Here is a 55,116-nt window from a genome sequence, read left to right on the forward strand (position 1 = left end):
GGGGTCGACGACGCCCTCGAAGTAGAACGACAGAGGGATGAGCGCCGTCCCGACGCCGTAGAGGGCGGCGCCGGCGGCGACGAACAGGTGTCTCGACCCGAGCCTGTCGGTCAGGTCGCCCATGTACCCCTGCGCGAGCGTCTTCGTCAACTTCCCGCCGGCCAGAATCCAGCCGATGGCGAACTCGTTGATGCCGAACTCGACCTTGGCGACGATGGGCAGGAAGATGATGACAGCCATCTTGCCGACGCTGAACGCGAGGCGGAAGAAGACCAGCGACCGAACCATCGGGCGCTTCAGCAGGGCGCGGAGCGTCTCGGTTCCCGTGGCCTCCTCGGGGTCCTTCTGACCGCCGGGGTTGTCGCGGAGGTATCGCCAGACGAGGAGGAACGCCCCGATAGTGACCGCGCTGAGTACCGTGTAGACGACGTGCGTCTGGTAGGCGTACAGGAGGTAGCCGCCGACCACGTCGCCGGCGAGGCTGGAGAAGGCGGCTACCTGATTGTACGTCCCCAGCCACCGACCGCTGGCGTCCTCGGGGCTAATCTCGCCGACCACGGTCGACCCCGTTATCCAGAGGAGGCTCGCGCCCAACCCCTGTAGCATCCGCACGAGAACGACGTGGGTGGAACTCTGGACGAACGTGAACGCGACGAAGACGGTGACGTTGACCGCGAGGCCGGCGAGGAGGTAGCGCTTGGCGTTGCCGGTGTCTATCTTGCGGCCGAGGGGGAGGACGATGAGCAGTTGCACCACGGCGAACGCCGTGCCGAACAGGCCCTCGATGAACCCGGTGGTTCCGAACTGCTCGGCGTAGAGTGCGAGGGCGATGAGGATGGTCGAGTACGCCTGACTGCGCGCGAACGCCGTCCCCGCGAGTGCGGCGAACTCTCGGTCTCTGAGGAGTCCGAGCGACCCCCCGTCCCTCGACACCATCGGTATTCGAATCGAAACGACGTGGCCGGTGTTAAATCACAGCATCTGGGAAGCCTGTGCGGGGTTCTCACAGCGGTGAGATGCCGTCTCACGGGCTGTCGATGGGAATCCGACCACCGAGTCGGATGCGACGCCGATACGGATTCGACGAACGGCGGCGCTACGGGAGCAGAATGCGGTATGAATGGTGGACGACGGGGTTGCCCGGCGTTCCGGTGCGGGGAATCCCGGTTGCCTCCTCCACCCCGCGATCCGTCGAGCGACATACGTCCGGTGATCCGCTGCTCGCTTCCGCGCCTGGCGGAGTGTCACCGACGAACCGCGTTCAACCGACCCTGCGGCCGGCTTCCACGGACCGCTGTCCCCGACGGACGAGGCTTCTACGTTGGCTCCCGGGGCCCGCACCGGTCTGACCGGACGCGCCCGGGTTCGGTCCCCGCTGAAGGCCAAAGTCGCGGGCGAGGGGCAGGGCCTAGCTGCCCGACCTAGTCCACTCGGAAGAACGCCACCGGTGCATAAGGGACTTTCGACTCGCACCGCCCCGAAACCGGGCGACGGCAACGCGGTCACGACTCGAACGGGGGCCTCCGGCACCGACGCCGGTTCGCGGGCGGTTCACGAGAGGGTGTCGCGGGCGTAGCCCGCGGCGGCGACGGGGACGACGGCGGCGAGGACGAGGACGGCCCAGCGGTGGTTCTCGATCCACGCGTACTGCGCCGGGAAACTGAACAGTAGCGTCTCGTCGATGGAGAACGCCCACGTCGCGGCGAACGCGACCATCGCCACCCCGAGGACGAGGGTCAGGCCCGCGACGGTGGCCGGTTCGGTCCGTTCCTGTATCCCCGCGAGGAAGACGACGACGCCGACGAAGCCGAGAAACCCGACGACTGAGACGCCGATGGGTCCCGCGGCGTAGTAGTCGGCGACGCCGACTTGGGTCTCCGCGATGAGGAGGGCCGGCGCGAAGACGACGACTGCGAGGAGGAGTGACGCGACGGTCCCGACGGTCGGCGCGACGGTGTCGTTCGGCATACCGGGCCTCCGTCCCCGCGCGGCGTAAAAGGTTCGAGATACGTCGCCGTGGACCGCCGGTCGAGGCTCCCGGAAGGGAAACCGGTAAGCCGACGGCTCCGAGTCCGTGTGTATGGAAAGCGTAGCAGTCATCGGCGCGTCGATGACCCAGTTCGGGCAACGCGACGCGTGGATACGCGAGTTGCTCGCCGAGGCCGGGCAGGCGTGCCTCGACGACGCCGGCGTGTCGCCGGACGCCATCGACCACCTGTACGTCTCGAACATGGCCAGCGGGGAGTTCGAGGGGCAGACGGGCGTCCCGAACGCGTTGGCGCACGACCTCTCGGCGCTCCCGGCGTACACCGCCAGAATCGACCAGACGTCGTCCTCGGGCGGCGCGGGCATCTACGCCGCGTGGCAGTCCGTCGCCTCCGGCGCCTCCGAGATGACGCTCCTCGTCGGCGGCGAGAAGATGACCCACCGGTCGACGTCCGAGGCGACGGACGTCATCGCGTCGCTGACGCACCCCGTCGAGTACAAACACGGCGTGACGCTCCCCTCCTTCGCCGGGTTGACGGCGCGCCTCTACCTCGACGAGTACGACGCGCCGCGCGAATCGCTCGGGAAGGTCGCCGTCAAGAACCACCGGAACGGCGTCGACAACCCCCACGCGCAGTTCCGCAAGGAGGTGGACCTCGACACGGTCCTCGAATCGCCACTCGTCGCGGACCCCCTCCGCCTGTACGACTTCTGCCCCATCACCGACGGGTCGGCGGCACTCATGTTCTGTCCCGAGTCGGTCGCTCGCGAGTACGCCGACGAGTACGTCGTCGTCTCCGGCATCGGCGGCGCGACGGACACGCACGTCGTCCACGAACGCGCGGACCCGACGACGATGGGCGGCGTCGTCCACTCCTCCGAACAGGCGTACGAGATGGCCGACGTCGACCCGGACGACGTGGACGTGGCCGAACTGCACGACATGTTCACCATCCTCGAGTTCCTCCAGTCCGAAGACCTCGGCTTCTTCGAGAAGGGCGAGGGCTGGAAGGCCGTCGAGGAGGGCGTCACCGACCGCGACGGCGCGTTGCCCATCAACACCTCGGGCGGTCTGAAGTCGAAGGGGCACCCCCTCGGCGCGTCCGGCGTGGCACAGGCGTACGAGATATACGCGCAGTTGATGGGCGAGGCCGGCGCGCGGCAGGTCGAGGCCGAGACCGGACTCGCCTGCAACGTCGGCGGGTTCGGCAACTGCGTCACGACGACAGTCATGGAGGCACGACGATGACCGACGACAGCGACGGACACGAGATGGAGGCGTACCGCTACCCCGACGGCAGCATCACGTACCCCGGTCACCTCCTCGGCCCCGGCGGCGAGGAGGCCGTCGGCACCGTGGACCTCAGCGACTACACCGCCGAGATAGTGACGTGGACCACTTCGACGGCCCCGCCGCCGGGCGTCCGCGAACCGAACCACCTCGCCATCGTGGAGTTCGACGTCGACGGCGAACCCGTCCGCGCCATCGGCCAACTCACGACCGGCGACGTGGACATCGGCGACGAGGTGCGACCGGTGTACGCCGACGAACTCCGCGACCCGGACGCCGGCATCCGCGAACCCGAGAGTCAGGACTGGGACGGCTTCCGATTCGAACCGGCGTGAACGTCTCCGGGGGAGTCCGACCGGCCCCGGGAGGCGAGGACGCCCATCGATAGACCCAAAACAGTTTCCGACGAGGAAACCGTCCCCATAGGGATGGTAGCGTTCGAACCATGACGACGGAGACCGAAGGTGTCCAGCAGGCAATCGCCGCGTCGGCGTCCCCCGCCGCGGAGTTCGCCGACCTCTCGCGCCGCAGACAGGTGGAGGTGTTCTTCTCGCTCCCGGAGACGGTCCAACAGTCGCTCCTGACCGACATGGACGTCCGTCAGGTTCGACGGTTCGTGCGGCGACTCGACCCCGACGAGGGGGCCGACGTCCTCGGACTCGTCGACGAGGAGACGCGGACGGAGGTGCTGCGGCGACTCGACGAGGACCGCCGGGACGCGCTGTCGTACCTCCTGGAGTTCGACCCGGAGACGGCCGCGGGCCTGATGCACCTCGACTACGTCACCGTGGACGTCGAGCGGAGTCTCGCGGACGCCGCGCGCCGCGTCGAACGGTTCGAGGAGCGGAACGACGACGTCCCGACGATATTCGTCGTCGACGACGAGGAGTTCGTGGGCGAACTCCCCGGTCAGGCGTTGGCGCTGGCGGGTGACAAGTCCGAACGCCTCCGCGACCACGTCGAAGAGACGCCCGTGGTGACGTACGATACCCCCGATACCGAGGTGGTCGACGTGTTCCGACGCGCGCCGGAGCGCTCCGTCGCCGTGCTGGACGACGACAGGACCATCCTCGGCGTCATCTACGCGGGCGACCTCCTGCGCGTCATCGAGGAGGAGGCGAGCGAGACGCTGTACGAGTTCACCGGCGTGCAGGAGGAAGAGAGCATCCTCGACGGACCGCTCACCAAGGTCCGGTATCGGTACAAGTGGCTCATCATCAACCTCGGGACGGCGTTCCTCGCCGCCGCCGCCGTCGGCGTGTTCGAGGACACCATCGCCGCCTTCACCCTCCTCGCGGTGTACATGCCCGTCGTCGCCGGGATGGGCGGCAACGCCGGCACGCAGTCGATGGCGGTGACCGTCCGGGGCATCGCACTCGGTCAGATATCGTTGCCGACGGGCCGGCGCGCCGTCGTCAACGAAGCCGTCGCGGGGGCCGCCAACGGCCTCATCACGGGCGTCCTCGTCGCAGTCATCGCGACGGTGTTCAATCAGAGCCCGCTGTTGGGTCTCGTCCTCGGCGTCTCGATGGTGCTGAACCTCGTCATCGCGGGGTTCTTCGGGACCATCATCCCGCTCGTCCTCGACCGAGTCGGCAAGGACCCGGCGACGTCCGCGACCATCTTCATCACCACCGCGACGGACGTCCTCGGCTTCTTCATCTTCCTCGGACTGGCGCAGAACGTCCTCTGACGCCCGTGCGCCGCTTGGGGGACTCTCGACCGACGTTCGGTCTTTCCCGCGGCCACCGTCACCGTCTCGTCCGCGTCGGCGACCGTCACAGTTCGCTGAATCCGGCTTCAGTACGGCTGTCCCGACAGTGCGGGAGTGAGTTCCGGAACGCCCACAGCCCGTGCGAGATGCTTGGCGACGTTCGAGACTCTGACCACGCCGCGTAGTTCCCCTTCGCCGTCGACCACGACGGCCGCTTCGATATCTGCGTCGGTTAGCGCGGCAAGTAATTCCTCGAAGCTCGCCGCGATCTGCACGTTCGGTGCCTCTCGTGCGAACTCGCCGGCACGCCCCTCGCCGCCGTCTGCCACCTGCTGAACGATAGTCTGCAGTGTGATCAGCCGATGGCCGTCGTCCGTCGCGAGGACGAGTACGTCTGTGTCGTGTTCCACCATGCTCGCGGCAACGTCTGAAACCGACGCGTCGGGGTCGTCGATCACTGTCGGCTCCTCGACGAAGAGGCTGATGGATGTTGTCTCGAAGGGGTTCGAGAGCCGGTTGGCTTCCTCGTCCGACCACTGGTGCTGCGGTGGGAACGCCCCCAGTGCAGACGGACCTCTCTCGTCGGTAGAATTCGGTAGGGCGTCTGGTTTCGGCATCGTCGGTATCGTGGTGTCACCAACCGAATCGTCGGCTCCTGGCGGAGTCTGAAGCGGGTTCGGCGATGCTGGATCTCGAGGCATCTGGGGGACGAACGAGAAATCCGCCTCCTGTACGGTCGGCTGATTCTCGGCGCCCGTTCGGACCTCCCGATCGAGTTGGTCGATCTGTTCTCGAAGTTCGTCCAGTCGTGCGAGTACGTTGTCTCGATTCATTGTGTGTTCACTCTCCAATCGACGTCGATAGAGATGGTCCCCGTTGGAGCCCCCGTCCACGACTTGTTACCCGACCACGGGCCGCGGACCTCCATGCCGTCGAATCTGTCGACGGTCTGTCCGTTGTTCAGTAACACGTTTCCGACGTTCTGGTGAGCCAACACGATTTGACTGCCCGTGACGTTCTTCACGCCAGTAATAAGCGCCCGCTCGGGCGCCATCGCGACCGCTGTTGGGACCGACCCATTCGTCGAGTAGTCGTACTGGTTGGGAAAGAGAACGATTCGATGCGTTCCGTTTGCCTGGAACGTCGCGCTGGCTCTGGCGGTCTGGGTGCCTCTGGTGGCCGTGATGGTGTACGTCGTGTCCTGTTGCGGATAGATTCTCCGCTGCCCCTGTGTCGGAACCGCGCCGATGCCGTTGTCGATCTCCACTTTGTCAGCGTTCTTCGAGGTCCAACTCAACGCCGGCACTCGATTCCAGGTCCCGGCGTTATAGAACCCGGCAGAGAGCGTGACTTCGGGTCGAGGCGTGGTCCCACCACCGGGGGTTGACGGGGGTGACGGCGGGAAGTACGTCGAACCCGAAACGTCTTTCCACGTGACGTGGCCGGGTCGGAGCAGTTTCACTCCACATACCTCGCCGCCGCTGTAGGTCGCTCGGTGGAAGTTCGGGAACGCGGCGGGGAAGCCATGTCGGTTCGCATAATCGGCCACTTCCGTGAACGTGCCCGCTATATCGTGGTATTTCACGTTCCCCAAGATGTACGTGGGAACGTCACGGTCGACGACGCTTCCCGGTTTCAACAGCGTGATGTCCCCGCTGAACGTCAACGAAGTCTTGTAGTTGGGGAAGCCGGCGGGATAGCCGTTACGACGCGCGTAGTCGTCGACCGCCCTGAAGACGGCCTGAACGTCGTTTCGGTCGATACCCCATTGATTGTACTCCTGAGGCGGCACCGACCGGAACTCCGCCGACGCGTGCCGCAGGAAGTTCGTTCCGTACACCAGCCCCCTTCCCGGATAACTCGCTCTGTGGAAGTTCAGAAAGGCCCCCACGTATCCGCTCCGTTCGGCGTACCTGTGGGCCGCTTGGAGAAACGCCGGTGCCGACGGAGAGTACTGTCCGCGGACCGTCGGAGCCGTCTCGGGAATGTATTTTCGGAGGTCCGACTGTCGGAGGTCGAACCAGTCGACGATGTGGTTGCGCAGGAGGACGTGTCCACGAACCGGGCCTCGTCCGTCCCGGTAGTCGGCTTGGTGGAACGTCGGAATCGCGCCCTTGAAATCGGGTTCCTGTCCGACGACATAGTCGTTCGCCGCTCGAAACATCGCCCCCGTGTCGTTCAGGTCGACGTCTCCGAGTCTACTTTTCGGAATGTCTCGGAATTCGGCGTGGCGGGGATCGAACAGCAGCACACCATACACCAGCCCCTGTCCGTAGTCGGCGTGGTGGAACGTCGGCAGCGCACCCGGATACCCCCTTGCTTGCGCATAGCCCGTCGCAGCGCGAATCATGTCGGGGACGTTCTCCCGAGAGAGATGCCCTCCGAGAACCGATTTCGGCACGTCTCGATGCGTCGCCGCACCCGACTTCACCAAGAACGAACCATGCACCGTCCCGTTTCCGTAGTCGGCTTGGTGAAAGTTCGGAAAACCGAACGCGTAGCCGGAGTGACGAGCGAACTCGCTCGTCTGCCGAAACCGCTCATCTAACCCCATCGGCCTTCCATTTCGACACGCATAGTGCAACCATGTCTCTGCATAAACAGCAGTAGGTATCCGTAAATGTTTTATTGAAATAAAAGTTGAAATAATTATATGTCGGATAGTTGTTAATATGGGAGCTTACTCTGTCCGTCGCTACCGGCGTTCTATTCCCCTGTCGAGCTGCAAAAAGACCGTATCAAAAATTGGCATCGTAGGGCCGAGTGGGTACACGGGGAGCCGTCCCCTCGTCGTATCTCGCTACTACTCTCGCCGGCGAGAAAATTCCCTGAGAGAATCAGTCGTCTCCTACTGACTACTGTTCGGCAGTAACTGTCCTGGAACGTGTATACGAATCCGAATGGGGTGTCCCGAACGCACGTTATCAGGCGCTCTCGTCTCCCCCGTCGTCGGAGCGGGCCTCGTTTTCGTTCGATTTCTCGTCCGGAGGTGAGTGGCCCGTCTCGTCGTTCTCGTCGTCCTTTCCACGAACCTCCTTCCGTATCGACTCCAACTCCGCGTCCACGTCCACCTGCGGCGTCTCTTCTTCCTCCGCCGCGTCGGCTTCGTCGCCCACGTCGATGGTGACCGGCCCGTCGTCGTCGGTTCGGCGGCCCTGACCGCTTCGTCGGTCGCTCTGTCGGTCGTCGTCCCGTCGCCGGTCCTCGCGGTACCCGTACCGGTTCCGCTCTCGCTGCCGTTCGGCCTCCTCGATGCGGGTCTCTATCTCGCCCATCAGGTCGCGCGCGTCGGTCACGATGTCGCGCGACTCCGCGTCCGGCGGGAGGTCCGAGAGCGCCTCCCGCAGGTCGTCGAGGGCGCGGTCCACGCCCGAGAGCGCTTCGCGCCCGACGCCCGTCATGGTCAACCGCTCCGCCGTCGACCGCCGTCGGTCGCCGGCGTCGAACACCGAGCGGTCGGGGTCGGCGAGGCGGAGGACGTTCCGCAGCAGTTCCAGCGAGCGAATCGTCGTCTCCAGCACCGAGATTATCGTCGGGATGGTGTACTCCTCGGTGAAGCGGAGCATCTCGCTGAACGACGGCGGGCGCGGGAGCGGTCGGTCGCGACCCGACAGGTCCTCCCGGTCGTCGCGACGGCGGTAGCCGTAGCGCTCGGCCTCGCGCGCGGTCGGGCCGCCGCGCCGCCGGTCGCTCCGGCCGCGTCGTCGCTCTCGCCGGCCGTCGCCGTCGTCGCGGCCGCCGCGCTCTCGTTCGCGGAGTTCGTGGCGCAGGTCGCCGAGCGTCCGGTCGAGGTCGGCGAGGAGGTCTGCGAGGTCGTCGTCGGGGTCACGTCGCTCGCTCATACGTCTCCATTCGGGACCGGGAGAGAAAAGCTGTCGCCGTCGCGGGGTCGCTACGGGACGTTCACTCGAACTGCCCGCGGCGGTACTGCACCGGCCACTCCACGTCCGTGTCGAGTTCGTGGGCGGCCTCCAGCGTGAAGTACGGGTTGCGGAGGAACTCGCGGCCGACGACGGCCACGTCCGCCCGTCCGTTCCGAATGAGCTGGTCGGCCTGTTCGGCCTCGGTTATCTTCCCGACCGCACCGACGGCGGCGTCGGTGGCCGCCCCGACGCGTTCGGCGTAGGGGACCTGATACCCCGACCCGGGGTCGGGTACCTGCTGGCCGGGGTGGATACCGCCGGCGCTCACGTCTATCAGGTCCGCGCCCGCGTCGGCGAGGAGGGGCGCGAGGCGGGCCGACTGGTCGAGGTCCCACGACTCGCGGTCCGGGAGCCAGTCGGTCGCGGAGATGCGGACGAACACCGGCCTGTCGTCGGGCCACACCTCGCGCACGGCGGCGGTCACCTCGCGGACGAGTCGCGTCCGGTTCTCGAACGACCCGCCGTAGTCGTCCTCGCGGTGGTTGGTCACGGGCGAGAGGAACTCGTGCAGGAGGTAGCCATGCGCGGCGTGGACCTCCGCTATCTCGAACCCCGCGTCGAGGGCGCGTTCGGCGGCGGCGCGGAAGTCGTCGATGACCGTCTCGATATCCGCGGCGGTCATCTCGCGCGTCGCCGCCTCGCCCTCGGCGTAGGGGTACGGGGCCGCCGACGGCGCGACGGTCTCCCATCCGCCCTCGCTCTCGGGAATCGGCGTCGAGTCCTCCCACGGGACGGTCTTGCTCGCCTTCCGACCCGCGTGGGCGAGTTGGATGCCCGGGACGCTCCCCTGCCCGCGGACGAACGCGGTCACGTCCGCGAGGGCGTCGGCGTGGGCGTCCGACCAGATGCCGAGGTCGGACGGCGTGATTCGACCCTCGGGCGAGACGGCCGTCGCCTCGCTCATGACGACGCCGGCGCGGCCGACGGCGCGACTGCCGAGGTGGACGAGGTGCCAGTCGTTCGCCAGTCCGTCCTCGGCGGAGTACTGGCACATCGGCGAGACCATCACACGGTTCGGGAGTTCCGTCCCTCGGAGCGTGAGGGGACTGAACAGCGACGCAGTCATCACCGCCGCTTGGGCCGGCGGCGGAAAACCCTTGTCGACCCCGGAACGCGACGGGGGTGACTTCGGTTTAGGCGGACCAAAACTGACTTATCCCCCGACCCACCACTGGGGGATATGGAACGTCTCGACGGCGAAGAACTGGACGGCCCCGACAGTCCCGACTCGACGGTCGCGGCCCACCAGTCGTCCCCGGAGCGAACCGTCTTCACCGAACAGGGCAACCGCGACGCCTGGATTTCGCTCGACGCGGAGTCGACGGTCGAACTCGAACGGTAGTCTCGAAAAAGCGCAGTCGACGCCGACCGATTCTCGCGACGTTACTCCTGCTGGCTCTGCACCGGCGGTTCGCCCTCGTGGACGGCCTGCTCGAAGACGAGCGTGTCGTCTTCGAGGTAGTGTTCGATGTGGTGGGCGTCGTCCTCGACGTGTTCCATGTTCTCGCGCAGCATGTGCGCCGTCGTGTGGTCACCGAGGTTCTGCGCCAGTTCGACGTGGTCGCGCAGGTGCTCGATGATGTCGCCGTACATCTCCATGTCGTTCCGCATCGAGGTGCGGATGTCGTAGACGTCTTCGCCCTCGAACGTGACCGGGGCGCGGTCCTCCTGCGCGGTCGGTCCGGAGACGGGGACGCCGCCGAGGGCTTGCACGCGTTCGGCGAGTTCGTCGGCGAACTCCTCGGCGTGTTCGTACGCCTCCTCGAAGAACAGGTGCAGGTCGCGGAACTCCGCGCCCTCGACGACCCAGTGGTGCTTCTTCAGTTGGTGGTACAGCACGTACGTGGCCGCGAGGTCCGTGTTCAACGCGTCCACGATCTGTTCTGCGCGGTCGGCGTCGATACGAAGCGCCTCGCTACCCTCTACGTCGCCCGCCTGCTGACGGACGTTCTTCTGGGAGCTCATTACAGTCGTTCGTTCGCCCGCCAGCAACTTAATCATTTCCACGTCGAGAACATTTTTTGGTCAATCGAAAACTGTAGTGGATATATTGGCAACCCAAACTTCTGAAATCCGTTTCTCGCGTCGCCCCCGTCCCGCACGCTTTTACGCGCTTCCCCCCACGAGACGACCGTGCGCGTCGTCTCGCTCCTCCCCTCGGCCACCGAACTGCTGTACGCCCTCGACGTCGACCCCGTCGGCGTCTCCCACAGTTGCGACTACCCGCCCGCCGCGCGCGAGAAACCGGTCCTCACGAGCACGGCCATCGACTACGGCGACGACCGGTCGGCCGCGGACATCGACCGGCAGACGCGGCGCGTCGAGGGTGGCGTCTACGACGTCGACGAGGGTCTCCTCGCGGAACTCGACCCCGACCTCGTCGTGACGCAGGCGACGTGTGAGGTGTGCGCGGTGGACGCCTCGGACGTGCTGGCGGCGGTGGAACGCCGCGGCGTCGACGCCGAGGTGCTGACGCTCGACCCCCACTCGCTGTCGGACGTGCTCGACGACGTGGAACGCGTCGGCGCGGCGGCCGACGCGTCCGAACGCGCCGCGTCGCTCCGCGCGGCGTTGACGGCGCGCGTCGACCGGGTCACCGACCGGGCCGCGGCGACGACGGACCGGCCGCGAACGGCCGTCTTCGACTGGACCGACCCGGTCATCGCCGGCGGCCACTGGGTGCCGGGCATGGTCGAACGCGCCGGTGGCACGCCCGGACTGGTGACGGACGGCCCGTCGAAACCGCAGCGCTGGACGGACGTGCGCTCGTTCGACCCCGAAGTGCTCGTCGTCGCGCCCTGCGGGTTCGGCGTCGAACGGGCGGCCGACGCCCTCGCCGACCTCCGCTCGAAGGACGGTTGGGACGACCTGACGGCGGTGCGCGACGGGAACGTCTTCGTCGCCGACGGCAACGGCCACGTGAACCGCCCCGGTCCGAGACTCGTGGACTCCGTCGAACTGCTCGCGTCGTGCATCCACCCCGAGCGATTCGACGCGCCCGCACCGGACGTGGTACGGCGCGCCGACGCCGGTCCGCGGGCCTAGTCGGCGTCGACGGCGCCGACGAACGCGCGCTGTTCGTCGAGAACCTCGCGGTCGAGCGCGAACGTCAGGTCGCGTTCGTCGCGGCCGAGTGCCGCCGCGACGGCGCCGTCCGGCCGGACGACCAGCGACCGGCCCGCGTACGTCGCCTGCCGCGCCCCCGGGACGTCGCGTCGGCCGGTCCGCCCCGCGCCGACCAGCCACCTGACGCCGTCGAGGGCGCGGGCGCGACAGAGCAGACGCCAGTTCTCCGAGTGTGCCGCCGGCCACGCGCCGACGACGAACAACGCGTCCACGCCCGCGTCGGTCATCGCCGCGCTCTCGCCGACGAAGTTCAGATTGTAGCAGGTGAGCAGTCCGGCGTCGCCGGCGGGCGTCTCGACGACGACGCGGTCGCTCCCCGCCTCGAGCATCGACGCCTCGTCGCCCCACAGGTGCCGCTTTCGGTAGACGGCGTGCGTCCCGTCGGGCCGGACGTACGCGGCGGCGTTGTAGAGCGTCTCGCCGTCGCGTTCGACGTACCCCGCCAGCACGTCGACGTCGTTGTCGGCCGCGACGGGCGCGAGGTGGTCGAGCGCCGCCGGTCGCGTCAGCGCCGCGTCGGCCACCCGGTCGTCGGCGACGAACCCGGTCAGGGCGTACTCGGGGAACAGGGCGACGCGCACGTCGTCGGGAAGCGCGCCGGTCCGTTCGCGAATCGTCGCGGCGTTCCGCTTCGGTCTGAGGTCGGCGACGGCCAGTTGGGGGACGGCGACTGTTGGCCCGGTCACGTCCTCGGAGGCGACGCCCGCGTGCAAAAACGCTCGCCCTTCGACCTCTCGCTCGGCGAGAGAGTCGCGCGGACTGACGGTACGCGTCTCGGTGTGCGAACACGCGACAAGGTAAAGCCCGCAGAGAGTCATGTACAGGTACTGGTCGTCAGACGCACGTCGTGCGAGGCGACCAGCGCGCGGTCGGTGTTAGGTGTCGCGGTTCGTGTCATGGTCCGCGACGTGGGTAGGGCATCGACCGTGCCACCTTTCGGCGTTCCCCGTTCACGGCTGTGAAGGGAAACGCTCTTTTCGGACACGGTCCGACTCAGAGTATATGAGCGACGGGGACGACGAGACGCCGGAAGACACGTCCGCGGAGACGCAGTCGGACGCGTCCGAAGAACCGACGGATGCCGAGGAGTCGACGGACGCCGAGGCGTCCGAAGAGATCACGGCTGAGAGCCTGAACGAACGCCTCGACGCCGTCGAGGAGGACCTCGAGGCGGCCGAGACGGAGTCGGACCTCGACGCGGTCGAATCCGACCTCGACGACGTCGAGTCGGACCTCGAAGCCGCGGACCTCCCGGAACCGGACGAGGACGACGACGACGCCGAGGACCCGCGTGCGGACCTCGAATCCCGCGTCTCGGACCTCCGCGAGGACCTCGAATCACAGCGCGGCCCGTACGCCGAGGACGTCGTCGACGACATCGAGTCGGCGAAGTCGAAGGTGACGGAGACGCGGTGGACCGAGCGCGGCGAGGGCGAAATCGTGGACGTCGTCGAGTCGTTCGCGGCCGACGTGAACGAGATTCTGGACGCGTCCGTCTCCGTCGACGGCGACTCGGAGGAGGACCTGGCCGCCGCCCTCGACGACGCGGCAGACGCCGTCGAGTCCGCGTCGCTCGACGCCGACGACGACGCCGACACCATCGCCGCCCTCCTCGAAGCGACCGACGACCTGGAGTCGGGGCTGGAGGACTCACAGGAGTGGGACGACCTGGAGACGAACGAGAAGCTTCAGGCGGAGGGCTTCTACGACGTGCTCGGCCACTACAAGGACTTCCCGCCGGAACTGTCCGCGCTGAAGGAGTGGGAGAAGCGCGGCCGCGCCGACATGATCATGCTGGCGAAGGACAGCCTCCAGTCGGAGTTCATGCAGGAGTACTGCATGGACGCGTTCGTCCGGATGGCCGACCCCTCAGTGTTCGACGAGATGCACCAGTTGGCCCAGCGACGCGACAAGACCGCCATCAAGGCGCTCGGGAGGATGGGGTCGGGCGCGGAGGACGCCGTCGAGACGCTGGTCGAGTACGTCGACACCGACTCCGACCCGGCGCTCCAGAAGGTGACGTTCAAGGCGCTGGGCGAGATCGGCTCGTCCGACGCGACGCAGGCCATCGCGGACAAACTGGTGATGGACAACGACAACGTGCGACCGTACGCCGCGCGCGCCCTCGGCCTCATCGGCGACACGCGCGCCGTGAAGCCGCTGTCGGACACGCTCGAATCCGACGAGAACGACACCGTCCGCGCGGCCGCCGCGTGGTCGCTGCGCCAAATCGGCACCGAAGACGCGCTCGAAGCGGCCGCCGACTACACCGACGAGCGCTCCTACCTCGTCCAGCACGAGGCCGAACTCGCCCGCGACAGCCTCGGCGACGCGGACGCCGACGCGCCGACGGCCTGACCGGCCACCCGACGCTCGCGCCCCGTCCTGCACCGTTTTCTCGCCTCTCTCCGTACCGTCGAGCGACGGCCCCGGCGCGCCCACAGGTTCAAGAGGGATGCCGCGGCCAACGACCCCGTGTCGAACGCCCGTCGCCTCCTCGCCTTCGCCCTCGCCGGTGCGTTGCTCGTTCAGGCCTGCGGCGTCGCCGCCGGCGCGGCCGTCGTCGGTTCGGGTGCCCCTGCCGGCGCGGATGCCACCGCTGGCGCGGATGCCGACGCCGCGGACGCCGAACGCACGGCCGGCAGAGCGAACGCGACGACCCCGCGCGTCCTCGCCGTCTACCCGAACCCCGTCGCCGCGGACGACGCGGGCGAGTTCGTCGCCGTCCGCGGCGGCGACGTGCCGAACCTGACTCTCTCGGACGGCGAGGACGTGTTCGCTGTCCCCCGCCGACAGAGCGTCGTCGTCCTCTCGTCGGACCCGAACGCGACGCGGGCGGTGACCCCTCACCCCGTCGTCCGCGCGGACCTCTCGCTGTCGAACGCCGGCGAACGCCTCGTCCTCCGGCGGAACGGCACCGTCGTCCACACAGTCGCCTACGAGGACGCCCCCGAGAGCGACCGCTGGAACGTCTCGGCGGACCGGTGGACGCCGCTCGGACTCGACCTGCGGCCCCCCGTCGCCACCGGGCCGGCGGACGCGACGGCGTTCGTCCTCCCCGACGCGCCCGACGCGGTCGCGGAGACGCTTCGCTCGGCCGAGGACCGACTCCTCCTCGCGGGCTACACGCTCTCCTCGGACCGCGTCACGGACGCTCTCGTGGCGGCCCACCGGCGCGGCGTGCGCGTCCGCGTCCTCGTGGAGGGCGGTCCGGTCGGCGGCGTCTCCCGACGACAGGCGGCGGCGCTCGACAGACTCAATCGCGCGGGCGTCCCCGTCGCCGTCGTCGACGGCCCGGACGCGACGTTCGCCTACCACCACGCGAAGTACGCCGTCGTCGACGACCGGTCGCTCGTCCTCACGGAGAACTGGAAGCCCGCGGGGACCGGCGGCCGCGACAGTCGCGGGTGGGGCGTGCGCGTCGCCTCCGCGCGGACGGCCGACGAGTTGGCCGCCGTCTTCGAGGCGGATTCGACCGGGCGCGGCGTCGTCTCGTGGGCGTCGTACCGACGGCACGGGACGTTCGTCGCCGACCCGCCGCCGAACGCCACGTACCCGACTCGAATCGAACCCGCGCCGGTCCGCGCGACGGCGGTTCGGGTGCTGACGGCGCCCGGCAACGCCGGCGAGGCGACGATTCGCCGACTCGACGGGGCCGACGAGCGAATCTCGGTCGTCAACCCGCGCATCGACCCGGACGGGCGCTTCTTCGCCGCACTCGTCCGCGCGGCGCGACGCGGCGTCTCGGTCCGCCTCCTCCTCTCGAACGCGTGGTACGACGCCGAGGAGAACGAACGGGTAGTCGCCCGCGTCCGGGACCTCCGGGCGTCCGGACTGCCCATCGAGGCGCGCATCGCGGACCCGAGCGGTCGGTTCGGGAAGGTCCACGCGAAAGGCGCCGTCGTCGACGGCGAGACGGTGTTCGTCGGGAGCCTCAACTGGAACGACCACGCCGCGACGGAGAACCGCGAGGTGGTGCTGGAACTGCGCGGCGCGGAACCGGCGGCGTACTACCGGCGGGCGTTCGAACGTGACTGGGCGGCGGCGGGCGGCGGAGGCGGTGGACGGGGCGACGACGGAACGCCGTGGCTCCTCGTCGCCGGCGCTCTCGCGTCGGCGACGCTGGCCGGACTGGTGCTGAAGAAGACGGTTCGGTTCGAGCGGTGAACGCGCGGGTGACGCGCCCGCTTACAGGTCGGCGTCCACGGGCGCCTGCGAGGAGAGTTCGGCGTCGAGTTCCGCGTCGGCCATCTTCTCGACGAGGCTGTCGATGACCTCGCTGCGCATCCCCTTCACGAACTTGATGGAGCCGACGACGAGGTGGCCGCCGCCGGAGACGCCGCCGCCGACGACTTCCTCGTTGAGTTCGGCGACCATCTGCGGGATGTCGAGGCGGACGCCGTCGGAACGCAGGACGGCGAAGTCGGGGCCGTAGCCGATGGTAATGACGGGTTCCTGTCGCTCCTGCACCTTCCGGTCGTGGAGCTTTCCGGTCGTCTTCCCCGGCGCGGGGTAGGTAAAGCGGTGCGCCCACTCGTCCAGGTCGATGGTGTAGAGGTGCGCCCCGGAACTGAGCGTCTCGTGTTCCACGTGTGACTCCGCGGCGTCGAGTTGGCGGTCCACGTCGCGTTCGGCGCGTTCGGCGAGGAACTCGACCAGTTCCTCGTGGCGTTCCTCGTCGTCACAGCCGACGTTCAGCACGTCGTTGACGATGGACTGCCCGTCGCTGTAGCGGAGCCAGTGGGCCGCGTAGTCCAGCGCTTCGCCGATGTCGAGCAGTTTCCCGCGGTCGTAGCCCCGGTCCTCGGCGAGGGCGACGAACTCGTCCATCACCTCGGCCTTCGACCGGTCCGAGAGGCCGGCGACGGCGGGGACGTGTTCGAGGTCCTCCGTGATGGAGGGGTCGATCATGCGCGCGAGTTCGACGCACATCATCCCGGTGGTGATGCGGTAGTCCTCGTCGTACAGGTAGGGGTTGACGTGGGCGTCCAGCAGGGGTTCGACCGCCTCGGGGTCGGGGTGGTGGTGGTCGACGACGGCGATGGGCACGTCGTAGTGCGCGAGGTTCTCGTAGGCGGGCACGTCCTCCTCGGTGGACCCGTTGTCCAGCATGAGGAGGAGGGGGAGACGCTGGCCGTGGCGGGCGCGGCCCTCCAAGGCGAAGTTCAGGTCGCGCGTCACGTCCTCCATCTCGTAGAACGGGGCCTTCGACGGCAGGCGCTTGAACAGGTGTCGCGGCGCGTCGTCGTCGTCGTGGACCTCGGAGATGAAGTTCTCCAGCGCCAGTTGGACCGGCACGGAGGCGCACATCCCGTCGCCGTCGGCGTGGTGGCGGACGCGGATGGGACGCCCTTCGAGGACGGTCCGACGGAGCAGTCGGGCCACGTCGCGCAGGTCGTCGCGGAGTTTCTCGAAGGCGGGCCACTCGACGAGGGGGTCGACCTCGTTCGGTTCGGCGCGTTCGTCGAGGGCGTCGTCGAGACGCTGCCGGGTCGCTTCGGCGGCCTCGTCGTGGAGGCGAGTCAGCGAGTCGACTTCGAGTTGGAGTGCGCCCTCGTGGCTCTCGGCGGTGCCGCTGATGCGGACGGCGTCGTCCAGTTCGACCTCGGGGTGGGCGCGGACGCCCGCCTCCTCGAAGGCGGCGGCGGAGACGATACCGGTGTCGTCCGCGATGCGGAAGACGGTGGGACCGCCGGTCTGCTTTATCTGCGCGACGACGCCCTCGACGAACACGTCCATGCCGGGTTCGACGTCGGCGATGGGCGTGATGTCGGGTTCGTAGTCGACGGTGACCGTGCGGTAGTCCTCGAAGCTGACGGTGTCGAACGCGACGTCGCCGTTCTCGCGGACCTCCTCCAGCGAGACGATGAGTCGGTCGCCGACTTCGTACGTGCGGTCGAGGTTCGACTCGTGGACGAGGCCGGACACCTCGTCGGAGACGTCGACGAAGATGCCGTACTCGACGACGCCGTTGACGACGGCGTGGTAGTTCGCGCCGACTTCGGTGTCGTCGAGGGTGCAGTTCGGTGCCAAGTCGTAGACGACAGGTCGCGAGTCCGCGTCCGAACTCGAACCGGACTCGCCGCCGGAATCCCCGGCGTTTTCGACAGTCATAGTCGGTGAAAGTGGTGGCCGCCGGTTAAGACTTTACATGCGCGTCCGCCGCCGAGGCGGGCGATTCGAGGCCGCTCGCGGCCGACACTCTCAGTATCCCAGTTCGGCCAGCGACTCGCGCAGACGCGGGAGGTAGTCCCGGCCGAAGTAACGGACGTGTTCGAGGAGGGGGAAGACGCCGTACGCCGTCGCGCGCGTCTCGAAGAAGCCGTCCTCGATTCCCCGCCGGTCGGCGTACCGGTCGAAGAAGGCGTCGCCGAACGAGTCGAACAGGGCGACGTAGGCGAGTTCCACCTCGGGGTGGCCGTAGTAGACGGCGGGGTCGAGGAACGCCCGCACCGCGCCGTCGCGCACGACGACGTTCTCCCGCCACACGTCGCCGTGGACGAGAGTGGGCGCGTCGGGTTCGCGGAGGATGGCCTCCAGGTCGGCCGCGAGGGCGTCCACCCGTTCGGCGTCCCCGGGCGGGAGCGTCCCCTCCCTCGCCGCCGCCTCGGCCGCGTCGAGCAGTCGGTGCTCGCGGAAGAACTCGACCCACGAGTCGGTCCACGGGTTCGGCAGGCGGTAGGGGCCGCTGAGCGTGTCGAACGGGAACCCCGACCGCTCCGCGGTCACGTCGTGGAGGGCGGCGAGGTGGTCGGCGATATCGCGTTCGACGGCCGGCGTGAACGCGCCGTCGCCCTCGACGTACGCCATGAACAGCAGGTCGTCCGTCGCGTCGTACACCGTCGGCACCGGCAGGTCGGACTCCGCGGCGAGAGAGCGGAGCATCCGGGCCTCGACGGTCAGGGGCGTGTCGCCGACCTTGGCGACGACGGACGCGCGGTCGGCGAAGTCGAGTCGGTAGACGGTCCCCACCTCGCCGCCGTCGAGTTCGGTGAGTCCGGTCACGGCCGACTCGAACTGCGACGCTGCGCGGGCGCGGACCGTCCGGGGCGACGGCGTCGTCTCGCCGGGCATACCCGCGCTTCGGGCCGTCGCCTCCTGAGAGTGACGCTTCGGTCGTCGCGTCGCAGTCGTGCGGTTTGGTCGCTCCGTGGACCGGAACTCTTAGATGCCGACGCGACCGAGTTGGGGCATGCGCCTCTTCCGGTCGAAAGAGATTCTCGGTATCGCCGAGGAGGCACTCGACTTCGCGTTGGAGGCGTCCAAGGAGACGCACCCCAACGAGTACATGGGCTTTCTCCGCGGCGAGGACGCGCGGCGCGTCGGCCTCGACCGGTCGGGGACGGTCATCACCGACGTGCTCATCATCCCGGGGACGAAGTCGGACTCGATGAGTGCGACGGTGAACTCGAACATGATTCCGAACGACATGCGCGCGGTCGGGTCGATTCACTCGCACCCGAACGGCGTCCTCCGGCCGAGCGACGCCGACCTGGACACGTTCGGCAACGGGCAGGTCCACATCATCCTCGGCCACCCCTACCGCCGGAGCGACTGGCGGGCGTTCGACCAGGAGGGCGCGCCGACGACGCTGGACGTCCTCGACGTCGACCTGCCGGACCCCGAAGCGTTCTTCGACTTCGACGAGTCGGACCTCGGACTCGACCTGGAGGACGCCGACCGATGACGGAGCGAGTCATCGCGCAGGGGACGTTCGACATCCTCCACCCGGGGCACCTCCACTACCTGCGAGACGCCGCCGCTCTCGGCGACGAACTCCACGTCATCGTCGCCCGCCGGGAGAACGTCACCCACAAGGCCAAACCCGTCCTCCCGGACCGCCAACGCCGCGACATGGTGGACGCGCTCTCGGTGGTGACGGAGGCGCACCTCGGGCACACCGACGACATCTTCGTGCCCATCGAGCGCATCCGCCCGGACGTCATCGTCCTCGGCCACGACCAGCATCACGACCCGGAGGGCATCCGCGCGGCCCTCGACGCGCGCGGCATCGACTGCGAGGTGACGCGCGCCTCGGCGCGAGAACCGGAGTACGAGGGCGAACTGCTCTCGACCGGACGCATCATCGACCGCGTCCTCGAACAGCGCGGGCCCCCGCCCGAGGCGCCGGACGACCCGAACACGTAGCGCGTCCGACCGGGCCCCACCACGACCGGTCGCCACCGCCGACCGACGACTTTCTGTCCCCCGCGTCCGACCGTGAGCGGTAGGTATGACCGACGACCCGCCGGTGGAGTGGCACGAGTCGATGGGCGACACGAGCCTCCGCGTCCGCCAGTTGGCCGACGACGGCGCGCCGCACGGCACGATGGTGGCCGCCGACGAACTCACGGCCGCCCGCGGCCGGACGGGGAACGAGTGGGCCGCCCCGCCCGGCGGCGTCTGGACCAGCACGCTCCTCCGACCCGACCTGTCGGCGGACCGCGTCGGTCGCCTCACGTTCGCCGGCGCGATGGCCGTCGTCGACGCGGTGGAGTCGGTCGGCGTCGAGGCGCGCCTGATGTGGCCGAACGACGTGGTCGTCGGCGGCGAGAGCGAGGGCGACGGTGGGTTCGAGGCGGACGCCGACGCCGTCCCGAAGAAACTCGCCGGCGTCCTCACGGAACCCGTCGTGGACGGCGTCCCCGTTCCGGGCAAACCCGTCGACGAGGTGTTCGACGGCGACGGCGCGGCCGTCGAGTACGTCGTCGTCGGCACCGGCATCAACGCCGACTTCGACCCCGCGGAACTGCCCGTCGACCGCCCGGTGACGACGCTCCGCGCCGAAGTCGGGGCGGTGGACCGCGACCGAATCGCTCGGCGCTACCGCGAGGCGTTGCTGGCCCGGTGTGCGACCGTCGCGTCAGACGACGGCTTCGCCGCCCTGTTGGACGAGTGGCGTGAACGCGCCGAGACGCTCGGGTCGCGCGTGACGGTTCGCCGACGGGGTACCGACGACGTGACGGGCGTCGCGCGCGACGTCTCCGCGCGCGGCGGACTCCTCGTCGAGACCGACGACGTGACCGTTGAACTGACCGAAGGAGAGGCGAGTCGGGTGCGAGACGCGTCGGACTGACTACCGCGCCAGCGCGGGCGACTCGACGCTGCTACTGTTCGTGCTGTTTCCGCCGTTCCCGCCGCTCTGCTGTTCGGAGACCCACTGCTGGTACTCCTCCTGCGAGACGACTTCGACGGTGAAGTACATCTGCGAGTGGGCGACGCCGCAGTACTCCGAGCAGTAGCCCTGGTAGGTGCCCTCTTCGTAGGGGACGGTCTTGATGGTGTTCACCTGGCCGGGGAAGGCGTCGGTCTTCAGCGCCATCTCGGGGACGTGGAAGCCGTGTATCACGTCCCTCGACGTCACCTGGAAGACGACCGGTCGGTCCTTCGGCACCACTATCTCGGTACCGGTGGAGAAGTTACCGGCCTCGGGGTAGGACATCTCCCAGCCCCACTGGTAGGCCTCGGCGTGGACGACGACGGGGTCTTCGTTCTCCAGTTCCTCCGACGGCTGGTACGTCACGTTCTCGTTCGCGAGGACGCCGTAGGAGGCGACGCCGACGAACAGGAGGATGATGGCCGTCGCGACGGTCCACGTGATTTCGAGCCGGCGGTTCTCCTTCGTCGGGAGGGGGTTGTCGTTGTTGCGGAACTTCACCACCGCGTAGAGGAGGATGACCTCGACGAGCACGGTGATGGGAATCGCCACGTACAGCAGCTTACTGTTCAACTCGTTGATGAGCTCGGCGGTCGCGGACGCCTGCGCGGCCGCAGGATTCGCGAATAGTGCGAGAATCAGCACCGAGAACACCGAAACGAGTGCTAAACGCGTCTTTCGCATCTTGTCGCAGGGTTAGGAACAAGTACCTAAATAGTTGCTGTCTTTTCGTCGGACGGTCGCGACTGCGGCGCCTCGGTTTCACCGAGGAAGCGCGGGTCCTAAATACACCGCGTACGAACCGTCGGTAGGTGACTATCCGTGGCATCGAACAGCACACACGACCGATTTCACGCGCTCCTCGCCGCCACGGCGATGGGCGTCTATCTCCTGCTCCTCGTCGGCGCGACGACGGCGCTGACCGACGCCGCGGCGGCGTGCACCGCGTGGCCGGTGTGCGGTGACGGCTTCACCGCGCCGACCACCGCCGCCGGGTGGCTAGCCGTCGGCCACCGACTCGCCGCCGTCGCCGTCGGCGTCCTCGGCGTCGTGACGCTCGTCACGGGCCTCCGCGCGGGCGTCGACCGACGCGTCCTCGCCGCGACGCTCCTCGCGAGTCTGCTCTATCCGGTACAGGCGGCTCTCGGCGCGTTCGTCGCCGTCGGGGCGGCCAGCGCGACGCTCTCGACGCTCCACCTCGCCCTCGGGATGGGCATCTTCGGCGGCCTCGTCCTCGCCCTCGCGTGGGCGCTGGAGAGCGACACGGGCGACCCGACGGACGAACCGAACGCGATGCCCGAACCGGACCTCCCGCCGGAGAGCGACCACGACCCGACGATTCCGACCGACCCGCTGCCCCGCGCGAAAGCGACCGCGCGGGCGTACTTCAGTCTCATGAAGCCGCGGCTGATGTGGCTGCTCTGCCTCGTCGCCTCCGCGGGCATGGCGCTGGCGGCGACGACGGACGGCGGCCTCACGCCCGGCGTCGTCCTCGCCACCCTCGGCGGCGGCGTCCTCTCCATCGGCGCGTCGGGGACGTTCAACCACGTCCTCGAACGCGACATCGACCGGCGGATGGAGCGCACCAGCGACCGACCGCTGGCCGTCGACCTCGTGCCCGTCCGGCGCGCCGTCGCGTTCGGACTCGTGTTGGCCGCCGCGTCGGTGGCGCTGTTCGCGTGGGTGAACGTCCTCGCGGCCGTCCTCGGCGTCGCCGCCATCGTGTTCTACAGCGTCGTCTACACGCTCATCCTGAAGCCGAACACGGTCCAGAACACCGTCATCGGCGGCGCGGCGGGCGCGCTCCCGGCGCTCATCGGCTGGGTGGCCGTCACCGGCGACATCGGCTTCGGCGGCCTCCTCCTCGCCGCGGTCATCTTCCTGTGGACGCCCGCGCACTTCTACAACCTCGCGCTGGCGTACAAGGACGACTACGCCCGCGGCGGGTTCCCGATGATGCCCGTCGTCCGGGGCGAGACGACGACGCGGAAACACACCCTGTGGTACCTCGGCGCGACGCTCATCGCCGCGGGAGCCCTCGCGGCGATGGAGGCGCTCGGACTCGTCTACGCCCTCACGAGCGTCGTCTTCGGGGCGGTGTTCCTCTACTTCGTCGTCCGCCTGCACTACGAACAGACCGAGTCGGCGGCGCTCCGCGCGTTCCACGCCTCGAACGCCTACCTCGGGACGCTCCTGCTCGCCGTCGTCGTGGACACGCTGGCGCTCTGACCGCACATGAGCGTCGCAGACTCCCTCCGCGTCGCGTTCGACCGCGACGTCCTCTACGCCGGCCTCCTGGCGAACACGCTGGGCTTCCTCGCCCTCGTGTACGTCTTCGTGGCCGACCTCACGGTCACGCAACCCCGCTACGCCTTCTACGGCCTGCTGTGGATAGCCGTCGCCGTCGCCGCACTCTGGAAGACGAAGCCCGCGCCGACGGACGCGTCGACGCGCCGTCGCGCACTCGCCGTCGCCGTCGGCTACGCCGTCGCCCTCGCTCTCGCGGGCGGTATCGTCGTCTCGACGATGCCCACGAGTCCCGACTGGAGCGCGCGCGTCGCAACCCTCGCGCCCGGATGGGGTCCCGCGCCCGTCTTCACGACGCCGCTGTTCGCGGTGGTGCTGATGCCGGCGCGCGTCGTCGGCTACCTCGCCCTCGCGTACCTCGTCTACGCGACGGTCATCGACGCCGCCGGCTCGGCCGTCTCCGGCGTCCTCGGCCTGCTCTCCTGCGTCTCCTGTTCGTGGCCCATCCTCGCGTCGCTGCTCACGGGCCTGTTCGGGAGCAGTTCCGCGCTCGTCGCCGCGACGTTCGACTTCTCCTACGACGTCTCGACGCTCGTCTTCGTCGTCACCGTCGCCCTCCTCTACTGGCGGCCGTTCGGCTTCGGCGGCGACTGACCCGCTCTGCGTCCGCCGACGCCCGACCCGCCTCCGCTACCGACCTGCCCCGCCTCCGCTACCGGCAGACGTTCACGCTTAACTTCTCGGCGAGCGGACTGTCGGGTATGACAGACGTCGAGATAGAGTACTGCGTCCCGTGCGGCTTCCTCGACAGGGCCGAATCGATTCAGCACGCCGTCCTCCAGCAGTTCGGCGAACGCGTCGACCGGGTGTCGCTGGTGACGGGCGACCACGGCGTCCTCACCGTCGCGGTGGACGGCGAACTCGTCTGGGACAAGGAGGAAGACGACTACGACGTGGACGAGATAACCCGGCGCGTCCGCGCGGCGCTCTGAACGGTGCAGTCGGGTGAACACGCCGCCGTCGGCGCGGCCGTCTCAGTCGCGGCGGCGTTCGTCCTCTTCCCCGGCGCGCCGGTGACGACGCTCGCCGCCCTCGTCGCCGCCGGCGTCGCGGTGAGCGTCTTCGTCGACTTGGACCACTTCGTCATCGCCCGCGGGATGGCGGGCGACTGGCACCACCTCGAACGGGCGGTGACGAACCCGCGAGTGGGACTCCTCGAACAGGAGCGGGTGTTCGCCGATATAGACGAGGCGGCCCTCGTCCACCGCAGACTGCTCAGCCACCACCTCATCGCCGGCGCTCTCACGCTCGCACTCGCCCTCGCGGGCCGCGGGTCGCTGGCCGTCTTCGCCGCCGTCGTCCTCTACGCCCACGTCCTCTGCGACTACCTCAGAGACCTCGAGTACGCCTGAGTCGGCCGCTGCGCGGTCCCGGTCGGGAGTCGGGCGAGTCGCTCAGTGCCAGAGCTTCCCGTCCTCGTCGTAGCGGGCGTCCATGATGCGCTCCCACTGGTCGTCCGAGAGGTCCACGTCCGCCGCGCCGACGTTCTCGTCCAGTTGGTCCTCGGTCCGCGCGCCGACGATGGGAATCACCGTCGCGTCGGGGTAGTCCATCAGCCACCGGAGGGCCACCTGCGCGGGCGAGGCGTCCACCTCGTCGGCGACGCTCCGGACGGCGTCGAGCACCTTCCACCCGCGTTCGGAGAGGTAGAACCGGTCGAACCGCTCGTCGAACGACCCGCGGGAACCGTCCGGCGCGACGACCTGTTCGGGGTCGTCGGGGTCGGCGCGTTCGTACTTCCCGGTGAGGAACCCGCCCGCCAGCGGCGAGTACGGGCAGACCGCGAGTTCCTGGTCGCCGCAGACGTCGAGGTAGTCCTTCACGTCCTCGTAGTAGCCCGCGTGGAACAGCGGTTGCGTCACCTCGAAGCGCTCCCAGTCGTGCAGGTCGGACTTCCACAGCGCCTTCGTCAGTTGCCACGACGCCATCGTCGAGGCGCCGAGGTAGTTCACCGTCCCCTCCTCGACCAGTCGGTTCAGCGTCGAGAGCGTCTCCTCGATCGGCGTCTCCTCGTCCCAGCGGTGGATGTAGTAGAGGTCGAGGTAGTCCGTCCCCAGTCGGTCCAGCGTCCCCGTTATCTGGTCGCGGATGTGCGTCCGCGAGAGGCCCGACCCGTTCGGGTTGTCCGGGTCGAAGCCGAAGTACACCTTCGAGGCGAGTACGTACTCCTTCCGGTCGCGTTGTGCCAACCAGTCGCCGATCCACGACTCCGAGCGACCGTTGGGGTTGCCGTAGACGTTCGCGGTGTCGATGAAGTTGCCGCCGCGGTCCGCGAACGCGTCGAGGAGGGCGTGGGCGTCCTTCTTCGACGTCTCCAACACGCCGCCCGTCTCGCGGCCGAACCGCCACGTCCCGAAACAGAGTTCGGACACTTTCGTCCCTGTGCTGCCGAGTCGGCGGTAGTCGAGACTCATGCGGGAACCGACGACCGCGGGGTGCAAAAGTGTGCGACTTGCCGGCATGCGCGTTCGGTTTCGGCCGCTGTCGGTGCGCTTATGCCCGCCAAACCGCTCCGTCGGCAGTATGTCGAAACTCTCGGTCGCCGCCGTCGGACTCGGCGACCTGGGCCGGTTGGAGTGTCACGTCGTCGATTCGATAGACGGCGTCGAACTCGTCGGGGGCGCGGACCCCTCGCCGGACGCGCGCGACGCCTTCGAACACGAACTCGGTCGCCCCGCGTTCGACTCGCACGAGGAACTGCTCGACGCGGTGGACGCCGACGCCGCCGTCGTCTCCTCGCCGCACGCGTTCCACTACGACCACGCCGTCGCGTGTCTGGACCGCGGTATCCACGTCCACCTCGAGAAGCCGATGGTGACGGACCTCGCCGACGCGCGGGCGCTGATTCGGCAGGCGCGGCGCGAGGGACTCGTCCTCGCGGTCGGATACCAGCGACACTTCGACCGCCGATTTCGGGAGATGCGCCGCCTGATAGACGACGGGCGCATCGGCGACCCGCACATGGTGACGTGCCACCTCGAACAGAACTGGGTCGACTGGAATCGGGACCGCTGGCGCGGCGACCCCGCGCTCTCCGGCGGCGGGCAACTGTACGACTCCGGGTCGCACCTCCTCGACGTGCTCTGCTGGACGACGCGGGCCGCGCCCGTGGACGTGGCCGCGACGATGGACTACCGCGACGCCGACGTGGACGTGAACGCCGCCCTCGCGGTCACCCTCGACCGGAACGGCGACCGACTCCTCGCCAGCGTCGGCGTCTCCGGCGACGGCCCCAGCGGTCCGGCCCCCGGCGAGGCACTGCAGATTCTCGGCACCGAGGGGTCGCTCTCCTTCGACGGCGAGACGGTCCGCGTCGTCGAGGCGGGGACGACGTACGAGGCGACGCCGCCGGAACCGGGGTTCGAGGAACTGACCGAGCGGAAACTGGAGAACTTCGTCGCCGCCGTCCGCGGGGAGGAAGACCTGGAGATTCCGGCGACGGACGCGCTGAACGTGACCGCGCTGACGGAGGCGGCCTACGAGTCCGCCGAGTCGGGCCGCCGCGTCGCCGTCGACACTGACGTCTAGGGGGCGACCAGTCGGAACAGTTCGCCCGTCCGGCCGCCGACTCGCTGCGAGTCGCTCGTGAGGAGGTACAGGCCCTCCGTGTCGCGGCCGAACGCCGTCACGAACGACCCCGGCGCGGTGTCGCCCGCGACGGGTATCTCGGCGACGGGCCACGGCGTCGTCTCCGAGGCGGGGTCGGCGGCGAACAGGCGGCCCTCGGCCCGCCAGTCGGCGAAGAGGTACGCGCCCTCCAGTCCGCGGAGCGACCCGTCGCGGACGACGTAGCCGCCGATGACGGCGATGCCGGAGACGCCGTCGCCCGAGTGCGGGTACTCGACGACCGGGTCCACGAGCGGGTCGCCGTCGGGCGTCGTCGTCGGGCAGTCGCCCGCGCCGAAGCAGTGCGTCGCCTCGCGGACGTTCCAGCCGTAGTTGCCCCCTCGCTCGACGAGATTCACCTCCTCGTACTCGTTCTGTCCCACGTCGGCGACGTAGAGGTCCCAGTCGGCCGCGTCGCTCTCGTCGCTCCCGTCGCTCCCGTCGGTGCCCACGTCGAAGGAGAACCGCCACGGGTTGCGGAGGCCCCACGCGTACTGTTCGTCCAGTCCGTCGGACCCGACCAGCGGGTTGTCGTCGGGTATCCCGTACGGCCGGTCCTCGCCCTCGGCGTCGACGTCGATGCGGAGGATGCTCCCCAGCAGGTTCTCCGTCACGTCCTGCCCGTTGCCGCCCGCGACGGGGTCGTACCAGTCCGCGACGTGGCCCGTGCCCCTGTCGCCGCCGCCCCCGCCGTCGCCGGTGGCGACGTAGAGGTAGCCGTCCGGGCCGAAGCCGAGGGCGCCGGCGTTGTGGTTCGACTGCGGTTGGGGCAGTTCCAAGAGCGTCCGCTCTCCGTCGGGAGTCGCCGTCTCGGCCCCGGGGTCCACCGTGAACTCCGAGAGGACGAACGTGTGGCTGTAGTTGCTCGGCGTCCCCGCTCGACGGGGTGCGCTGTACCGGACGAACAGCCGACCGTTCTCGGCGAACTCGGGGTGCGGGGCGACGCCCAGCAGACCCTGCTCGGAGTAGCCGCCGACGTCGACGATGCGACCCCGGAGGTCGAGGTACGGCGCTTCGCGCCGGCCGTCGGCCGTCACCTCGTAGACGACGCCGGGTTGGTCGACGACGAACCGCCGGCCGGTGTCCGCGGGGGCGAAGTAGTCCACCGGCGAGACGAACCCCGAGGCGAGGGGTTCGACGGCGACGCTGGCGTCCGCGAGGGCGGTTCCATCGCCGTCGTCGTCGCTCCCGGAACTAGTTCGCTCTCCGCCGCCGGCCGAATCTGACGCGGACGTTCCGCCCGCGCCGTCGCCCGTGGGCGCGGAACTGCACCCGGCGACGCCGGCGAGGGCGGTTGCGAACCCGGCCGCGAGGACGCGACGGCGGGACAGCGAGACACGGCGCCGCGAAGACTGACCGCGGCGGGGCGGTGGGGACATACCTGTCCCACGGGAGGCGGCGGGAATAAGCGTTGTCTCGGTGTATGTAGTCTGACAGTTCCGGCAGGGTGTCGCGTCGAATCCCGCGGCGGAATCCGAATCCTTACCACCGGACGGCGACCAATCCCGCGTATGGACGAGGTACTCGTCGCCGCCGACGTGCGGAAGTCGTACGGCGACAGAGACGCCCTCGCCGGCGTCTCGCTCTCGGTCGCCGAGGGGGAGGTGTTCGGCCTCATCGGTCCCAACGGCGCGGGGAAGACCACGCTGGTCCGCGCGCTCACCGGGACGACGGCCGTCGAGGGCGACGTGAGCGTCCTCGGAACGCCGCCGACGAGCGTCGAACGCTCCCGCATCGGACTCCTGCCGCAGTCGTTCTCGCCCGCCTCGCGCCTCACCGCCCGCGAACTCGTCGCCTACTACGCGGGCCTGTACGACGAGGCGCGCGACACCGACTCGGTGCTCGCGGACGTGGGACTGACGGGCGACGACGCCGACACCTGGTACGAGGACCTCTCGGGCGGCCAGCAGCGACGCGCCTGCGTCGCCGCCGCCCTCGTGAACGACCCCGACGTGCTCTTCTTGGACGAACCGACCACCGGCATCGACCCCGCGGGCCGCCGGTCGCTGTGGACTCTCCTCGACGGCCTCGCCGCGGGCGGGACGACGGTGTTCCTGACGAGTCACTCGATGGCCGAAGTCGAACGCCTCGCGGACCGCGTCGGTCTGCTGAACGCCGGGGAACTCGTCGCCGTCGGGTCGCCCGGCGAACTCGTCGCCGAGTACGGCGGCGCGAGCAGACTCGAGGTGGAGACGGACGCCACGCCCGACTCGCTCCCGGACATCGTCCGCCGCCAGTATCGCCTCGCCGCGCGCGACGGGCGACTCGTCTTCGAGGGCCTCGCCCCGCGCGACATCGGCGACGCGGTGCGGGAACTGGAGTCCGCCGGCGTCGAGTACGACGCGCTGACGTGGACGCAACCCGACCTCGAAGACGTCTACCTCTCGCTGACGGGCGAGTCGTTCGAGGACGGCCCGGCCGTCGCGGACGCGCCGATGGCCGACGGCGGGTCCGCCGACAGCGACGGACGCGGTGAGAACGGTCGTGACCGCGGACGCGGCCGAGGGGGCGACAGATGAGTTCGCTCGGCCGCGTCCGCGCGGAGTTCGTCGCCTCGTGGCACTCGTTCCTCCGCCGCCGGACGGCGGTGTTCTTCACGTTCTTCTTCCCGGTCATCATCGTCCTCATCTTCGGGGCACTCGTGCAGACGCAACCGACCGGTGGCGGTCTGTTCGCCGAACCGCCGGCGTACTACGTGCCGGGCTACCTCGCCGTCGTCGTCCTCTTCACGCCCCTCTCCCGCGTCGGGTCGACCATCGCTCGCCACCGCGAGGGCAACCGGTTCGAGAAACTGGCGACGACGCCGCTCTCGCGTCCCGAGTGGCTGCTCGCGCAGACGCTCGTGAACGTCGTCGTCATCGGACTCGCCGCCCTGCTCCTGTTCGCCCTCACGGTCCTCGTGACGGGGGTGTCGCTCCCGACGAACGCGGCGGCGGCGCTCGTCGTCCCGCTGTTCGTCGCCCTCGGCGTCACGCTGTTCTGCGGCCTCGGGGCGATTCTCGGCCGCGTCGCGGACTCGCAGGACGGCGTCATCGCGGCGTCGAACGCCGTCGCCCTGCCCCTCCTGTTCCTCTCGGAGACGTTCGTCACGCCGGACCTCCTGCCGGCGTGGTTCCGCCCCGCGATAGACTTCTCGCCGCTGACGTACTTCGCGCGCGGCGTCCGCGCGGTGACGACGGGGACGGGCGACCCGTGGACGAATCTCGCCGTGCTGGCGGTGCTCGCGGCCGCGTTCTTCGCCGTCGGCGCCGCGTCCATCCCGCGGACGGACTGACTCTCGGCGTCACGCGTCGCGTCTTTCGGCGTCACGCGTCGCGTCGCTCCCTCGTGAACACGAACGACGGGAGCGGTACGACTAGGTCGTCGGCCGCCGTCAGAGCGTCGGGCGAACCGTTCGTGCTGTGACCGCGCGGCTTACCGAATCGGCACGTCCGTCCCGCCGCCGCGGCGACGACGGGTGCGGCCGCGACGCGGCCGTTCGACCGCGGGGCGTTCGTCGAGGACGATGGTCACCGTCGCGGGTTCCCCGTCGCGAATCACGTCCACGGCGACGGGTTCGCCGGGGCGCGTCTCGGTGATGAGGTACCGCATCAGTTCCTCGTGCGACCGGAGTTCGCCGCCCGCGATGCCGACGATGACGTCGCCGCCGACGGGGACGCGTTGGCCCCGGACCGTCTTCGTCCCGTCTGCGCCGCGGAGGCCGTCGCCCGGACGCGGTCCCTCGGGCGCCTCGACGACGAGGACGCCGCGCGGGTCGTCCAGTCCGTTCGCCTCGGCGACGGTGGGCGTCACGTCCAGCGTCCGCGTCCGGAGGTACGAGTGGGGGTAGCGGCCGAGTGCGACCAGCGTCGGCACGACTCGTTCGACGATGGTCGGCGAGACGGCGAAGCCGATGTTGTCGCCCTGCCGGGCGCGGTTGACCCCGACCACCTCGTAGCGGTGCGCCGCGTCGCCGGCGTCGTCGTCGACGCGGAGGCCGACGAGCGGACCGCCGGAGTTGCCGGGGTTTATCGGCGCGTCCGTCTGCACCACGTCCGGGATGGCGAACCCGCCGGAGGTGGGCATCGACCGGTTCGCGCCCGAGACGATGCCGGCGGTGATGGACCCGTCGAGGCCGAGGGGATTGCCGAGGGCGGCGACGGGACGGCCGGGACGGGGGTTCTCGGGGGCGACGGTCAGCGGAACCGCCGAGTCGGGCATCTCCTCGACGGCGACGACGGCGAGGTCCGTATAGGCGTCCGTCCCGACCACGCGGCCGACGGCCCACGACCCGTCCGCGAAGCGGAGTTCGACGCGTTCGACGCCGTTCACCACGTGCTCGTTCGTCACGACGTGGCCCTCGTCGTAGACGAATCCGGACCCCGCGCCGACGCCCGGCGTCTCGCGGCCGACGTACAGGGAGACGACGGAGGGAATCACGTCGCGGTACAACCGTTCGAAGTCTACGTCTGCGTGCATGGTGTGCGACCCGTCCGGGTCACTTACCCGAAGTTAGGGACGGAGCTATTTCACCTCGTCGCGTGGTGTCACGCCACAGACGAGTCGCGGGACGGAGGGCGGGTGGGCCTCGCGTCGGCCGCGCGTCGAAGGCCGTGCCCGCCTCGCGTCGGAGGCATCTGCACGCCGCGCGTCGGTGCCCGTGTCGCGGGAGTTTATTAGCCGCCGCGGCGGAGTCGGAGACGAGATGGTCACGCTCGACGCGAACGAGGACATGCAGCGACTGGTAGACAGCGGCGTCGTGGCGGTGATGCGCGGCGCGGACGCCGACACCATCATCGAGGTGGCGCAGGCGCTGAACGAGGGCGGCGTCACGGCGTACGAGATTACCGCGGACAACCCCGACGCGATGGAACTCATCAGCGAGGTGTCCGCGTCGTTCACCGACGAGGAGGCAATCGTCGGCGCGGGTACCGTCCTCGACAGCGAGACGGCCCGCGCGTCCATCATGAACGGCGCGGAGTTCGTCGTCGGGCCGAACTTCGACGAGGGCGTCGTGGAGACGTGCAACCGCTACGGAACGCTCGTCGCGCCGGGCATCCTCACGCCCACCGAAGCCGTGGACGCCTACGAGGCGGGCGCGGACATGGTGAAGGTGTTCCCGGCGTCGGTGATGGGGCCGAAGCACCTCGCCAGCATCAAGGGCCCCCTGCCGCAGATTCCGCTGATGCCCACCGGCGGCATCGACATCGACAACGTCGCGGACTACGTCGAGGCCGGTGCCGTCGTCGTCGGCGCGGGGAGCGCCATCATGGACGGCGACGCCATCGCGGCGGGCGACTTCGAGTCCATCACCGAGACGGCCCGCGAGTTCACGCGGGTCATCGAGGACGCCCGCGAGTAGCGCTCAGACCCCCGACGGGACGTGCCCGGCGTGGTCGTCCCCGACGCGTTCTCGGAGCGCTTCGGCGTCCGTTTCGCCGTCCAGCGAGACGAGGTACGCCGCGCCGTCCTCGTCGCCGTAGACTCGCTGGAAGTCGTAGACGAAGCCGGCGACGGTCACGTCGTCCGGAACGGCGTCGTCGTCGACGAGAAACCGAACCTGCGCTCCGACCGCCCGTTCGACCAGCCGATTCACCGCGACGCTCGCGGGCGTGTCGCCGTCGAACACGCCGTCGTCGCGCGCCGACTCGACGACTGGCGCGAGTCGCTCGACGGCCGCCTCGACGGCCGGCGGCATCGATTTCTGGCCGTCGGCCCTGCCCGTCACCGACTCGTAGGCGGCGGTGACGGCTCCGCACCCGGTGTGGCCGAGGACGGCGATCAGTTCCACGCCCAGCACGGACACCGCGTAGCCGACGGCGTCGTTGACCACGCGTTCGCCGCCGACGTCGGTCCACGCCTGGTTGCCGACGTTGACGCTGGTGAACAGGTCGCCGTCCGCGTGCGCGCTCCAGACGCCTTCGGCGGGGACGCGCGAGTCCGAACACGACACGGAGACGGCATCGGGCGCCTGTCCGTCTCTGACCCCGTCGAAGTGGTCCGCGGCGATGCGCGCCACGTGTTCGTCGTTGCCCTGCAGTAACCGTTCGAGTACGTCCACACGAGTCGAGTGACGCGTAGCGGGTATCAATCGGTCGGAATCCGGCACTTCTTTCGGTCCCGTGGACGACTGCCGAGGCATGACCACCGGCGGCATCGTGTTCTTCCGGACGACGAACCGCGAGGCGACGACGGCGTTCTACACCGACACCGTGGGCGCGGAGGTGTGGCTCGAACAGTCGGGGTGTACCATCCTCCGGCACGGCAACATGCTGTTCGGCCTCTGCGACGGCGAGGAGACGGAGGCGGAGGGCATCGTCACGTTCGTCTACGACACGGACGACGAGGTGGACCGGATGCACGAACGCGTCGGCGACGCGGCGCGCGAGGACCCCCACGAGAACGACCAGTACGACATCTACCAGTTCTTCGCCACGGACCCGGACGGCCGGACGGTGGAGTTCCAGACGTTCCGTCACGACGTGTCGGACCCGCTCTGACGGGCGGTCCCCCGCCGGACCGTCGGGGGCGGGCCACCCGAACGGACGCCCCGCGTCCGAGGTGGCGGACCCCGACCCCGAAGGCGGACTCGACGACCGGACCCGCCGATTACGTGTTGGAGAGGTACGTGTCGTACTCCGCGATGAACGACCGTAGTTCTGCGGGTTCGGGTGCGCGATTGTGTCGCATGAAGATGCTGGCGACGGAGTTCGCGAGGACGAGCGACGCCCCGGGCGACAGGTCCTCCGTGAGCGCGAGCGTCATCCCGCTGAGGAAGTGTTCCTCCGCGTTACGGAGTTGGTGTGGGTCCACCACCTGCGGCGCTCTCGCCGAGAGCACCTCGTCCGGCGTCGCAACGGCATCGCGAGCGCCGTCTTCAGCGGCGTCCCCGTCGTGTTCGGTGCCGTGGCGGTGACCTACGGACTCACCGCCCTCCGGCAGGGGTCGTTGGCCGGCGAAGTCGTCGCGCTGGTCGCCGGCTACGCCGCGCTGTACGTCGCGCTCGCGCTGATACCGACGTTCGTGGCGCTCTCCGAGGGGACTGAACCGGTCGCCGCGCTCCGGTACGGCGTCGGGTGGCTCGCGAAGCACCCGACGGCTGCGCTGTCGATGGGGCTCCTGACCGTCGCCGTCCTGGCGGTGTGCCTGCTGTTGACCGTCGGATTCGCCCTGCTGTTCGCCGGCCTCGCGTTCTCGCTGCACGTCGCCGTCGTCGAAGCGGTCGACGACGCGGCCGCGGCCACCGAGTCGGCCCCCGACGCGGTCCCGCAGTAACCGGTCCTCGCGCTCCGAGGGACGCTTCGGACGACCCGCTCCGACGCCCGCCGCGTTCTCGGCCGTCGGGACGGACGGTTCGGGTTCACTGTCTCTCCTCGCCGTCGCCGTCGTCGCTCGTCTCGCCCCAGACGAACGGGTCCGCGTCGTCCTCTTCTTCGGCGGTGGCTGTCGTTTCGGCGTCGCCCCCGTCGGCGTCGTCGTCGGTGTTACTCCCGGCGACGCCGGCGTCGCCGGTCACGGGTGACTCGCCGGAGTCTCGCTCGCCTCCCGACTCCCTGCCGTCGTCGCCTTCCGGCGTCGTGCGGTCGTCTAGCGACCTCTCGCCGTCTTCGTCCGCCGACTCCGTCACGGACACCTCGTCGGCCATCCCGATGCCGACGCGCCCCCGTCGGTACTCCGCCACGGCGACGTGGAGTCGCGACTCCAGTTCCGCGCGGAGTTCGTCGGCGTCCGCGGCGTCGATGTCGACGGCGGCGGCGTCCTGTCCACCCAGCGAGAGCGACCCCGCGGTGTCGACGGTGACGGTGGCCAGACGGAGGCGACGCTGGAATATCGTCCGGGTGTCGATGACCGTCTGGATGCGGTAGTACGGCACCACCTTCGTCTCGCGCCGGAGGAACCCGTTGCGGGTGACGACGTGGTTCTCGCCCAGCCATAGGCCGCGGTGCTTCCACTTGTAGTGTGCTCCGACGGCCGCGACGGGGAGGAGCGCCAGCGGTGCGTACCACGGGGTGCCGAGGCCGAGAACCGCGTTCGCGGCGTACAGGGCGGCCGTCGCCGCGCCGACGACGATGCTGTACCGGCCGAAATAGCGCCGACGGGTGCGCTTCGGCGGCCGGCGGAACTCGGGCGTGCCGACGGGTTCGATGTCGTTCACGAGGCGTTCGACGCGTTCGCGGCGGGCGATGGGGACGGCCGCCTCGGACCCGCGCGAGGAGGAGTCGCCCTGCCCCGGCGCGTACCCCGCCGTCTCGACGAGGAGCGTGGCGTAGCCCGTCCACCGCTTCAGCGGGTTGTCCTCTATCGTCAGCGTCTGCACCTTGTCGAACGGAATCGAGCCGTCGTACCGCTGGAGCAGGCCGCGTTCGTACTGGAGTTCGTCGGCCGACCGGACCAGTCGGAAGTCGTAGTAGTTCACGACGGCGACGGCCGCACCGGCCACCCACGAGACGAGGACGGCGAGGAAGACTAGGACGAACACGCCGAGGACGACGACGAGCGGACCCATGCTCGCGGGGAAGAACGAGGTGACGACGGTGAGCGAGCCCGAGAAGAGGACGAACAGGATGCCGGGCACGCGGAAGTCGAACGAGAGCGCGCCGAGGATGCCGAGTTCGCGCCCCTCCAGTTCGAACAGCAGTTCGGAGGCCGGTTCGGCCGCCTCCTCGCCGGCCGCCTCGCCGCGTTTCAGCCGGCCGAGTTCTCGCTGGAGTCGCTTGGCCTCCTCGAACGAGACGAACCGGAGTCGCGCCTCCGTCTGCCCCCCACCGGCCGTCTCGAAGGAGACGGCGGCGATACCCATGGCTCGCTGGACGACGTTGCGCGAGATGTCCACGTTCTGGATGCGTCGGAGGGGAATCTCGCGGTTCCGGCGGGCGAAGACGCCCGACTCGATGTCGAACGTGTCCGCCGTGAGTTCGTAGGTGAACCGGCGGTAGTGGGCGAACTCGTAGGCGACGAAGACGATGGCGACGAGGCTCGCCAGTCCGAGGAGGACCAGCGGACCGGCGATGCCGACGACGGGGAGGCTGAACCCGCCGGTGGCGAGGGCGAACGCGAGGGCGGCGATGATGCTCCCCCCTCGCTGGAGGACGCGGTAGGGAACCGAGAGCGGGGAGAGGTGCTGGGCGACCATCAGACGGCGTCTTCGCCCTCCGACCGGATGGCGAGGCGCTTCAGTCGTTCGCGGAGGTCGTCCGCGCCGTCGGCGGTGAGTCCCGGCACAGACACGTCCGCGCCGCGCGACCCGGCGGTGTAGACGACGGTGCTCGCCAGTCCGACCAGACGCTCTACCGGACCGCGCGAGGAGTCGACGTGCTGGATGCGGACGAACGGCACGACGGTCCGAACGCGCGTGAAGACGCCGCGTTCGAGGTACAGAGAGTCGTCGCGCACCTCGTAGCGCCACGAGCGGTAGCGGGCGACGGCGACGGTGGCGCCGAAGACGAACACGGCGGCGGCGGCGGCGTACGGGCTCCACGACGGGAGGAACGGCGGGGAGACGAACGTGACGACGGCGAACAGCACCGCGCCGACGACGAGTGCACTCAGGGCCGCACTCCCGACCCAGAGCAGTTGGACGCGCGGGTCGAGCCGGTTCATCGGTGGCGGCGGGCGGAGTCGGTCGACGGACGTGACGCCGGAGTGGAGCGGAGTCGCTTCATGGTAGGGTCGTTCTCCGCCGGTGATAAATAGGTGTGGCCACGCGACCGCGGTTCGGTGTGGGGGGTCGACGGAGCGGACCGGCGGCCGCCGCCGGCGAGTTCACAGCGACGCGATCAGGTGGGAGTCGACACGTCGGAGTGCCGTCTCGACCACGTCGCGGAGGCGGGCGAGGGCGTCCAGCGCGGGGTACTCGACGGGGAGCGGCGCGTACAGGTAGGCGGTCACGTCGGGGACGTACCCCGTGAGTCGTTTGCGGTGGGTCTGCAGCGTCGCCTGCCGGTCGGCGGCCACCTCGTCCAGTCGGTCACGGACCGCGACTACCGACTCGCGGAGGCGGGCGAGTTCCGCGAACGACCGGTCCGACAGGGGCGTGTCGTCCAGCGACCGGAGCGTCTCCTCGGCCGACTCGACGGCCGTTCGCACCGCCGCAATCGACTCGGACTCCCCGTCGAGCAGCGAGCAGAACTCGTTTCGCTCGTCCATCGCCGCCGTCGCCCCGGCGACGAGCGCCTGTCGGAGGTTCGGCGTGAGCGCCCCCGTTCCCGCTCCGGTCAGCGCCGCGGCGATGTCGTCGCCGAACTCGGCGGCCACGCTCTCCTCGTACTCGTCGCCGTACTCCTCCTCGTAGTGGGGAACCGCCATCACGGTCCGCTCGTACTCGCGTCGAATCGCGGTGAGCGACGGTGACGCGCCGGACTGCCCGAGCGTCTTCGTCGCCAGCGGACCGCCGGTCCGACCGCCGGCGGCGGTGGGGTGAACGTCCGTGACGGCCGAGCGGAACGCGCGGAACGCTTGGAGTTCGTCCACGGAGCGTCGACGCTCCCGCCGTATCAGTTGCGCCGCGTCCGCGAGGTGCGTCTCGACTACCGCCATCGAACCGCCCCCGGCACGTCGGCGCCGACGTCGGCGCGCGCGTCCGTCGCCCACTCGCACTCGTCCACGAGGGGGAAGTCCGCGAGGACGCCCCGGTCGGCGTGCGCGGCGATGCTCTGTCCGTGCGCGTTGCCGTTTCGCGCCAACAAGTGCGCCTCGGCCATCCCGTTCGGACCGGCGAGCGGGACCATCCGTATCTCCGTGCCGAGGGGGCCGACGTCCATCAGCAGCGCGGCCTGCGGGAACGAGCACGTCGCGGGGGCGATGACCTCGCGGACGCCGTCCCGGCGTGCGGTCGCGGGCCAGTGGATGTGTCCCGAGAGGACGAGCGACGCGCCGCCCCGGGAGAGCGTCTCGACCATCCGGTCGGCGTCTCTGAGTTGGTAGAAGTCGCCGTCGGCGAACTGGCCGGTGTGTTCGCGCGGGTGGAACACGTTGTGGTGCATCGCGACGATTGGCGTCTCCGCCGCGGCCAGTTTCTCGTCCAACCAGGCGCGGTGCGCCTCGGGGACGAGTCCCTCGTGGGAGTCGTACAGTTCGCCGTCGCCGCTGGCGCTGTCCAGACCGAGAACGTCCACGCCGCCGACGCTCACGTGGAACGGGAATTCGCCGCGGGCGTAGCGCTCGCCGAACGCCGTCGAGGACGGCGTCTCGTAGTCGTCCCACTTCTTCGGAACGTCGTGGTTGCCGGGCACGGAGCAGAACGGCGCGTCCAGGCCGGCGAGGAGTTCGTCCGCGCAGTCGAACTCCTCGGGCCGGCCGTCCCTCGTCAGGTCGCCCAGACCGAGCGTCGCGTCCACGTTCAGGTCGTTGATGGCGTCGACGGCCGCCCGGAGGCGCGTCTCGGTCCGGTGGTACGCTTTCCACGTCCCCGTCGCCGTCGGCGTGAGATGGGGGTCGGAGACGACGGCGATTCGCGTCCGGGTGTGGGAGGCGGGCCGTCGAAGGCGCGCGAGGAGCGGACCTGCGTCCCGGCCGGCCGGCGTCCGGCCGGTCGCGTCGTCGAACCGGCCGGTCATCGTTCGACGGTGCGGGTGACTGTTCCCAGCGCCGTGTCTCGATGGACGACGATGCGTCCGTCTCGCGCGCAGAACTCGATGGTCAGCGGGGCGTCTTCGTCGGCGGTGTGGTCGTCCCCTGGCATCTCGTCCGACGGTGCGACCGCTCTCGGAATAAAAATACCGGACAGATTATATATTCTGTGCTATACTTCTATATCTTCTTGGTATCTCTCGGTAGTCTCAATAGAGAGCGACGTCGGAGGCGAGGAGGCCGGCGTCCACGAGGAGGAGGACGCCGACGACGGCCGCCGCGCGGAAGACGCCCATCGCGTTCCGTGCGGGCGACCGGACGCGCTTCTCCTGCAGGCCCTCGACGAGGCGGCTCCGTCCGATTTCGACGAGTGCGGAGAGCACCAGCCACAGGAGGAGCATCGCGAGGACGAGGTGGCCGCGACTGGAGTTCAGGAGCAAGTCGAACGTGTAGCCGGTGCCGGCCATGTGGCCGCCGGTGAGGAACATCACGACGGACGCGGCGCGGGACCCGTAGACGAGTCTGTCGGCGAACGTCTCTAACGGCGCGGCGTCGAGTGACCCGTCGAGTGCGGCGGGCAACACGACGCCGGCGACGAACACGACGCTTCCGACCCAGAGCGCTCCGGTGAGAACGTGCAACGTGGTCATCACGGTGTCGAGTACCATATCCTCCCCTGCGTCCGTCGTCGCTTGAAACCCGGCGGTTTCGCTCCGTCGTCGTCGGGTTCGAACGGGTACGGTGAGACGGTCGAAGCTACGTTCGAGGAGATGGCCGCGGAGACGGGTCGGGACTGAGTCCGCGACGCAGTCACCGTCGCGCGCCGTCAGTCTCCGACCCGGTGGATGCGGCCGGCGGTCACGTCCGTCCCGGGGGAGTAGTGCAGGACCGGGTCGCCGGCCGGTCGGTCGAACCCGTTGGCCGCGAACAGCGTGTTCGACCGGAGGTCGGCCGTCGCCTCCTGCAACGGCCACGGCGGGTGCGCGATGTCGCCGTAGTAGAGGCGGCGGCCGGCCGTGTAGAAGCGGTAGTTCTCCGTCAGGAAGTGTTCGAGCGTGCCGGGGTCCGGGACGAACGTCTCGCCGACGGGTTCGTACGTCGCGTCGAAGTGCGCCGGCGACGCGCCGCGGTGCGTGCGGTGACTGACGAACTCGACGGCGTCGCCGTCGGTCCGGACGCGCATCTCCGCCCGGTAGTACGGCAGGGCGAACAGCCACCGCGCGACGGGGACGCCGACTCTGTCGTCGGCGTCGAGGTTGAAGAAGAACACCGCGTGGTCGTCCGCGCCCGGTCGTTCCACGTACGTCCGGAGGTTCAACTCCGGGAAGGAGAGCCCGAACGGCGCGCCGCGCGGGCGGATGTCCTCCATCACGAAGGCGACGACGCCCAACCACGCCCGGCCGTCGTACGTCGCGACGTCCAGTCCGGCGGGGAGGCGGTCGGCCACCGTCTCCGGAGGGACGTCCCAGTGGGCGAACAGGGCGTCGCGCCACCGCATCTGCAACAAGTCGCCGCCGAGGAGGGCGTCTCCAGAGCGCATGTTCGACGGTCAGGACCGCGCGCACTTGCCCCTTTCTCCGTCGTCGTCTCGTCGTCCTCTCGCATCTCGCCGCTCTCGTCGCTCTCACCGCTCCCGTCTGCTAGGGTCCTCGACACCCCCCTCAGTCGAGGACGGCCGCGGCGACGTCGTGGAGGGCCGTCGCCGTCTCCTCGTCCGTCGCGCCGACGTAGAGTCCGTCCGACCCGTTCCCGTGCGAGACGACGCCGCTCTCGGCGGCGAGGAGTTCGCCCGCGTGCTGTTCGTACACGTCCGGGTGGAAGCAGACGATGCCCTCCAGTCCGCCGCGGGCGAGCAGTCCCCAGTCCACCGTCGGCGCCCACGTCGAGACGACGCGCTTGACCCGGTCGTCGACCGCCGACTCGATTCGCTCGGCCGTCGCCGTGAGGTCCGGGTCGCGGACGGCGGGGAGGCCGAGGACGAACGAGACGGTGCCGTGTTCGAGGGGTACGTCGCTGTCGGCCGAGAGGGGGGCGCCGTTCACCGTCGCGCCCGCGCCGCGGCGGGCGACGTAGGTGGAGTCCGGAAGGGGTTCGTGGATAGCCGCGACGACGGGGTCGCCGTCGCGGAGGACGGCCGCGGCGGTGGCGAACGCCGGGAGTCCGGAGGCGAAGTTGTTCGTGCCGTCGAGGGGGTCGACGACCCACTCGTACCGGTGGTCGCCGTTCCGCCCGGACTCCTCGCCGTGGACGGCGTGGTCCGGGAACGCCCCGCGGACCACGTCGAGGACGCGGGCCTCGGCCGCGCGGTCCGCGTCGGTCTTCACGTCGTCGTTGCCGTACTCGCCCGCGACGTGGCCGTCGCGGAAGGCGTCTTCGAGGTAGTCGCCGCCGGCGCGGACGGCGCGCGTGGCGACGTCCGCCAACGCGTCGAGGGTCGGGTCGTCCGCGTCGGAGGGGGTGGAGGAGTCGCTCATACGCTCACTCCGCGGTGGGGGGGAAAGAGCCGTTCGGTTGCGCGGTGGCCGCGCCCTCTCGCCCGCCTCCCGTGACCGCCGCGGCACTCTCCCCGCCCCGGCGCGCACCTTCCGGTTGGCGAACGTACTTTGTCCGGGCGACGGCAGTTGACACGACATGGACCCGCTGCCAATCGAGACGTTCTACGACCTGACCGTCCTCTCGGACGTGGCGCTCTCGCCGTCGGGCGACCGGGCGGCGTTCGTCGCCGCCGAGTTCGACCCCGACGCGGACGAACGGCTCTCGTCGCTGTTCGTCGTCCCGACCGACGGGAGTCGCGACCCCCACCGACTCACCCGGGTCGCCTCGGCGTCGAGTCCGGCGTGGGGGCCGGACGGCGACCGACTCGCCTTCCTCGCCGCCCGCGAGGAGGACGCCGCCCGGCGCGTCGGCCGCGACGAGGAGAGCGAAGACGAGTCGACGGCCGACGCGGACGACGCCGCCGCCGACGAAGACGCCGACGACGCCGAACCGCCCGCGGACGAGGAGGAGGAACCGAAGACGCGGGTGTGGCTGTTCGACCTCGCCCGCGGCGGCGACGCCCGGCAGGTGACCGACTTCGAGGAGGGGGCGTCGGAGTTCGACTGGTCGCCCGACGGCGACCGGATGGTTGTCGCCGCGCGCGACCCGACCGACGAGGAACGCGACTACCTCGACGACCGGCGGGACGGCGGCCCCGTCGAGACGGAGCGATTGCAGCACAAACTCGACGGGTCGGGATTCCTCGACACCGTGACGACGTACCTGTTCGTCGTGGACGTCGAGACCGGTGCGGCGGACCGACTGGACGAGGCCCGCGGCGGCGGCGCGTTCCACGAACTGTCGGGCACGACGCCCGCGTGGGGGCCGAACGACCGCATCGCGTACGCGGCCTACGAGGGCGACGACGGGGACGACACGTTCGTCCGCGACGTCTACTCCGTCCGACCGGACGGGTCGGCGAAGCGACGCCACACCGACGGCGAACTCACGGCGACGCTTCCGGCGTGGTCGCCCGACGGGGACCGACTCGCGTTCGTCGGCGGCGACCCGGAGAACTGGTGTATCCCACAGCAACTGTACGTCGCCGACGCCGACGCCGGGGTTGCTCTCGACGCCGACGCCGACGACACCGACGCGGGAGACGACCACGGGGGCGCGAGCGACGGTACGGACGACGCCGACGCCGCGTACCGGAGCGTCTCGGCGTCGCTCGACCGGACGCTCGCTCGCGGCGCGGACCCCCACTGGGCCGACGACGACACGCTCTACGCCCTCGTCGGCGACGAGGGGAAGACGCGCCCGGTGCGGTTCGACGCCGACGCGGACGCGCCCGAACGGACGTTCCCGGCCCAGGGTGACGACCGGGCCTGCCTCGCGTTCGAGACGGCCGAGGGGACCGTTCTCGCCCACCTCTCGCACCCGGGCGAGGGGTCGGACCTGTACGCGTTCGCCACCGACGCGGCGGACGCGGACCCGGCCCTCACCCGACTCACGGACCTGAACGCCGAGATCCGAGACGCGTACGAGATGCCGCAGGTACGGCGCGTCTCCTACGACAGCGACGGCGCCGAAATCGACGGCATCGTCTACGCGCCGCCGTCGTTCGACTTCGACGACCCCGACCCGCGTCCGCTGGTGGTCGCCATCCACGGCGGGCCCATCTCCTACGACGAACCCGTGTTCGACTTCACGCACGCGGTGTTCACCTCCCGCGACTACCTCGTGTTCCGCCCGAACTACCGCGGCGGGTCCTCCTACGGCCGCGAGTTCGCGGAAGTGCTCCGCGGCGAGTGGGGCACCGTCGAGGTGGACGACGTCGCCGCCGGCGCGCGCGCACTCGTCTCGCGCGGGTGGGCCGACGAGGACCGCGTCTTCGGCCACGGCTTCTCCTACGGCGGCATCGCGCAGGGCTACCTCGTCACGCAGTATCCGGACCTGCTGACCGCCGCCGCGCCCGAACACGGCATCTACGACCTGCGGTCGGCGTTCGGCACCGACGACAGTCACGTCTGGACGACGAACGACTACGGCGTCCCGTGGGAGAACGCCGACGCCTACGACGCCTCGTCGGCCATCACCGACGTGGGGAACCTCCGGACGCCCCTGCTGGTCGTCGCCGGCGGCGAGGACTGGCGCTGTCCGCCGTCCCAGTCCGAGCAACTGTACGTCAGCGCCAAGAAGCAGGGCGTCGAGGCGCGCTTCGTCCTCTACCCCGACGAACACCACAACGTCGGCGACCCGGACAGAGCGATTCACCGGCTGGCGGAGATAACCTCGTGGTACGAACGGCACGACCCGGCGGTCGAGTCTGCCGACGGGGACGAGGATACGGACGTGGACGGAAACGAGGACGTGGACGGCGAAGACGGAGCAGGCGGCCCGGACGGCGACGAGTAGGCACCGCGACGCGCCCCGACTTTTTCGTTCTCGGCTCCGAGTTCGAAGTATGGAGTTTCGCGTCGTCCACGGAGACATCGCACAGCAGACGGCGGACGCACTCGTGAACGCCGCGGGGACGAGCCTCCGGATGGGGTCGGGCGTCGCGGGCGCCCTCAGACGCGGCGGCGGACAGGAGTTGAACGAGGCGGCGATGGCCGAAGGCCCCGTCGACCTGGGCGCGGTGGCCGTCACCGACGCGTTCGGACTCGACGCCGACTACGTGATTCACGCCGCCGCGATGCCGCACTACGGCGACGGGCGGGCGACGGCAGACAGCATCCGCGACGCCGCGCACAACGCGTTGGAACGCGCGGACGAACTCGGCTGCGAGTCGCTGGTGATGCCGGCGCTCGGGTGCGGCGTCGCCGGGTTCGCCCTCGAAGACGGCGCGCGCATCATCTGCGAGGTCATCGACGAGTACGAACCCGACTCGCTGTCGGACGTTCGGTTCGTCGCCTACGACGAGAGCGAGTACGAGACGATTCGCCGCGTCGCCGACGAGGTTCGCGGAGGGGCCGATTGACTGACGTGGCGCGTCCGTTCCGCCGGCAGTCGGAGAAAAGTTGCGTAATTACTCTTAATCGGGTTATTTCTGAAATATCTGTTGTATTACCCGTCTAAGATAAATGTTATGATGTCGTACTCTACTCATGGTCGGATTACTGCAAGACAAGGTGGCGGTGGTGACCGGTGGTTCGAGCGGCAACGGACGCGCCATGGCGATGGCCTTCGCCCACGAGGGGGCGGACGTCGTCGTCGCGGACCTGCAGGCCGAACCCCGCGAGGGCGGCACGCCGACGCACGAACTCGTGATGGCGGAAACGGACCGTCGGGCCAAGTTCGTCCGGTGCGACGTGACGAACGTGGCGGACCTCGAAGCGGCCGTCGAGGAGGCCGATGAGTTCGGCGGCGTCGACGTCATGGTCAACAACGCCGGTATCTTCCGTGCGGAGGAGTTCCTCGACGTGACCGAAGAGGAGTACGACGCGCTGATGGACATCAACGTGAAGGGCGTCTTCTTCGGGTCGCAGGCGGCCGCGAAGAAGATGGTCGAGAAGGGCGGCGGGAACATCGTCAACATCTCCAGCGTCGCCGGACTTCAGGGGTCGGGCGAGTACGTCACCTACAACACCTCGAAGGGGGCCGTCCGCCTCATGACGTACGCGCTGGCGTCGAAGTTCGGACCGCAGGGCATCCGGGTCAACGCTATCCACCCGGGTCTCATCGAGACGACGATGACGACGGAGGACGTGCCCATCTTCGGCACCGAACAGGAGGACGCGTTCGTCGAGACGATTCCGTCCCGCCGCGCCGGCACGCCCGAAGACGTCGCGAACGCCGCGGTGTTCCTCGCCTCGGACCTCGGCGGCTACGTCAACGGCGAATCGCTCGTCGTCGACGGCGGGATGTCGAGCACGCTCTGAGCGTCCCTCGACCGTACTGTTTTGCCGAATCGGCCCTTCCCTCCGAGCGATGCGCGTCCCCGAAGACGCCGCCGGCGTCTGCCCCGTCTGCGGCGTCGCGTACGACTCCGTCTCCGAACACGACGCCGGCCTCATGGTGAACCTCCTCGACAACGCCGTCTACCGCCGCGTCTGCTTCGACCCGGTCACGGAGGACGGGCGGGCGCAGGTCCGGTTCTACCACCACACGCACGAACAGGTGCGAGCGGGGAGCGAGTCCACCGACGGCTGACGCGCCCGCTCGATTCGGGGCGACGAGACGGCTCTCAGGACCACGGTCTCACACCCGACGACAGCGCTCGGGTCGGGCCGATGGAACGGCCCTCAGGACCACGGTCGTTCGGTAAACTCCCCGGCGTCTATCTGCCGCTCAATCTCGGCCAGCGTCTCGTCGCGCACGCTCACGAGGTGACACAGCGGGTGTCCCGGCGCGGCGACGGGGTTCTGGAGGACGCCGATGACGAGACCCGTGAACGGCGCGGCGACCCGCTTCTCGCGCTTCTTGAAGTGGTCCGTGATGGTGCAGATGGTGTCGTCCGCGTACACGAGAGGCACGTCGCCGTACTGCATCTCCACCAGCCCGCCCGTGTCGGCGCGAAGCCACGCCTTGTCCGAGGCGTTCGCGACGACGCGCGTCCACCCGGGCCACGCCACCGGCCGGTCCGGGAGGAGACCGTACTCCGCGAGGACGCTCTCGACGCCCTCCAGCGCGCGTTCGACGAGGGGCGGTTGGAAGCGGTGCGCCCGCCCCATCTCCACCGTGATGGTGGGCATTCCCTCCCGCGTGGCGACGGTGCGGAGCGACCCCGCGTCCGCCTCGCCCGAGAGGACGAGATTCGAGCCGAACGACCGGGCGAGGCGTTCCACCTCGGGGTTCGACATGTCCGCGCGGACGTGATACATCGTCGTCCGGTTCCGCGTCGAGGTGTGGAAGTCGATGCCGACATCGCACGGGCGGACGAACCGCTCGTATATCTGGTTCGCCATCCGCTCGGCCGTGTTCGCGGAGTCGCGCCCGGGGAACGAGCGGTTCAGGTCGAGGTCGTAGATGGGGATGTAGCGCTGCTGGGCGAGGTAGCCGGGGACGTTGGCGACGTGGACGCAGACGATGGTGCCGTGTATCTCCGCGGGGTCGTAGCGCGCCGACACCTCCTGCAGGACCTTCACGCCGTTGAGTTCGTCGCCGTGGAGGGCGGCGGTCATGAACACCCGTGGACCGCCGTGTTCACCGTTTATCACCGTGACCGGAATCTCGACGGGGTCGCCGAGGTACGTCTCGCTTATCTGGTACCGCAGGTGTCGCTTCTCGCCCGGCGGCACCTCGGTGTCGTACCGGAACGGTTTCGGGTCGCTCACGCGGCGAGGTTGGTCGAGTCGGGTCAAAGCTCTTTGCGACCACCTGAACGGTCGTCGGGAGCGCCGCGCACCGACCCAGCACCTATACTCGCCCCCGCCCTCCCGTCGCGTATGTCCCGTCTCGAATCACCGCTCCGAATCGGCGACGTGCGGGTACCGAACCGGCTCTATCGGTCGCCCCTGCTGGAGTGCGCGGGGAACGGACCCGAGGCGGTGGACCGCCTCGTCGCCGAGTTGGAACCGGCCGCGGCGTCTGGCGCGGGACTCGTCTGTCAGGGCGCGACTATCGTCCGCGGCGAGGGTGGCTGTGCCGCGCCGGGGATGACGCGCGTCCACGACCCCGACTTCGTCTCTCGGCTCTCCCGTCTCACCGACGCGATTCACCGCCACGGCGGGCGCATCGCCGTCCAACTCGAACACGGCGGCCTCAGGAGCATGGAGACGTGGCACGCTGGCTACCGCGAGGACCACCCTGACCTCCGGCAACTCGCCGTCTCCGAACCGCCGCGACTCCTGCGTGCGATGGCCGCGACGGGGTTTCTCGACTACGACGCGCACGTCCTCTCCACCGAGGAGGTGTACGAACTCGCCGCCGACTTCGGCCGGTCGGCGAAGTGGTGCGCCGACGCGGGCTACGACGTGATTCACCTCGCGGGCGCGAACATGGGCCTCGTCCACCAGTTCCTCTCGCCGTTCTACAACCGCCGCGACGACGAGTTCCGCGACGGCGTTCGCTTTCTGGAAGTCGTACACGACGAGATTCGCTCGCGCGCGGGCGACGTGCCCGTGATGACGAAGGTGCCCGCCGAGATGGCCGCCCCGCCCGTCGTCCGCCGCCGCCTCTCCGCCGACGACGTCGCGGGTATCTGCGCCCGCCTCGCCGACTACGGCTACGACGCTCTCGTCCCGGTCAACGGCTCGGTGTTCTGGGACGCCAGCATCGTGAAGGGGAACTACCCGGACCGCGCGTGGCGCGACGACCGGTTCGAAGCGGGGTACGCCGAAGCGTTCGGCGGGCGACTCCGCGCCCGACTCGTCGCTCTCGGCAACTGGCTGGAGTCGAAGGCGTACGACTTCGAACCGGCGTGGAACGCCGACCTGTGCCGGCGCGTCCGGCGCACGGTGGACGTGCCCGTCCTCTGCGAGGGCGGGATTCGCGGCCGCGCGGAGATGGACAGACTGCTCGGAGACGCCTGCGACGCCGTCGGCCTCGGCCGCCCGTTCTACGCCGAACCGAGACTGCCCGCCCGACTGCTCGACGGCGACCCGAAGACGCGCGTCGTCTGCCGGAACTGCAACAACTGCGCCGTCCCGCAGGCCACCGGCGCCGACGGCGTCTGTCGGACGCCCGACGTTCTTCGCCGGGCGGGAGAACTGCGCCGGGCGGGGGCGTACGACCGCGAGGACGCCGAAGCCGACGGGTCGTAGCGTGGGCTAGTCCTTTCTTGTCAGGTGACGTACCGGCACGCATGCACCGACGCGACGTGCTCGCCCTCTCCGGCGCTTCGCTGACCGGGTGCGTCGGGCGACCGGACGACGACTCGGCGGGCGCGGACGCCGCCGAGACGGCACAGACCGCCGATCGGGCGGCGAACCGTACACTCGCGACAGATGGGGGGACGGACCGCACGGCGGAGTCGCTGACGCTCTCCTCGTCGGCGTTCGACGCCGGCGCGACGTTGCCGACACGGTTCTCCTGCGACGGCGAGGGCGTCTCACCGCCGCTCTCCGTCGCGGGCGTCCCCGACGATACCGCGGCGCTCGCAGTCGTCGCGGACGACCCGGACGCCCCCGGAAGCGAGCCGTTCGTCCACTGGTTGCTGTGGAACCTCCCGGCCGACACGGCGGAGATTCCGGCGGACGTGCCCGGCGAGGGGACGGTCCTCGGGGGCGCGCGGCAGGGGACGAACGGCGGAGGCGACGTGGGATACTACCCGGCGTGTCCGCCCGCCGGCGACGGCCCGCACACCTACCGGTTCACGCTGTTCGCCCTCGGCGACAGACTCGACGTGACGGCGGGGGCGCGACGCGACGCCGTCCAGCGAGCAACCGACGACGCGACGCTCGAACGGGCGCGACTGACGGCGACGTACGAGCGTTCCTGACGCGCGAGTGGCCCGGACCGGACCACGGGTCGGACGACGCTCCGATGTTCGCCTACTCCCGGGGGTCGAGTGCGTCCTGTAGCGCGTCGCCGAACAGGCCGAACGCGAGGATGGTGGCGACGAGGACGAGGATGGGCCACGTCGAAATCCACCAGAACAGCGGGAAGTAGTCGCTCATCCCCCAGCGAATCGTCTCGCCCCACGACGGCAGTTCGATGGCGTTCAGTTTCAGGAACGACAGCGACGCCTCCACGAGAATCAGGTAGGGAATCTGCTGGGCCGTCGAGACGACGACGGTGTCGGTGACGTTCGGCACGACGTGCTTGCGGAGGACGTCGAGGTTCGAGGCGCCCGCGCTCTTGGCCGCCGTGACGTAGTGTTCGTTTCGGAGCGACAGCACCTCGCCGCGGACGATGCGGGCGACGCCGCCCCACCCGAGGAGGCCGAACACGAGGACGATGAGAAAGAGGCTCCGGCCGAAGACGAAGATGGCGATGAAGTAGATGACGATGGCGGGGACGGACTGCTGGACGTCGACGTACCGCATCAGGAGGGCGTCGACGGGGCCGCCGAAGTAGCCCGCCGTGACGCCGACGACGGTGGCGACAGGAACGATGATGACCGAGGATACGAGGGCGACTTGGAGCGCGATGCGCGCGCCCTGCACCGTCACCCACACCATGTCGCGGCCGAACGGGTCGGTGCCGAACGGGAACCGGGCCGTCCCGGCGCAGGCGCCGTCGGTCACCGGCCCCACGCAGTTGCCGACGATGAGGTCGTTGATGGTCGTGAACACGGGCGGTTGCGCGGCGTGGAGGACGTCCGGCGTCGCCGGGCCGACGAGCAGGGGGCCGAACAGGCCGACGAGGAAGAAGCCGACGAGGTACGCGAGGCTTCCCGCCGCAACCGGGCGGCCGCGGAACTCCGCCAGCACCTCGGCGGCGCGTTCGGGCCGCGCGGTGACGGCGTGCGCGAGCGAGACGCCGAACGCGCCCAGCGAGAGTCCGAACAGCCAGTCCATCGCCGTCGGGTCGACGCCCGCGACGAACGGATTACCCGACGCGACGACGGCGTAGTCGTAGGCGAACGAGGCGGCGACGACGACGAGGAACGCGGCGAGGACCGCCGCCCGCACCGACCGCTCCGACTCGTCGGTCACGGCGTCCCAGTCGACCCGACCGGCCGCCGGTGCGCCCGGCGATTCGTCCGCGGGTGGCACGAGGTGGGCGACTGCGGCGACGGACAAGAAACTACCGTACGCTGGAATCGCGATTTGAGCAACGTTCATGTGTCATCGCCGGGACGCATCCCACCGTGCATCGCGCCGAACGGCACCGCCGCGGCCGAACGTCGCCCCCGCCCGGGAGGGTCGCGTGAGTCGCCTCGGCTTCCTCCTCCGGCGGAGCGTCTTCGCCGTCGTCGCCGCCGTCGGCGTCCTGACCGTGGTGTTCCTCCTCGTCACCGTCCCGGAGAATCCGAACGTCGCCAAGGTCGAGTTCGCCGCCGCGATGGCCGGTAACGACCCGCAGGCGGCGGCGGAGGCCTACCGCGCCACCCACAACCTCGACCGGTCGCTGTGGTGGCGGTGGACGCACTGGATGGGGAACGTCCTCCGGTTCCGGTGGGGCGTCTCCCAGAGCATGGGCGCGCCCGTCGTGGCGGTGCTGGCGCGCGCCACGCCGTACACGCTCGGCTACCTCGTCCCCGGCGTTCTGGTGAGCGTCGTCGTGGGCGTCACCGCGGGCGTGGCGACGGCGCTTCGGCGGCGGAGTCCCGCGGACCGACTGGGCGCGGCCGTCGCCTATCTCGGCTACGGCGTCCCCAACTTCTACCTCGCCACCTTCCTGCTCATCCTCGTCGGCACGCAGTTCGGCTGGGACGCGACGGGCTTTCGGAACGAACTGCTGACCCCGAAGAACGCGAAGCGGTACGTCCTCCCAACCGTCGTCCTCGCGACGACGCTCACCGCCAGCCAACTGCGCTACACCCGGTCGCTCTCGACGGACCTCCTCGGGCGCGACTTCGTCCGACTCGCCCGCGCGAAGGGCGCTCCCGTCTCCCGCGTCGCCCGCCACGTCGTCCGGAACGCCGCCGTCCCCCTGTTGACGCTCACGTTCGCGGACCTCCTCGGCGTGCTGATGTTGAACGTCTTCGTGCTGGAGTTCGTCTTCGGCATCCCCGGCATCGGAACGGTGAGTCTGGCCGCGATTCGGGACCGCGACGTGCCACTCGTACTCGGGGCGACGGCGCTGTTCGTCCTCGTGGGCGTCGTCGGCAACTTCCTGCAGGACCTCGCCTACGCCGCTCTCGACCCGCGCGTCGAGGAGTGACCGGCCGTGAGAACGGACGCGTTCGAGAGACTGGCCATAATCGAGCGACCGAGAGGCCGTCGGGGAACGAACACGGCGCGACGTTTCCGCGGGGATTATTGTCTCTCGCGGAGGAGTGAGTCCAATGGCACGTGACCGGTCCGCCGAGGAGTCGCCCGAACTCCTCTCCGTCCTCGACGCCCTGGACGACGCGGACGCCCGAGCCATCATCAGAGCACTGGTAGAACCCATGACCGCAAGTGAACTCTCCGACGAGTGCGACATCCCACTCTCGACGACGTACCGCAAGTTGGACCTCCTGACCGACGCGGACTTGCTCGTCGAGGGCACGGAGATTCGCTCGGACGGACATCACACGACGACGTACGAGGTGACGTTCGACGAGGTGCGCATCGAACTCACCGACGACCGAACCCTCGACGTGGACGTGGTCCGCCCCGAAGCGACGCCCGAACAGCAACTCGCGGACATCTGGTCCGCGGTTCGGAGGGAGACGCAGTGAGTCACTTCGCCTCCGCCCCGGCCCTCGCCACCGCCCTCATCGTCGTGCAGACGGGCATCCTCGTCATCGGGGGTCTCATCACCTACTTCAGCTTCAAGGCGTACCGCCGGACCGGCGAGTCGTCGCTCCGGGCGCTGACGCTCGGGTTCGGCATCATCACCTTCGGCGCGACGATCGCCGGCGCTCTCGACGTAATCCTCGAACTGAACCTCGTCGTCGGCGTCCTCGTGGACTCCGTGCTCACGCTCATCGGGTTCGCCATCATCATGTACTCCCTCTACGTCGAGTAGGGGTTCCGAGCGGTGCGATATTATTGCTCGAAGCACACACAACTGTTATATCCGTCCGGTACGAACATCCGCCGATGAGCGAGAAGACATCCGACGCCGACGAACTCGACGAGATTCGTCGTCAGAAGCGCGAATCGCTCGAATCGAACATCGAAAACGGCTCGGAAGCCGAGTCTTCGGACGGGTCGCCGAGCGAACCGGTCCACGTGAACGGCGGCGACGAACTGAACTCCCTCGTCGCCGACGCGGGCGTCGTCCTCGTCGACTTCTACGCGGACTGGTGCGGTCCGTGCAAGATGCTCGAACCGACCGTGCAGACGCTCGCCGAGACGACGGACGCCACCGTCGCGAAGGTGGACATCGACCAGAACCAACCGCTCGCGTCGCAGTACCAGGTCCGCGGCGTCCCGACGCTGCTCCTGTTCAGCGACGGCGAACCCGTCGAACAGGTCGTCGGCGTCCGCGACGAGCAGACTCTCCGCGGCCTCGTCGAACAGTACACGTAAGCGTCGGACTCTGCCCCGACGCGACGGTTCTTTTCGCCTGACCGAACGGAGTTCCCCTAACCGAGCAGGTACGTCACCCGCGGGTACCGCTCCACGAGCGGTCGTCCGCCTATCTCGGCCCGTTCGACGAGGGCGTCGAGGCCGACGATGCGGCCCGCACCGAACGCCGCGACGGCGAGGAACACGAGCAGGTAGGCGAGGTCAGCGTTGACGAAGCCGTGGGCGACGTCCCAGTTCCCGAGGTAGAACAGGAGCATCGTGACCGCCCCCCAGAACGCCGCCAGTCGGGTCAGCACGCCGAACACGAGTGCGAGGCCGATGGCGAGTTCGCCCCACGGGACGGCGACGTTCACGAACGCCACGAACGGGCCGTTCGCGGCCATCGCGACGAAGGCGTCGGCCGCGGGCGACCCGTTCGACACCGTCTCGAACCGGAGGTAGCCCGTGGCGTCGAACCCCGTCAGAAGCTTCTCGACGCCCGAGTGCGTGAAGGCGAGGCCCATCATGAGACGGAGTGCGAGGACGAACCACGCGCTCAGCGAGTGCGCCCGTCCGCGGACGGTGACGCCGGCGATGCTGCTCTCGAACGTGTTCGTCGCGTCGGTGGAAGTCGTCGTAGTCACGGTGAAACACCCGATACCTGAACAGTCGGCCACGGGTTCGATATAGCGGGTCGCTGGTTCTCGAACGCGGAGAACCGGAACGAACCCGGAGCGTCCGGTCCAATCCGGCGACTGCGGCGGCCCTCGGTCCCGGAGATACCACCGTTCGCGGACACCACTATTACTCCCTTGACCGTAGTCGGCCTATGGAACTGACGACTGTCGACATCGACATCGGGACTCGGTCGCCGACGGTCCTGATGCACGGGAGCGACGCCGCCACGCTCGGCCTCCATCCCCTCGACCGGGTGCACATCGGGACGGACAGCGGAACCGTCGTCGGTATCGTCGAACTGAGCGACGAACTCGTCGACCCCGGCGAGTTGGCCGTCACGCGCCGACTGGGCCACGTCGACGGCGTCGTCGAGGTGACGCCCGCGCCCCGTCCGGCGTCCGTCGAGTTCATCCGCAAGAAACTCGACGACGACGAACTCGAACGCGACGAACTCGACCGCATCGTCCACGACATCCGCGAGGACCGCCTCTCGGACGTCGAACTCGGCGCGTACGTCTGCGCCATGTACATCAACGACACGTCGCTCGCCGAGACGATGCATCTCTCGGAGTCGATGGCCAACGCGGGCGAGACGCTGTCGTGGCAGGAGGAAGTCGTCGCCGACAAACACTGCATCGGCGGCGTCAGCGGCAACCGAACCACGCCGATTCTCGTCGCCATCGTCGCCGCCGCGGGCGTCACCGTCCCGAAGACGTCCTCTCGCGCGGTTACCTCCGCGGCGGGCACGGCGGACACGATGGAGGTGTTCTGCCCCGTCGACCTCGACGCGAAGGCGATTCGCCGCGTCGTCACCGAGACGAACGGCTGCCTCGCGTGGGGCGGTGCGGTCAACCTCTCGCCCGTGGACGACAAGATAATCCGCGCGGAGACGCCGCTGTCGCTGGACCCGCACGGCCAACTCGTCGCCTCCGTCCTGTCGAAGAAGCAGAGCGCCGGGTCGACGCACGTCCTCGTGGACATCCCCTACGGCGAGGGCTCGAAGGTGTCGAGCCTAGCGGACGCGCGCGAACTCGCTCACGACTTCCGCCGCGTCGGCGACCACCTCGGGATGACCATCGACTGCGCCATCACCGACGGGGGCGCCCCCATCGGCCGCGGCGTCGGTCCCGTCCTCGAGGCCAGAGACGTGCTGTCGGTGCTGTCGGGGAGCGGTCCCGGTGACCTCCGACGCAAGAGCGTCCGCCTCGCGCAGATACTCCTCGAGTGCGCCGGCGCGGACGCCGACGCCGGCGAGATACTCGAATCCGGCCGCGCACTCGACCGGTTCCGCGACATCGTGGCCGCGCAGGGCGGCGACCCCGACGTGACGCTGTCGGAACTCGTCCCGGGGCGGCACGAACGGACCGTGACCGCCGGACGCGACGGCGTCGTCACCCACGTCGACAACCGTCTGATAAACGAGGTGGCGCGGCGGGCGGGGGCCCCCCGCGCGCCCGGCGCGGGACTGGAACTCCACCACCGCGTCGGCGACGCCGTCGCGCGGGGCGACCCCCTCTGCACGATTCACGCCGAGGACGAGAGCCGACTCGCGGAGGCGACGGACCACGCCGAACGCGCCGAACCCGTCCGCATCCGACCGCCGGACGAGACGCTGGTCGAACGCGTCTGAGTCCCGTCACGCCGCCGGCGGCGGTGGGCCGGCCGTCGCCTGCGGACGGATAGCCTTCGACGACGTTCCGCTACGGCGGAGTCTTTTTTCGCCCGAACGCGAAGGTGACGGCATGGACGACCCCGAATCCCGCGTCACCGAGGAGGTTCGACAGACCGCGGACGCAATCGGGAGGATGGAGATTCGCGGCGCGGCGACAATCGCCGACGCCGCGGCGAGAGCGCTCCGCGACCAGGCGGAAGCGAGCGCCGCCGAGACGCCCGACGCCCTCCGCGCGGAACTGCGCGCCGCCGCGCGCGTCCTCCACGACACCCGCCCCACGGCGGTGAGCCTGCCGAACGCCCTTCGGTACGTCCTGTTGAACGCCGACGGCACCACCGCCGAGGACGTCCGCGCCGCCGTCGCCACCAGCGTCGCGGAGTTCCGCGACCGACTGGAGAACGCGCAGTCGGACCTCGGCCGCGTCGGCGCGAACCGCCTCCGCGACGGCGACACCGTCATGACGCACTGCCACTCGACGGACGTCCTCGCCTGCGTCGAGGCGGCCGTCGAACAGGGCAAGGAACTCTCGGCCATCGTCAAGGAGACGCGCCCCCGCATGCAGGGCCACATCACCGCGCGCGAACTGGACGAGATGGGCGTGGACGTGACGCTAATCGTCGACTCGGCGGCGCGCCGCTATCTG

The 55,116-nt window shown here is 69.5% G+C and carries 59 protein-coding genes and 1 other RNA gene (2 of these 60 cut by a window edge); 32 read left to right on the top strand and 28 right to left on the bottom strand.

From position 1 onward, the window contains the following. The 3 genes from BM310_RS06655 to BM310_RS06665 all read right to left on the bottom strand — a co-directional run. Window positions 1-936 carry the 5' portion of an MFS transporter gene (locus tag BM310_RS06655; RefSeq protein ID WP_089805795.1) on the bottom strand. It extends 360 nt beyond the left edge of the window, so the window shows 936 of its 1,296 coding nt (coding positions 1-936); the start codon lies at window positions 934-936; its stop codon lies off the left edge, out of view. A gap of 185 nt (window positions 937-1,121) precedes the next feature. Next, window positions 1,122-1,432: signal recognition particle sRNA (gene ffs, locus BM310_RS06660), an RNA gene on the bottom strand. A gap of 119 nt (window positions 1,433-1,551) precedes the next feature. Further along, on the bottom strand, window positions 1,552-1,968 hold the full coding sequence (locus BM310_RS06665; protein WP_089805796.1) for a DUF7548 family protein: 417 nt from the start codon (window positions 1,966-1,968) through the stop codon (window positions 1,552-1,554). Window positions 1,969-2,080: 112 nt separating this feature from the next. Between BM310_RS06665 and BM310_RS06670 the strand changes: the two genes are divergently transcribed. The 3 genes from BM310_RS06670 to BM310_RS06680 all read left to right on the top strand — a co-directional run bounded on the left by BM310_RS06670 (window position 2,081) and on the right by BM310_RS06680 (window position 4,970). Continuing rightward, window positions 2,081-3,235: a thiolase family protein gene (locus BM310_RS06670; RefSeq protein ID WP_089805798.1), complete on the top strand. Its 1,155-nt coding sequence runs from the start codon at window positions 2,081-2,083 to the stop codon at window positions 3,233-3,235. Then, window positions 3,232-3,612 carry an OB-fold domain-containing protein gene (locus BM310_RS06675; protein ID WP_089805801.1) on the top strand — a complete coding sequence of 127 codons (381 nt, stop codon included), beginning with the start codon at window positions 3,232-3,234 and terminating at the stop codon, window positions 3,610-3,612. Before BM310_RS06670 ends, BM310_RS06675 begins: the two co-directional genes overlap by 4 nt. Before the next feature lie 110 nt (window positions 3,613-3,722). After that, entirely contained in the window at window positions 3,723-4,970 is a 1,248-nt protein-coding gene (locus BM310_RS06680) for a magnesium transporter (protein ID WP_089805803.1), read from the top strand. A gap of 107 nt (window positions 4,971-5,077) precedes the next feature. Here BM310_RS06680 and BM310_RS06685 read toward each other — a convergent pair whose 3' ends face one another. The 4 genes from BM310_RS06685 to BM310_RS06700 all read right to left on the bottom strand — a co-directional run bounded on the left by BM310_RS06685 (window position 5,078) and on the right by BM310_RS06700 (window position 9,980). Next, window positions 5,078-5,824 (bottom strand): CBS domain-containing protein, encoded by a 747-nt coding sequence (locus tag BM310_RS06685; RefSeq protein ID WP_143105118.1) that lies wholly within the window; start codon window positions 5,822-5,824, stop codon window positions 5,078-5,080. Next, entirely contained in the window at window positions 5,821-7,545 is a 1,725-nt protein-coding gene (locus BM310_RS06690; protein ID WP_143105119.1) for a hypothetical protein, read from the bottom strand. Before BM310_RS06690 ends, BM310_RS06685 begins: the two co-directional genes overlap by 4 nt. Before the next feature lie 370 nt (window positions 7,546-7,915). Continuing rightward, complete coding sequence (locus BM310_RS06695; protein WP_245778436.1) at window positions 7,916-8,833, bottom strand: DUF7547 family protein; 918 nt, start codon at window positions 8,831-8,833, stop codon at window positions 7,916-7,918. A 61-nt stretch (window positions 8,834-8,894) separates the two neighbouring features. After that, the gene (locus BM310_RS06700) at window positions 8,895-9,980 is read right to left on the bottom strand and encodes an NADH:flavin oxidoreductase/NADH oxidase (RefSeq protein ID WP_089805809.1); all 1,086 of its coding nucleotides are present in this window, start codon (window positions 9,978-9,980) and stop codon (window positions 8,895-8,897) included. Between the two features lie 114 nt (window positions 9,981-10,094). Here BM310_RS06700 and BM310_RS21285 point away from each other — a divergent pair, with 114 nt between their 5' ends. Then, window positions 10,095-10,256: a hypothetical protein gene (locus BM310_RS21285; RefSeq protein ID WP_177232546.1), complete on the top strand. Its 162-nt coding sequence runs from the start codon at window positions 10,095-10,097 to the stop codon at window positions 10,254-10,256. A 41-nt stretch (window positions 10,257-10,297) separates the two neighbouring features. On the opposite strand, the gene dpsA is transcribed toward BM310_RS21285, so the two are convergent. Beyond that, entirely contained in the window at window positions 10,298-10,879 is a 582-nt protein-coding gene (dpsA, locus tag BM310_RS06705; RefSeq protein ID WP_089805811.1) for a DNA starvation/stationary phase protection protein DpsA, read from the bottom strand. A gap of 168 nt (window positions 10,880-11,047) precedes the next feature. Between dpsA and BM310_RS06710 the strand changes: the two genes are divergently transcribed. Then, window positions 11,048-11,959, top strand: a complete 912-nt coding sequence (locus BM310_RS06710) for an ABC transporter substrate-binding protein (RefSeq protein ID WP_089805813.1) — start codon at window positions 11,048-11,050, stop codon at window positions 11,957-11,959. On the opposite strand, the gene BM310_RS06715 is transcribed toward BM310_RS06710, so the two are convergent. Next, window positions 11,956-12,726, bottom strand: a complete 771-nt coding sequence (locus BM310_RS06715; protein WP_089805815.1) for a carbon-nitrogen hydrolase family protein — start codon at window positions 12,724-12,726, stop codon at window positions 11,956-11,958. The genes BM310_RS06710 and BM310_RS06715 overlap by 4 nt on opposite strands. A gap of 316 nt (window positions 12,727-13,042) precedes the next feature. Between BM310_RS06715 and BM310_RS06720 the strand changes: the two genes are divergently transcribed. Then, window positions 13,043-14,398 carry a HEAT repeat domain-containing protein gene (locus tag BM310_RS06720; RefSeq protein WP_089805817.1) on the top strand — a complete coding sequence of 452 codons (1,356 nt, stop codon included), beginning with the start codon at window positions 13,043-13,045 and terminating at the stop codon, window positions 14,396-14,398. 117 nt (window positions 14,399-14,515) lie between these two features. Continuing rightward, complete coding sequence (locus tag BM310_RS06725) at window positions 14,516-16,207, top strand: phospholipase D-like domain-containing protein (protein WP_089805819.1); 1,692 nt, start codon at window positions 14,516-14,518, stop codon at window positions 16,205-16,207. 21 nt (window positions 16,208-16,228) lie between these two features. On the opposite strand, the gene BM310_RS06730 is transcribed toward BM310_RS06725, so the two are convergent. Together BM310_RS06730 and BM310_RS06735 are read right to left on the bottom strand one after the other, a co-directional pair. Beyond that, complete coding sequence (locus BM310_RS06730; RefSeq protein ID WP_089805821.1) at window positions 16,229-18,154, bottom strand: DHH family phosphoesterase; 1,926 nt, start codon at window positions 18,152-18,154, stop codon at window positions 16,229-16,231. Window positions 18,155-18,244: 90 nt separating this feature from the next. Continuing rightward, window positions 18,245-19,114 carry a fructosamine kinase family protein gene (locus BM310_RS06735; protein ID WP_089805823.1) on the bottom strand — a complete coding sequence of 290 codons (870 nt, stop codon included), beginning with the start codon at window positions 19,112-19,114 and terminating at the stop codon, window positions 18,245-18,247. A gap of 118 nt (window positions 19,115-19,232) precedes the next feature. Between BM310_RS06735 and BM310_RS06740 the strand changes: the two genes are divergently transcribed. The 3 genes from BM310_RS06740 (at window position 19,233) to BM310_RS06750 (ending at window position 21,116) form a co-directional block, all read left to right on the top strand. Next, window positions 19,233-19,727 carry a Mov34/MPN/PAD-1 family protein gene (locus BM310_RS06740; protein WP_089805825.1) on the top strand — a complete coding sequence of 165 codons (495 nt, stop codon included), beginning with the start codon at window positions 19,233-19,235 and terminating at the stop codon, window positions 19,725-19,727. Further along, window positions 19,724-20,188 (top strand): adenylyltransferase/cytidyltransferase family protein, encoded by a 465-nt coding sequence (locus BM310_RS06745; protein ID WP_089805827.1) that lies wholly within the window; start codon window positions 19,724-19,726, stop codon window positions 20,186-20,188. The genes BM310_RS06740 and BM310_RS06745 overlap by 4 nt, the downstream gene beginning before the upstream one ends. A gap of 85 nt (window positions 20,189-20,273) precedes the next feature. After that, a complete protein-coding gene (locus BM310_RS06750; protein ID WP_089805830.1) occupies window positions 20,274-21,116 on the top strand; it encodes a biotin--[acetyl-CoA-carboxylase] ligase in 843 nt (280 codons plus the stop codon). Here BM310_RS06750 and coxB read toward each other — a convergent pair whose 3' ends face one another. Next, a complete protein-coding gene (coxB, locus tag BM310_RS06755; protein ID WP_089805832.1) occupies window positions 21,117-21,881 on the bottom strand; it encodes a cytochrome c oxidase subunit II in 765 nt (254 codons plus the stop codon). Window positions 21,882-22,073: 192 nt separating this feature from the next. Here coxB and BM310_RS06760 point away from each other — a divergent pair, with 192 nt between their 5' ends. From BM310_RS06760 to BM310_RS06775, 4 genes are all read left to right on the top strand, one after another. Next, window positions 22,074-23,426, top strand: coding sequence for a heme o synthase (locus BM310_RS06760; RefSeq protein WP_089805833.1), 1,353 nt, complete (start codon window positions 22,074-22,076; stop codon window positions 23,424-23,426). A 6-nt stretch (window positions 23,427-23,432) separates the two neighbouring features. Beyond that, complete coding sequence (locus BM310_RS06765; protein WP_089805835.1) at window positions 23,433-24,098, top strand: DUF7546 family protein; 666 nt, start codon at window positions 23,433-23,435, stop codon at window positions 24,096-24,098. Window positions 24,099-24,205: 107 nt separating this feature from the next. Continuing rightward, the gene (locus BM310_RS06770) at window positions 24,206-24,436 is read left to right on the top strand and encodes a SelT/SelW/SelH family protein (protein WP_089805838.1); all 231 of its coding nucleotides are present in this window, start codon (window positions 24,206-24,208) and stop codon (window positions 24,434-24,436) included. A 3-nt stretch (window positions 24,437-24,439) separates the two neighbouring features. After that, entirely contained in the window at window positions 24,440-24,856 is a 417-nt protein-coding gene (locus BM310_RS06775; RefSeq protein WP_089805840.1) for a hypothetical protein, read from the top strand. A gap of 42 nt (window positions 24,857-24,898) precedes the next feature. Here the strand turns inward: BM310_RS06775 and BM310_RS06780 are convergent, their stop codons facing one another. Beyond that, a complete protein-coding gene (locus BM310_RS06780; RefSeq protein ID WP_089805841.1) occupies window positions 24,899-25,918 on the bottom strand; it encodes an aldo/keto reductase in 1,020 nt (339 codons plus the stop codon). 109 nt (window positions 25,919-26,027) lie between these two features. On the opposite strand from BM310_RS06780, the gene BM310_RS06785 reads away from it, so the two are divergent. Next, window positions 26,028-27,032 (top strand): Gfo/Idh/MocA family protein, encoded by a 1,005-nt coding sequence (locus BM310_RS06785; RefSeq protein ID WP_089805843.1) that lies wholly within the window; start codon window positions 26,028-26,030, stop codon window positions 27,030-27,032. Here BM310_RS06785 and BM310_RS06790 read toward each other — a convergent pair. Next, complete coding sequence (locus BM310_RS06790; protein WP_089805846.1) at window positions 27,029-28,489, bottom strand: PQQ-dependent sugar dehydrogenase; 1,461 nt, start codon at window positions 28,487-28,489, stop codon at window positions 27,029-27,031. The genes BM310_RS06785 and BM310_RS06790 overlap by 4 nt on opposite strands. A 132-nt stretch (window positions 28,490-28,621) precedes the next feature. Between BM310_RS06790 and BM310_RS06795 the strand changes: the two genes are divergently transcribed. Both BM310_RS06795 and BM310_RS06800 read left to right on the top strand, forming a co-directional pair. After that, complete coding sequence (locus BM310_RS06795) at window positions 28,622-29,629, top strand: ABC transporter ATP-binding protein (RefSeq protein ID WP_089805848.1); 1,008 nt, start codon at window positions 28,622-28,624, stop codon at window positions 29,627-29,629. Continuing rightward, a complete protein-coding gene (locus tag BM310_RS06800; protein WP_089805850.1) occupies window positions 29,626-30,384 on the top strand; it encodes an ABC transporter permease in 759 nt (252 codons plus the stop codon). Before BM310_RS06795 ends, BM310_RS06800 begins: the two co-directional genes overlap by 4 nt. 140 nt (window positions 30,385-30,524) lie before the next feature. Here the strand turns inward: BM310_RS06800 and BM310_RS06805 are convergent, their stop codons facing one another. Further along, window positions 30,525-31,568 (bottom strand): S1C family serine protease, encoded by a 1,044-nt coding sequence (locus tag BM310_RS06805; RefSeq protein WP_089805852.1) that lies wholly within the window; start codon window positions 31,566-31,568, stop codon window positions 30,525-30,527. Between the two features lie 226 nt (window positions 31,569-31,794). Between BM310_RS06805 and BM310_RS06810 the strand changes: the two genes are divergently transcribed. Continuing rightward, the gene (locus BM310_RS06810) at window positions 31,795-32,451 is read left to right on the top strand and encodes a bifunctional 4-hydroxy-2-oxoglutarate aldolase/2-dehydro-3-deoxy-phosphogluconate aldolase (protein WP_089805854.1); all 657 of its coding nucleotides are present in this window, start codon (window positions 31,795-31,797) and stop codon (window positions 32,449-32,451) included. Between the two features lie 3 nt (window positions 32,452-32,454). Here BM310_RS06810 and BM310_RS06815 read toward each other — a convergent pair whose 3' ends face one another. Then, a complete protein-coding gene (locus BM310_RS06815; protein ID WP_089805856.1) occupies window positions 32,455-33,150 on the bottom strand; it encodes a carbonic anhydrase in 696 nt (231 codons plus the stop codon). Window positions 33,151-33,229: 79 nt separating this feature from the next. On the opposite strand from BM310_RS06815, the gene BM310_RS06820 reads away from it, so the two are divergent. Next, on the top strand, window positions 33,230-33,589 hold the full coding sequence (locus tag BM310_RS06820) for a VOC family protein (protein ID WP_089805858.1): 360 nt from the start codon (window positions 33,230-33,232) through the stop codon (window positions 33,587-33,589). 109 nt (window positions 33,590-33,698) lie between these two features. Here the strand turns inward: BM310_RS06820 and BM310_RS20885 are convergent, their stop codons facing one another. After that, complete coding sequence (locus tag BM310_RS20885; protein ID WP_143105120.1) at window positions 33,699-33,905, bottom strand: hypothetical protein; 207 nt, start codon at window positions 33,903-33,905, stop codon at window positions 33,699-33,701. Between BM310_RS20885 and BM310_RS06825 the strand changes: the two genes are divergently transcribed. Then, window positions 33,891-34,364: a hypothetical protein gene (locus BM310_RS06825; protein WP_143105121.1), complete on the top strand. Its 474-nt coding sequence runs from the start codon at window positions 33,891-33,893 to the stop codon at window positions 34,362-34,364. The two genes, BM310_RS20885 and BM310_RS06825, sit on opposite strands and share 15 nt — an antisense overlap. A gap of 85 nt (window positions 34,365-34,449) precedes the next feature. On the opposite strand, the gene BM310_RS06830 is transcribed toward BM310_RS06825, so the two are convergent. From BM310_RS06830 to BM310_RS06860, 8 genes are all read right to left on the bottom strand, one after another. Next, the gene (locus BM310_RS06830; protein WP_089805861.1) at window positions 34,450-36,222 is read right to left on the bottom strand and encodes a PH domain-containing protein; all 1,773 of its coding nucleotides are present in this window, start codon (window positions 36,220-36,222) and stop codon (window positions 34,450-34,452) included. Further along, window positions 36,222-36,689 (bottom strand): PH domain-containing protein, encoded by a 468-nt coding sequence (locus BM310_RS06835; protein ID WP_089805863.1) that lies wholly within the window; start codon window positions 36,687-36,689, stop codon window positions 36,222-36,224. Before BM310_RS06835 ends, BM310_RS06830 begins: the two co-directional genes overlap by 1 nt. 162 nt (window positions 36,690-36,851) lie before the next feature. Continuing rightward, window positions 36,852-37,625, bottom strand: coding sequence for a DUF7260 family protein (locus BM310_RS06840; RefSeq protein ID WP_089805865.1), 774 nt, complete (start codon window positions 37,623-37,625; stop codon window positions 36,852-36,854). Then, on the bottom strand, window positions 37,616-38,644 hold the full coding sequence (locus BM310_RS06845) for a metallophosphoesterase family protein (RefSeq protein WP_089805867.1): 1,029 nt from the start codon (window positions 38,642-38,644) through the stop codon (window positions 37,616-37,618). Before BM310_RS06845 ends, BM310_RS06840 begins: the two co-directional genes overlap by 10 nt. Beyond that, window positions 38,641-38,769: a hypothetical protein gene (locus BM310_RS21835; RefSeq protein ID WP_281246518.1), complete on the bottom strand. Its 129-nt coding sequence runs from the start codon at window positions 38,767-38,769 to the stop codon at window positions 38,641-38,643. Before BM310_RS21835 ends, BM310_RS06845 begins: the two co-directional genes overlap by 4 nt. A 97-nt stretch (window positions 38,770-38,866) precedes the next feature. Beyond that, entirely contained in the window at window positions 38,867-39,325 is a 459-nt protein-coding gene (locus BM310_RS06850) for a CopD family protein (RefSeq protein ID WP_089805869.1), read from the bottom strand. A gap of 158 nt (window positions 39,326-39,483) precedes the next feature. Then, window positions 39,484-40,197 (bottom strand): YqjF family protein, encoded by a 714-nt coding sequence (locus BM310_RS06855; RefSeq protein WP_089805871.1) that lies wholly within the window; start codon window positions 40,195-40,197, stop codon window positions 39,484-39,486. A gap of 121 nt (window positions 40,198-40,318) precedes the next feature. After that, a complete protein-coding gene (locus tag BM310_RS06860; protein ID WP_089805873.1) occupies window positions 40,319-41,131 on the bottom strand; it encodes an inositol monophosphatase family protein in 813 nt (270 codons plus the stop codon). Window positions 41,132-41,288: 157 nt separating this feature from the next. On the opposite strand from BM310_RS06860, the gene BM310_RS06865 reads away from it, so the two are divergent. The 4 genes from BM310_RS06865 (at window position 41,289) to BM310_RS06880 (ending at window position 45,287) form a co-directional block, all read left to right on the top strand. Beyond that, window positions 41,289-43,550, top strand: coding sequence for a S9 family peptidase (locus BM310_RS06865; RefSeq protein ID WP_089805875.1), 2,262 nt, complete (start codon window positions 41,289-41,291; stop codon window positions 43,548-43,550). A gap of 49 nt (window positions 43,551-43,599) precedes the next feature. Then, a complete protein-coding gene (locus BM310_RS06870) occupies window positions 43,600-44,115 on the top strand; it encodes a macro domain-containing protein (protein WP_089805878.1) in 516 nt (171 codons plus the stop codon). A gap of 127 nt (window positions 44,116-44,242) precedes the next feature. Beyond that, window positions 44,243-45,016, top strand: a complete 774-nt coding sequence (locus BM310_RS06875; protein ID WP_089805880.1) for an SDR family oxidoreductase — start codon at window positions 44,243-44,245, stop codon at window positions 45,014-45,016. A 49-nt stretch (window positions 45,017-45,065) separates the two neighbouring features. Next, window positions 45,066-45,287, top strand: coding sequence for a hypothetical protein (locus BM310_RS06880; RefSeq protein WP_089805882.1), 222 nt, complete (start codon window positions 45,066-45,068; stop codon window positions 45,285-45,287). A gap of 92 nt (window positions 45,288-45,379) precedes the next feature. Here BM310_RS06880 and BM310_RS06885 read toward each other — a convergent pair whose 3' ends face one another. Beyond that, the gene (locus BM310_RS06885) at window positions 45,380-46,411 is read right to left on the bottom strand and encodes a succinylglutamate desuccinylase/aspartoacylase family protein (RefSeq protein WP_089805884.1); all 1,032 of its coding nucleotides are present in this window, start codon (window positions 46,409-46,411) and stop codon (window positions 45,380-45,382) included. Between the two features lie 111 nt (window positions 46,412-46,522). Between BM310_RS06885 and BM310_RS06890 the strand changes: the two genes are divergently transcribed. Continuing rightward, on the top strand, window positions 46,523-47,839 hold the full coding sequence (locus BM310_RS06890) for an oxidoreductase (protein ID WP_089805886.1): 1,317 nt from the start codon (window positions 46,523-46,525) through the stop codon (window positions 47,837-47,839). A gap of 41 nt (window positions 47,840-47,880) precedes the next feature. Further along, a complete protein-coding gene (locus BM310_RS06895) occupies window positions 47,881-48,516 on the top strand; it encodes a YbhB/YbcL family Raf kinase inhibitor-like protein (protein ID WP_089805889.1) in 636 nt (211 codons plus the stop codon). 52 nt (window positions 48,517-48,568) lie between these two features. Here BM310_RS06895 and BM310_RS06900 read toward each other — a convergent pair whose 3' ends face one another. After that, on the bottom strand, window positions 48,569-49,735 hold the full coding sequence (locus tag BM310_RS06900; RefSeq protein ID WP_177232549.1) for an ABC transporter permease: 1,167 nt from the start codon (window positions 49,733-49,735) through the stop codon (window positions 48,569-48,571). Between the two features lie 154 nt (window positions 49,736-49,889). On the opposite strand from BM310_RS06900, the gene BM310_RS06905 reads away from it, so the two are divergent. From BM310_RS06905 to trxA, 4 genes are all read left to right on the top strand, one after another. Continuing rightward, entirely contained in the window at window positions 49,890-50,846 is a 957-nt protein-coding gene (locus BM310_RS06905; RefSeq protein ID WP_143105122.1) for an ABC transporter permease, read from the top strand. Window positions 50,847-50,970: 124 nt separating this feature from the next. Then, window positions 50,971-51,348 carry a helix-turn-helix domain-containing protein gene (locus tag BM310_RS06910; RefSeq protein ID WP_089805896.1) on the top strand — a complete coding sequence of 126 codons (378 nt, stop codon included), beginning with the start codon at window positions 50,971-50,973 and terminating at the stop codon, window positions 51,346-51,348. After that, window positions 51,345-51,638: a DUF7521 family protein gene (locus BM310_RS06915; protein WP_089805898.1), complete on the top strand. Its 294-nt coding sequence runs from the start codon at window positions 51,345-51,347 to the stop codon at window positions 51,636-51,638. Before BM310_RS06910 ends, BM310_RS06915 begins: the two co-directional genes overlap by 4 nt. A gap of 74 nt (window positions 51,639-51,712) precedes the next feature. Next, the gene (trxA, locus tag BM310_RS06920; protein ID WP_089805900.1) at window positions 51,713-52,144 is read left to right on the top strand and encodes a thioredoxin; all 432 of its coding nucleotides are present in this window, start codon (window positions 51,713-51,715) and stop codon (window positions 52,142-52,144) included. 56 nt (window positions 52,145-52,200) lie between these two features. Here trxA and BM310_RS06925 read toward each other — a convergent pair whose 3' ends face one another. Then, window positions 52,201-52,767 carry a DoxX family protein gene (locus BM310_RS06925; RefSeq protein WP_089805902.1) on the bottom strand — a complete coding sequence of 189 codons (567 nt, stop codon included), beginning with the start codon at window positions 52,765-52,767 and terminating at the stop codon, window positions 52,201-52,203. Window positions 52,768-52,952: 185 nt separating this feature from the next. On the opposite strand from BM310_RS06925, the gene BM310_RS06930 reads away from it, so the two are divergent. Next, a complete protein-coding gene (locus BM310_RS06930) occupies window positions 52,953-54,431 on the top strand; it encodes an AMP phosphorylase (RefSeq protein ID WP_089805904.1) in 1,479 nt (492 codons plus the stop codon). A 112-nt stretch (window positions 54,432-54,543) separates the two neighbouring features. Continuing rightward, on the top strand, window positions 54,544-55,116 hold the 5' portion of the coding sequence (locus tag BM310_RS06935) for a ribose 1,5-bisphosphate isomerase (protein ID WP_089805906.1). The gene runs 387 nt beyond the window's last position; 573 of the gene's 960 nt are visible here — the first part of the coding sequence; the start codon lies at window positions 54,544-54,546; its stop codon lies beyond the right edge, outside the window.

The sequence above is a fragment of the Halogeometricum rufum genome (assembly GCF_900112175.1).
Taxonomy (GTDB): Archaea; Halobacteriota; Halobacteria; order Halobacteriales; family Haloferacaceae; genus Halogeometricum; species Halogeometricum rufum.

Bases quoted from the DNA above. Each gene is read 5' to 3' on its own strand.
- BM310_RS06910 (WP_089805896.1), top strand. From the start codon at position 50,971: ATGGCACGTGACCGGTCCGCCGAGGAGTCGCCCGAACTCCTCTCCGTC.
- BM310_RS06835 (WP_089805863.1), bottom strand. From the start codon at position 36,689: ATGAACCGGCTCGACCCGCGCGTCCAACTGCTCTGGGTCGGGAGTGCG.
- BM310_RS06780 (WP_089805841.1), bottom strand. From the start codon at position 25,918: ATGAGTCTCGACTACCGCCGACTCGGCAGCACAGGGACGAAAGTGTCC.
- BM310_RS06680 (WP_089805803.1), top strand. From the start codon at position 3,723: ATGACGACGGAGACCGAAGGTGTCCAGCAGGCAATCGCCGCGTCGGCG.
- BM310_RS06840 (WP_089805865.1), bottom strand. From the start codon at position 37,625: ATGGCGGTAGTCGAGACGCACCTCGCGGACGCGGCGCAACTGATACGG.
- BM310_RS06810 (WP_089805854.1), top strand. From the start codon at position 31,795: ATGGTCACGCTCGACGCGAACGAGGACATGCAGCGACTGGTAGACAGC.
- BM310_RS06880 (WP_089805882.1), top strand. From the start codon at position 45,066: ATGCGCGTCCCCGAAGACGCCGCCGGCGTCTGCCCCGTCTGCGGCGTC.
- BM310_RS06800 (WP_089805850.1), top strand. From the start codon at position 29,626: ATGAGTTCGCTCGGCCGCGTCCGCGCGGAGTTCGTCGCCTCGTGGCAC.
- BM310_RS06695 (WP_245778436.1), bottom strand. From the start codon at position 8,833: ATGAGCGAGCGACGTGACCCCGACGACGACCTCGCAGACCTCCTCGCC.
- BM310_RS06855 (WP_089805871.1), bottom strand. From the start codon at position 40,197: ATGCGCTCTGGAGACGCCCTCCTCGGCGGCGACTTGTTGCAGATGCGG.
- BM310_RS06830 (WP_089805861.1), bottom strand. From the start codon at position 36,222: ATGGTCGCCCAGCACCTCTCCCCGCTCTCGGTTCCCTACCGCGTCCTC.
- BM310_RS06730 (WP_089805821.1), bottom strand. From the start codon at position 18,154: ATGACTGTCGAAAACGCCGGGGATTCCGGCGGCGAGTCCGGTTCGAGT.
- BM310_RS06820 (WP_089805858.1), top strand. From the start codon at position 33,230: ATGACCACCGGCGGCATCGTGTTCTTCCGGACGACGAACCGCGAGGCG.
- coxB (WP_089805832.1), bottom strand. From the start codon at position 21,881: ATGCGAAAGACGCGTTTAGCACTCGTTTCGGTGTTCTCGGTGCTGATT.
- BM310_RS06750 (WP_089805830.1), top strand. From the start codon at position 20,274: ATGACCGACGACCCGCCGGTGGAGTGGCACGAGTCGATGGGCGACACG.
- BM310_RS06690 (WP_143105119.1), bottom strand. From the start codon at position 7,545: ATGGGGTTAGATGAGCGGTTTCGGCAGACGAGCGAGTTCGCTCGTCAC.
- BM310_RS06675 (WP_089805801.1), top strand. From the start codon at position 3,232: ATGACCGACGACAGCGACGGACACGAGATGGAGGCGTACCGCTACCCC.
- trxA (WP_089805900.1), top strand. From the start codon at position 51,713: ATGAGCGAGAAGACATCCGACGCCGACGAACTCGACGAGATTCGTCGT.
- dpsA (WP_089805811.1), bottom strand. From the start codon at position 10,879: ATGAGCTCCCAGAAGAACGTCCGTCAGCAGGCGGGCGACGTAGAGGGT.
- BM310_RS06740 (WP_089805825.1), top strand. From the start codon at position 19,233: ATGCGCCTCTTCCGGTCGAAAGAGATTCTCGGTATCGCCGAGGAGGCA.
- BM310_RS06930 (WP_089805904.1), top strand. From the start codon at position 52,953: ATGGAACTGACGACTGTCGACATCGACATCGGGACTCGGTCGCCGACG.
- BM310_RS06760 (WP_089805833.1), top strand. From the start codon at position 22,074: ATGGGCGTCTATCTCCTGCTCCTCGTCGGCGCGACGACGGCGCTGACC.
- BM310_RS06765 (WP_089805835.1), top strand. From the start codon at position 23,433: ATGAGCGTCGCAGACTCCCTCCGCGTCGCGTTCGACCGCGACGTCCTC.
- BM310_RS06875 (WP_089805880.1), top strand. From the start codon at position 44,243: ATGGTCGGATTACTGCAAGACAAGGTGGCGGTGGTGACCGGTGGTTCG.
- BM310_RS06860 (WP_089805873.1), bottom strand. From the start codon at position 41,131: ATGAGCGACTCCTCCACCCCCTCCGACGCGGACGACCCGACCCTCGAC.
- BM310_RS06670 (WP_089805798.1), top strand. From the start codon at position 2,081: ATGGAAAGCGTAGCAGTCATCGGCGCGTCGATGACCCAGTTCGGGCAA.
- BM310_RS06795 (WP_089805848.1), top strand. From the start codon at position 28,622: ATGGACGAGGTACTCGTCGCCGCCGACGTGCGGAAGTCGTACGGCGAC.
- BM310_RS06790 (WP_089805846.1), bottom strand. From the start codon at position 28,489: ATGTCCCCACCGCCCCGCCGCGGTCAGTCTTCGCGGCGCCGTGTCTCG.
- BM310_RS06785 (WP_089805843.1), top strand. From the start codon at position 26,028: ATGTCGAAACTCTCGGTCGCCGCCGTCGGACTCGGCGACCTGGGCCGG.
- BM310_RS06720 (WP_089805817.1), top strand. From the start codon at position 13,043: ATGAGCGACGGGGACGACGAGACGCCGGAAGACACGTCCGCGGAGACG.
- BM310_RS21285 (WP_177232546.1), top strand. From the start codon at position 10,095: ATGGAACGTCTCGACGGCGAAGAACTGGACGGCCCCGACAGTCCCGAC.
- BM310_RS06700 (WP_089805809.1), bottom strand. From the start codon at position 9,980: ATGACTGCGTCGCTGTTCAGTCCCCTCACGCTCCGAGGGACGGAACTC.
- BM310_RS06735 (WP_089805823.1), bottom strand. From the start codon at position 19,114: ATGCCCGGCGAGACGACGCCGTCGCCCCGGACGGTCCGCGCCCGCGCA.
- BM310_RS06805 (WP_089805852.1), bottom strand. From the start codon at position 31,568: ATGCACGCAGACGTAGACTTCGAACGGTTGTACCGCGACGTGATTCCC.
- BM310_RS06745 (WP_089805827.1), top strand. From the start codon at position 19,724: ATGACGGAGCGAGTCATCGCGCAGGGGACGTTCGACATCCTCCACCCG.
- BM310_RS06665 (WP_089805796.1), bottom strand. From the start codon at position 1,968: ATGCCGAACGACACCGTCGCGCCGACCGTCGGGACCGTCGCGTCACTC.
- BM310_RS06890 (WP_089805886.1), top strand. From the start codon at position 46,523: ATGTCCCGTCTCGAATCACCGCTCCGAATCGGCGACGTGCGGGTACCG.
- BM310_RS06865 (WP_089805875.1), top strand. From the start codon at position 41,289: ATGGACCCGCTGCCAATCGAGACGTTCTACGACCTGACCGTCCTCTCG.
- BM310_RS06685 (WP_143105118.1), bottom strand. From the start codon at position 5,824: ATGAATCGAGACAACGTACTCGCACGACTGGACGAACTTCGAGAACAG.
- BM310_RS06850 (WP_089805869.1), bottom strand. From the start codon at position 39,325: ATGGTACTCGACACCGTGATGACCACGTTGCACGTTCTCACCGGAGCG.
- BM310_RS06845 (WP_089805867.1), bottom strand. From the start codon at position 38,644: ATGACCGGCCGGTTCGACGACGCGACCGGCCGGACGCCGGCCGGCCGG.
- BM310_RS06895 (WP_089805889.1), top strand. From the start codon at position 47,881: ATGCACCGACGCGACGTGCTCGCCCTCTCCGGCGCTTCGCTGACCGGG.
- BM310_RS21835 (WP_281246518.1), bottom strand. From the start codon at position 38,769: ATGCCAGGGGACGACCACACCGCCGACGAAGACGCCCCGCTGACCATC.
- BM310_RS06870 (WP_089805878.1), top strand. From the start codon at position 43,600: ATGGAGTTTCGCGTCGTCCACGGAGACATCGCACAGCAGACGGCGGAC.
- BM310_RS06770 (WP_089805838.1), top strand. From the start codon at position 24,206: ATGACAGACGTCGAGATAGAGTACTGCGTCCCGTGCGGCTTCCTCGAC.